The organism is Cobetia sp. 3AK (genome assembly GCF_029846335.1).
Taxonomy (GTDB): Bacteria; Pseudomonadota; Gammaproteobacteria; order Pseudomonadales; family Halomonadaceae; genus Cobetia; species Cobetia marina.
This window is the reverse complement of record NZ_JARWKR010000012.1, coordinates 57,672-110,683: the sequence shown is the minus strand read 5'-3', so window position 1 is coordinate 110,683 and position 53,012 is coordinate 57,672. Positions and strand designations below refer to the sequence as shown.

The window sequence follows — 53,012 nt, the reverse complement described above, 5'->3', positions numbered from 1 at the left end:
CACTTATACTGAACCGCCCCTGCAGCCCAGCTGCAGGGGCGGTTCTCTTTGTGCGTAGGAAAAAGTGGTGCGCAGGAAAGTGATATGCAGATCGGGGTGGCGTGCACCCCGCTGAGTCATCCATACGAGAGTTCTGTCCCTGTCGCCTCGACGTGAAGCCCGATTCCTCCTGGAGTCGGGCTTTTTCGTGGGTTGACCTTGATTGTGCAAAGACGGTGCTTTGCCCCTCGTGGCATGAGCCGACGATCAAAATGCCGTAGTCTCTAGGCATATCTCTTTGATGACAGGGAAGGCAATGGACGAGTTGATCGTGGTCGGTGCCGTGTTTGCGGTTCTGGTCATCGGTGGGGCGCTGACGGGTTGGCTCAGTCTGCTCAAGATCAAGGGGCTGGAGCAGCGTGTTCTCAAGCTGGAAGCACAGCTGCGAGAGGTCGGGCCACAGCTTATGCACAGCACCTCCAGGCGTCAGGGTGTGGATAAGTCGAATGATGGCTCTACCACGACTGACGATGCCGAGGGGGGCTTGTCACCTGATGGGAAGAAGGCCGCAGCGAGCCGAAGTCCTATTGACGAGGCATCCTCTCATCAGACGGATGCGGATGCAGGCGCCGCTCCCGTGAAGCTGCTCGAGTCGCTATGGACACGCTTGCTGCATGGCGCGTCTGGCAGGCCCAGGGGGGAGGGGCGTGAGAGCGGCAGCACGGAGCGCGCCGGTGGCACCCCCATGGCGCGGAGCTTCGCGGTAATGCGCGAGCACTGGATGATACTTGTCGGTGCCCTGTCTCTGGTCATGGCGGGCGTGATGCTGGTGGGTTACTCCCTTGAGCAGGGGCTGCTGGGGCCGGGCATGCGACTGGCGCTGGGGCTGGGCTTCGGCATCGGCATGATCGTGCTGGCTGAATGGCTACGATGGCGCACGACGCAATCTCCCAGCTTGACCGGAGCCGTGAGCGGTGCGGGAAGTCTGGTCACCGCAGCAAGTCTATTGGCCGGTCACTACCTGCTGTCGTTGGCTTCTCCACTCGTCACCTTCGTGCTGTTGGCTCTGCTGAGTCTGTGGACGCTGGAGCGTGCCCGCCATCATGGCCCATGGCTGGCCGCGCTGGGCATGCTGGGTGGTTACGCCCTCCCGCTTGCCTTGCCCCTTCAGGCACAGTTGGGAGGAGCCGCCAGCCTGATGCTGCTGGGGCATCTAGGGGTCATCGCCCTGGCATGCCGCCTTCTGCACCGGAAGATCGGACTGAACTGGCTGTATTGGGGGGGATTGTGCGGTGCCTTGCTATGGTGGATGGCGCTGCTCCCCCTGGAGGCGGGAACTGTTGATCTGCGACCTGTCTCGGGCGAGCTGGAGCGCGGACTTGCGGGTCTCTGGTTGTGCCTGTTGGCTATTGCGTACCTCCATACCTGGCGAGACGAGTCTGGACGATCCGAAGGCCGGGTGGTGGCAGATGGCGCGCAGGGTGGCGTGAGTGCCACGGGGGAGGCCATGACCTGGTGGCCATGGCGTGCCACCCCGCGGGTGCAGCGTCATTGGATCGCGGGTCTGCTGCTGGGGGCCGTCAGTGCCATGAGCCTGTTGCTGCCCCATGTTGGGGGGCTGGAGGCTGCCAATGACATCGCGCCCGGTGACTGGTTGCCGAGTGTCCTGCTGCTGTGGGTCACGGGATGGACCGCACGACACATGGCGGCTAGCTGGTCGATGATGGTGGGGGCGGTAGCGTTCTGGTTGTTGGCATGGGGATGGAGCCCACTGACGGCGAGCGGGATCTGGGTGATGACAGGGCCGATGGCGCTGTGTGTCGGGTTGGTTGGCCTTGCCTGCTGGAAACCGCAGGCCTCGCAGGCACCTGCCAAGCAGGCGCACATGCTGTCTGCCTGCTGGTGGGCCATGGCGACTCTGGTACCGCTGGTCGCGTGGGGGCTGGCCGTCTGGAACGGCACCACCCCTGTCGAGGCGGAGGGTGGAGCGACCCCATGGCTGAACACCGCCATGCCACCCTTGATCTGGGGGCTGGTATGTTGGATTGGCGCCAACCGTTTCCATTCGCGAGAAGGAGTGCGTCTGGCTGCCGGCCTGTGGCTGCCCGCTCAATTCGGGATTGCGCTGGCGCTGGTGATCGCGCTTGACGGTCCATCGCTGACACTGGCGTTGGCATTGCAACTGCTTGGGTTGACGGGGTGTGAGTGGCGTTGGTGGCGACTCCAGGCTGATGAGGATGGCGCCGGACGCTCCCTGTTTGCCGAGTTGGCGCGCCTGCTTGCCTGGGGGTTGGCCCTGCGTCTGGCCTGGGGTGTCGTCACTGGCACGCATGACGACATCAGTCACTGGCCGTTGCAGGTCTTTCTGCCGGTGCTTGTCTGTGTCGCCCTCAGCAGTCATGGCATGCGTCACCGCAAGTCTATCCAGCGCTGGCTGGAAGGGGTCGTGGTTCAGCTTGCGCTCGCCACGACAGTGCTGGAGATTCGTTATCTGCTGACAGACGGTCAGCCTTTCTCCGGCCCTCTTTCACTGGCGGAACTCTCCCTGCAGGTGTTGGCGCTCGCTGGTGTGGCGGCGGGCTATGCCTGGCGCGGGCGTGGTTCGGCGACGAATGTCGCGCTATACCGCCTGCTGGCCTCCGTCGTGGGCGGCCTGGCAGGAATCATCTGGCTTGCCGGCATCGTTCTGGCATTCAATCCGCTGTGGCAGGACGGTGATGTCGGTCGCTGGCCATTGTTGAACTGGCTATTGCCCGCTTATGCGCTGCCGGCGCTGGGAGCCGCCCTGGTATGGCGTCTTTCGCAGCATGCTGCCTTGCTGCGTCGTCTCTGCGAGGTGGTGGGTCTGCTGGCTGTCGGGCTATGGATTGGGCTCAGCTTGCGCCATGTCTGGCATGGTGGGGCGCTCGGGCTCTGGCTCGGGGTCGAGCAGGCGGAGCTTTATGCCTATAGTCTCGCCTTGCTGGCCGTTGCGGCGAGTCTCGTGATCGGCGGTGCCAGAATGGGGCAACCGCACTGGCAGCGCGTCGGACAGGGGCTGTTGGTCGTGACGATTCTCAAGGTCGGACTCTGGGACACGGCGACTCTGGATGGCCTGTGGCGAGTGGGGTCATGGCTCGGGCTTGGAACCGTGCTGATGCTGCTGTCAGCGTTGTTCAAGCGCCTGGCAGGGGCCGGTACGCGAAGGGAGGAGCAGGAATGAGTGAAAAGCCCCCGAACTTTGGTCGTTGTTCTTGGCTCGCAAGCCCATGAATCCGATAGAATGTGCCCTTTTGCACAGGGACGCTCCCCGCATGACCATCCGTGATCTCATTCGCCTGCTCGGAGATGGTGACTACCACTCCGGAGAGGCCCTGGGCGAAGAGCTCGGGGTGTCGCGTACGGCGGTCTGGAAGCAGCTCAAGAAACTTGAGGCGCTTGATATCCCGCTTGAGGCTGTGAAGGGGTTGGGCTATCGACTGGCCAACCCTATCGAGTTGCTTGATGGACAGCGGATCATCGAAGCGCTGCCACGCGAGACTCGCAAGCATCTGAAGCGCCTGTTCATCGAGGAATCGTTGGATTCCACCAATACCTTCATCCGTGAGCGCTTTCGCCAGGGAGCGGGTCATGCAGAGGTCTGCCTGGCTGAGGTGCAGTCTGCCGGGCGGGGTCGTCGTGGTCGCGAGTGGCAGACGCCATGGGGCCGCAGCCTGGTCTTCTCACTTGGTTGGCGCTTCGAGTCAGGTGCCGCGTCACTGGAAGGCTTGAGCCTGGCGATCGGCGTGGCAGTCGCCGAGGTGCTGGAGGCGGATGGGTTGCCTGCGCGCCTGAAGTGGCCGAATGATGTCCTGCTTCAGATACAGAAGGACCAGCCGAAGATTGCCGGCATTCTGGTCGAGGTGACAGGTGATGTCTCCGGGCCTTGTGATGTCGTGATCGGTATCGGGTTGAACATCGAGTTGCCGGCGAGTCATCGCGAGGATATCGGGCAATCGGTCGCGGCGGTACGTGACATCATCCCGGGCGCTTCACGCAACGCTTATGCGGCTCGCCTGATGGAGTCGCTGCTGGCCCTGTTGCCTGAGTTCGAAGCTGAAGGATTCTCTGCCTGGCAGCAGCGCTGGAATGAGCGCAATGCGTTCAAGGGGCGCGATGTGGTGATTCTGCGAGGCGACAAGCGGGAGGAAGCCATCGCTGAAGGTGTGGATATCAACGGAAATCTCGAGGTGCGCATGAATGGCGAAACCATCACACTCGCCGGTGGCGAGATCAGTCTGCGCGCTGTCTCATGATTCTGGATCTTGATATCGGCAACACCTTGTCCAAGTGGCGTCTCAAGGACACTGTCTCCAGCGAGATCCGCTCACGCGGCGCAGTATGGACACGTGAAGAGTGGCGTCCAGGGGAGGATATTCCCGATCTGGACGTCGTCACGGCAGTGCGCATTTCCAGCGTGGCGCGCAAGCAGGTATTGGATGAGACCGTCGAGCTGCTGCGCAAGCAGGTCGGGGCAGTGCATGTGGCACGCTCGACACGTGAGGTGCTGGGGGTCACCTGCGGGTATGAAGAGCCGCAGCGATTGGGGGTGGATCGCTGGCTTGGTGCGCTTGCCGGGCATCATCTGACCGGCGGATGTTGCAGTGTGGACTGTGGAAGCGCCATTACCGTGGACTTCGTGTTGCCGGGCGGGAAGCATCTCGGGGGCTATATCATTCCCGGGCTACGCCTGATGAAGGAGAGCCTCAAGCTGGGGACGCGCAACGTGGCCATCGACCCGGACAGTGAGGTGGACAGCCTGCTGGCGCCGGGACGCAATACGGTGGAGGCGGTCAATCACGGGATCTACATGGCGGCGGTCAGTGCCGTCAATCGGTTGTATGCCGAGGTGTGTGATCGTGAGGGGGTCGCGCTGCCGCTGTTGCTGACCGGAGGGGATGCACGCGTGGTAGCGAGAGGCCTGCGGGTTCCTCATGCATTATGGCCGGACATGGTCTATGCCGGTCTCGAGGCGCTTTTCCCGCTGACAGCGGCGGAGCGTGCCGGACGCCTGTCAGGCGCGCCGGAGCAGCCGCGCGTTGCTGATCTGGAAAAACTTCGCTCAGGGCTTGCACTTACCCAGATGCTTTGACATACTACGCCCCGTTCTGAGGAGATACATTCCCTCAAGCGCTTGAAGTCAAAAGAAATCAAGCACTTGACAGCGTATCCCAAGCGACGTAAGATTTGTCGCCATAGAAGAGGTGGGGTTCCCGAGTGGCCAAAGGGAGCAGACTGTAAATCTGCCGCGAAAGCTTCGAAGGTTCGAATCCTTCCCCCACCACCAGATTCGCTCATGATGGCATGTTCATCTGGGCAGCAAGAGTTGGAAAGCGGGCATAGTTTAATGGTAGAACCTCAGCCTTCCAAGCTGATGACGCGGGTTCGATTCCCGCTGCCCGCTCCAGTTCATCTCGTCTGACGAGATTGCGCAAAGGTTTTGCTCGTGTAGCTCAGGGGTAGAGCACACCCTTGGTAAGGGTGAGGTCGGCGGTTCAAATCCGCCCACGAGCTCCATACAACGGAAAGGCGAGTCGCAGTTTGGCTCGTCTTTTTCGTTTCCGACGACCTCCCAGGTCGCGGTCAAAGATAAGGCTTGTCAGTATGGGTTGTCTCAGCTATGATGGCGCCCGCTGTTAATTCAGCCTTGTTTTTAGTCTCTGGAACACGCAAGTGTTACAGGCCAGTAGCTCAATTGGCAGAGCAGCGGTCTCCAAAACCGCAGGTTGGGGGTTCGATTCCCTCCTGGCCTGCCATCCTTCCCCAGGATGGTATTCGACTTCTTACCGATTCTCGATTCTAGCGATCGCTGCACCCTTGAGGAGTCTCTTTGATGAAACAGAACGCCGAGGTGCAGGAAGCGCGCCACGACGGATTCAAGTGGTCGGTCGTCGTCATTCTTCTTGTGCTGGCTGTTGCCGGCAACGCCTATTTTGCTGACCAAGCGCTGCTTTATCGCGTGCTTGGCGTCGTCGTGCTTGGCGTTGCAGCGGCTGCTCTGGCCATCACGACCAACAAGGGTCGTGATGTCGTCGAGCTGGCAAGCAGTGCGCGCCGCGAGATCCAGCGCGTCGTTTGGCCGACCCGACAGGAAACTGTCCAGACAACTGCCATCGTGCTGGGTGCCGTGCTTATCGTGGGCCTGTTGCTATGGCTCATCGATACCACCCTCGGCTGGCTGATGTCCGGCATCGTCAGTTAACGGAGTTTCCATGTCCAAGCGTTGGTATGTCATACACGCCTATTCCGGTTTCGAAAAGCAGGTCATGCGCTCCCTGAATGAGCGTGTGAAGCTGTATGCCATGGAAGAACACTTCGGTGAGATCCTGGTGCCTGTGGAAGAAATCGTCGAGATGCGTGACGGCAAGCGCCGCAAGAGTGAGCGCAAGTTCTATCCAGGCTACGTGCTGGTCGAGATGGACATGAATGATCAGTCCTGGCACCTGGTGAATGAAACCCCGCGCGTCATGGGGTTCATCGGTGGCACGCCGGAGAAGCCGGCTGCGATCACCCAGAAAGAAGCCGACGCCATGTTGCGTCGCGTTCAGGACGGTACTGACAAGCCGCGTCCGAAGACTCTCTTCGAGCCGGGCGAGACAGTGCGCGTCACCGACGGTCCTTTCGCCGATTTCAATGGCGTCGTTGAAGAAGTGAATTACGAAAAGAGCCGTCTGCAGGTCAGCGTGCTGATCTTTGGGCGTGCCACGCCAGTGGAGCTCGAGTTCTCGCAGGTCGAGAAGGACTGATCTCTGGATCACCTTTCCTGTCTGGATACGAGCATCACGGCAACACGACGGGTCGCCTGAGGCGGCCCGGTTTCACGGGGAGCCGCAAGGCGCTACCACCCAAAATGGAGTCCTATCATGGCCAAGAAAGTACAGGCTTACATCAAGCTGCAGGTCGCAGCCGGTAAAGCTAACCCGAGCCCGCCCGTGGGTCCTGCCCTCGGTCAGCACGGTGTCAACATCATGGAGTTCTGTAAAGCGTTCAACGCCGCTACCCAGAACGTCGAGCCGGGCCTCCCGACTCCTGTGGTCATCACCGTGTATTCCGACCGCAGCTTCACCTTCGTCACCAAGACGCCGCCTGCCGCCGTCCTGCTGCTGAAGGCTGCTGGTCTGAAGTCCGGTTCTGGCGAGCCGAACAAGAAGAAGGTCGGTACCGTGACTCGCGCTCAGCTCGAAGAGATCGCGACCACCAAGGAACCGGATCTGACAGCTTCCAATCTGGACGCTGCTGTTCGCACCATCGCCGGTACTGCCCGTAGCATGGGCCTGAACGTGGAGGGTCTTTGATCATGGCCAAGATTTCAAAGCGCGCCCAGGCGATCAACGCAAAAGTCGAATCCGGCAAGGTCTACAGCGTCGAAGAAGCTGTCGCTCTGCTGTCCGAGCTGTCCACCGTCAAGTTCAAGGAGACTGTTGAAGTCTCTCTGAACCTGGGTGTCGATCCGCGTAAATCCGACCAGGTCGTTCGCGGCGCTACCGTCATGCCGAACGGCACCGGTAACGACGTGCGTGTCGCTGTCTTCACCCAGGGCGCCAACGCTGAAGCAGCGAAGGAAGCCGGTGCAGACGTCGTCGGCATGGACGATCTGGCTGAGCAGGTCAAGAAAGGCGTGATGGACTTCGACGTCGTCATCGCTTCTCCGGACGCCATGCGCGTCGTTGGTCAGCTGGGTCAGATCCTCGGCCCGCGCGGCCTGATGCCGAACCCGAAAGTCGGTACCGTGACGCCGGACGTCGCGACTGCCGTGAAGAATGCCAAGGCAGGTCAGGTGCGTTTCCGTACTGACAAGAACGGCATCATTCACGCCGGTATCGGCAAGATCGACTTCAGTGCAGACGCGATTCAGGGTAACATCGACGCCCTGGTCGCCGAAGTCAAGAAGCTGAAGCCGAGCACTTCCAAAGGTATCTACCTGAAGAAGATCACCCTGTCCAGCACCATGGGCCCGGGTCTGACCGTCGATCACGCCAAGTACGCGTAAGGCAGTCACAGAATGTTTCACTTTGCGGTCCCCGTGCTCAGCCGCGGGGCGCCGTCAAAGACCGCAGGTGCCAGCCTTGTCGCTTCGGTGGCAGGGCTGGCTTAATCGCGACGTGATGCCTGCATCGCGCGCAGCCTGCGCAGATGGTGTCCCAGCCTCGCTGGTGGCAGCCATCCTCCAAGACTCTCCCGCGCAGTTCAGGTGAGAGAGATGGTAAACCACTGGGGAATTCGTTCCCCGGCACGAAATGGAGTCAACACCGTGGCTTTAGGTCTCGAAGACAAGAAGGCAATTGTTGCTGAGGTCAGCGAAACCGCCAAGGGTGCTCTCTCCGTAGTCGCTGCCGACTCTCGTGGTGTAACTGTTGGCGCAATGACCGAATTGCGCAAGCAGTGCCGCGAAGCGGGCGTCCAGCTGCGTGTTGTTCGCAACACCCTGGCTCGCCGTGCGCTGTCCGGTACCTCTTATGAGGTGCTGAACGAGTCCTTCGTCGGCCCGACCCTGCTTGCATTCTCCATGGAACACCCGGGCGCTGGCGCTCGTCTGTTCAAGGAATTTGCCAAGAAGGTCGAGGCATTCGAAGTCAAGGCACTGGCCTACGAAGGCGAGTTCATCCCGGCGGCCAACATCGACCGTCTGGCATCTCTGCCGACCCGCGACGAAGCACTGTCCAAGCTGCTGTCTGTCATGAAGGAAGCTTCTGCAGGCAAGCTGGTCCGTACTATCGCAGCACTGCGCGATCAGAAGCAGGAAGCCGAAGCCGCCGCGTAAGCGTCGCTTCTTCCTCCTGGCTGTCTCGTGCAGCCTGAATCGATTTCCGTTTGACCGAGCATCTTTGCTCCGCAAAGTTTAGGATTGCTAAAATGGCACTGACCAAAGAAGACATCATCAACGCCGTCGCTGACATGACCGTCATGGAAGTGGCTGAGCTGATCGAAGCAATGGAAGAGAAGTTCGGCGTTTCTGCCGCTGCCGCCGTCGTTGCTGGCCCGGCCGCTGCAGGTGAAGCCGCTGAAGAACAGACCGAGTTCGACATCGTTCTGACTGCTGCTGGTGACAAGAAAGTCAACGTCATCAAGGCTGTTCGCGAACTGACTGGCCTGGGCCTGAAAGAAGCCAAGGCAGCTGTTGACGGCGCTCCGGCCACCCTGAAAGAAGGCGTGAGCAAGGAAGACGCTGAAGAAGCTAAGAAGAAGCTGGAAGAAGCTGGCGCGTCCGTGGAACTCAAGTAACTCGTGTTCCAGGCTACGCACGCTGCGTAAGCTTCCTGGCTGGTGGCGGACTCCGCCACCAGCCTTTTTCTGTTGCAAGACGAATTATGACGGCGAGCCAGCCCGCAAGGGAGGCTTGCCGTCCGCGCCTGATGGACATCGCCGCGCCATCAGGTATGAGCCGACCACGCATCGGTCACCCAAGGTGAACAAGCTGGGGAATACAGATGGCTTACTCATACACTGAGAAAAAACGCATCCGCAAGGATTTTGGCAAACTGCCCCAAGTGATGGATGTGCCTTACCTGCTGGCCATCCAGCTTGATTCCTACCACGACTTTCTCCAGCAGGACAGGGCGCCAGAACAGCGCCTGGAAGTCGGCCTTCACGCTGCCTTCAAGTCCGTGTTCCCGATTGCCAGTTTCTCTGGCAACGCAGCGCTCGAGTATGTCAGCTACCGTTTCGGTACGCCGGCGTTCGACGTAAAGGAATGTCAGCTGCGCGGAGTGACCTACTCTGCACCGCTGCGCGTGAAAGTGCGCCTGATGATCTACGACAAGGAATCGTCCAACAAGGCGATCAAGGACATCAAGGAGCAGGAAGTCTACATGGGGGAAATCCCCCTGATGACAGAGAACGGTACCTTCGTCATCAATGGTACTGAACGTGTCATCGTGTCTCAGCTGCATCGCTCGCCGGGTGTGTTCTTCGATCACGACAAGGGCAAGAGCCACTCGTCCGGCAAGTTGCTGTACTCCGCACGTGTGATTCCTTACCGCGGTTCCTGGCTGGACTTCGAGTTTGACCCGAAGGACAACGTCTACGTCCGTATCGACCGTCGTCGCAAGCTGCCGGCCTCCGTGCTGCTGCGTGCCATGGGCATGACCAGCGAAGAGATCCTCGGTACCTTCTTCGATACCACCATGTACCACATCGAGCGCAGCGGCTTCTCCGTTGAGCTGGTGCCGTCACGCCTGCGTGGCGAGACTGCCGCCTTCGACATCAAGGATGCCGATGGCAGCGTGATCGTGGAAGAAGGTCGTCGCATCACCCAGAAGCACGTCCGTCAGATGGAAAACTCCGGCCTCGAGCGTCTCGAAGTGCCGATGGAGTACCTCTACGGCAAGGTGCTGGCCAAGGATCAGATCGATCCGGCCACCGGTGAGCTGGTGTGCGAATGCAACAGCGAGATCACCCCGGAACTGCTGGAGAAGATGGCTCAGGCCAAGATCACCCAGTTCGAGGTCATCTACACCAACGATCTGGATTGCGGTCCGTTCGTGTCTGACACATTGAAGCTGGATACCACGCGTAACCAGCTCGAGGCACTGGTCGAGATCTACCGCATGATGCGTCCGGGCGAGCCGCCCACCAAGGACGCGGCAGAATCACTGTTCCAGAACCTGTTCTTCAGCGAAGACCGCTACGACCTGTCGGGCGTGGGTCGCATGAAGTTCAACCGTCGCCTGCGTCGCGAAAGCGATACCGGCAGCGGCGTGCTCGATCAGGACGATATCCTGACCGTCATGCAGGAACTGATCAGCATCCGTAACGGCAATGGCGATGTCGATGACATCGACCACCTGGGCAACCGTCGTATTCGCTCTGTGGGCGAAATGGCGGAAAACCAGTTCCGTGTCGGTCTGGTCCGTGTCGAGCGTGCGGTCAAGGAGCGTCTCTCCATGGCCGAGAGCGAAGGCCTGATGCCGCAGGATCTCATCAACGCCAAGCCGGTTGCGGCGGCGGTGAAGGAATTCTTCGGTTCCAGCCAGCTCTCCCAGTTCATGGATCAGAACAACCCGCTGTCCGAAGTGACGCACAAGCGCCGTGTCTCCGCGCTTGGTCCGGGTGGTCTGACCCGTGAGCGCGCCGGCTTCGAAGTTCGTGACGTTCACGCCACGCACTACGGCCGTCTGTGCCCGATCGAGACGCCGGAAGGCCCGAACATCGGTCTGATCAACTCCTTGGCGACCTACTCCAAGACCAACAGCTATGGCTTCCTCGAGACGCCGTACCGCAAGGTCGTGGATTGTCAGGTCACCGACGACGTCGTCGATCTGTCCGCGATCGAGGAAGGCGATTTCATCATCGCCCAGGCCTCCGCGACCGTCGACGAGAACAACCGTCTGGTCGACGACCTGGTTCAGGTGCGTCACCGTGGCGAGACTACCTTCATGGCACCGGAAAAGGTCACCATGATGGACGTGTCTCCGCGTCAGGTCGTCTCCGTCGCTGCGGCATTGATCCCGTTCCTCGAGCACGATGATGCCAACCGCGCCCTGATGGGTGCGAACATGCAGCGTCAGGCCGTTCCGACCCTGAAGGCTGACAAGCCGCTGGTCGGTACCGGCATGGAGCGCTTCGTGGCGCGTGACTCCGGCGTCTGCGCCGTGGCACGTCGTGGCGGCGTCATCGACTCCGTCGATGCCAAGCGTATCGTCGTGCGTGTGCGGGAAGAAGAGATCATCGGCGGTGAAGCCGGCGTTGATATCTACAATCTGACCAAGTACGTCCGCTCGAACCAGAACACCTGTCAGAACCAGCGTCCGATCGTGCGCCCGGGCGACGAAGTCGCCATCGGCGATATCCTGGCCGACGGCCCGTCCGTCGACATGGGGGATCTGGCACTGGGTCAGAACATGCGTCTGGCGTTCATGCCTTGGAACGGCTTCAACTTCGAGGACTCCATCCTGTTCTCGGAGCGTGTGGTGCAGGAAGATCGCTTCACCACCATCCACATCCAGGAACTGACCTGTGTCGCGCGTGACACCAAGCTCGGGCCGGAAGAAATCACGTCCGATATCCCGAACGTCGGCGAGTCCGCACTCTCCAAGCTGGATGAGTCCGGTGTCGTCTACATCGGTGCCGAGCTGAATCCGGGCGACATCCTGGTCGGCAAGGTCACGCCAAAGGGCGAGACCCAGCTGACGCCGGAAGAGAAGCTGCTGCGTGCCATCTTCGGCGAGAAGGCGTCCGACGTGAAGGACACCTCTCTGCGTGCCCCGACCGGCATGAAGGCCACCGTCATCGACGTTCAGGTCTTCACCCGTGACGGCGTCGAGAAGGATCAGCGTGCGCTCTCCATCGAGCAGATGCAGCTGGCCGAGGTCCGCAAGGACCTGCAGGAAACCTACCGCATCGCGGAAGAGGCGACCTTCGAGCGTCTGCAGCGCAACCTGGTCGGTCAGGCGGTCAACGGTGGTCCGAAGCTCAAGAAGGGCGACGTGCTGACCGATGACTACCTCGAGGCCCTGCCGCGTCAGGAGTGGTTCAAGCTGCGTCTGCAGGACGAATCTCTCAATGAGCTGCTGGCCCAGGCCGATGAGCAGCTCGAGATCCGTCGTCGCGAGATGGACGAGCGCTTCGAAGACAAGAAGCGCAAGCTCACCCAGGGCGATGATCTGGCGCCGGGCGTGCTCAAGATCGTCAAGGTATACGTCGCCGTGAAGCGCCGTATCCAGCCGGGTGACAAGATGGCCGGTCGTCACGGTAACAAGGGTGTCATCTCCGCGATCATGCCGGTGGAAGACATGCCGTTCGATGGTTACGGCGAGCCGGTAGATGTCGTGCTGAACCCGCTGGGTGTTCCGTCGCGCATGAACGTCGGTCAGATCCTCGAGACCCACCTCGGCATGGCCGCGCGTGGTCTGGGCGTGAAGATCGAGCATATGCTGCGCGAAGAGCGTGCCGAGCAGGTCAAGCAGATCCGCGAGTTCCTCGACAAGGTGTACAACACCGTCGGTGGCCGCCAGGAAGACCTCTCCGTGCTCAGCGATGACGAGATCATCACCATGGCGCACAACCTGAAGAAGGGCGTGCCGATGGCGACGCCGGTCTTCGATGGCGCCAAGGAACACGAGATCAAGCAGTTGCTCACGCTGGCCGGTATCCCTGATTCCGGACAGATGGACCTCTACGATGGCCGCACCGGCGAGAAGTTCGATCGCAAGGTGACCGTCGGTTACATGTACATGCTCAAGCTCAACCACCTGGTGGATGACAAGATGCATGCGCGTTCGACCGGCTCCTACTCCCTCGTCACGCAGCAGCCGCTGGGTGGTAAGGCGCAGTTTGGTGGTCAGCGCTTCGGTGAGATGGAGGTCTGGGCCCTCGAGGCGTACGGCGCTGCCTACACCCTCCAGGAGATGCTCACGGTCAAGTCCGATGACGTGGAAGGCCGTACCAAGATGTACAAGAGCATCGTAGATGGCGATCACACCATGCAGGCGGGCATGCCCGAATCCTTCAACGTGCTGGTGAAGGAAATCCGCTCGCTGGGTATCGACATGGAGCTGGAAGGCTGACGCCGAAAAGCCACAAGTATTGACGGTCCGCAAAGCCTGGTGTCAGCAGCCAGGCTTTGCCCATGACAACTCCGCAACGGAGCGACCCATGAAAGATTTGGTGAAAGTTCTCAAATCGCAGGCGCAGTCCGAAGAATTCGACGCCATCAAGATTACCCTGGCGTCTCCGGACATGATTCGCTCGTGGTCTTTTGGTGAAGTGAAGAAGCCTGAAACCATCAATTACCGGACATTCAAGCCGGAACGTGATGGTCTTTTCTGTGCCAAGATCTTTGGCCCGGTGAAGGACTACGAGTGCCTGTGTGGCAAGTACAAGCGGATGAAGCATCGCGGCATCATCTGTGAGAAGTGTGGCGTTGAAGTGACCAAGGCGGCAGTGCGTCGTGAGCGTATGGCTCACATCGAACTGGCCAGCCCGGTCGCGCACATCTGGTTCCTGAAGTCGCTGCCGTCCCGTATCGGCATGCTGCTCGACATGACTCTGCGTGATATCGAGCGTGTGCTGTACTTCGAAAGCTTCGTGGTCATCGATCCGGGCATGACGACCCTCGAGAAGGGTCATCTGCTCAATGATGAGCAGTACTTCGAGGCGCTGGAAGAATTCGGCGATGACTTCGATGCCCGCATGGGTGCCGAGGCCATCAAGGCGCTGCTCGAGGACATCGAGCTGGAAGAAGAGGTCGAGCGCCTGCGCGAAGAGATTCCGCAGACCAACTCCGAGACCAAGATCAAGAAGCTGTCCAAGCGCCTCAAGCTGCTGGAAGCCTTCTACTATTCCGGCAACAAGCCGGGCTGGATGATCATGGAAGTGCTGCCAGTGCTGCCGCCGGACCTGCGTCCGCTGGTACCGCTGGACGGCGGCCGCTTCGCGACCTCGGATCTGAACGATCTGTATCGCCGCGTGATCAACCGCAACAACCGCCTCAAGCGTCTGCTCGACCTCAATGCGCCGGACATCATCGTGCGCAACGAGAAGCGCATGCTGCAGGAATCCGTGGATGCACTGCTCGACAACGGTCGTCGCGGTCGCGCCATCACCGGTTCCAACAAGCGTCCGCTGAAGTCACTGGCCGACATGATCAAGGGCAAGCAGGGTCGTTTCCGTCAGAACCTGCTGGGCAAGCGTGTCGACTACTCCGGTCGTTCCGTCATCACCGTCGGCCCGACCCTGCGTCTGCACCAGTGTGGTCTGCCGAAGAAGATGGCGCTTGAGCTGTTCAAGCCGTTCATCTACGCCAAGCTGCAGGCCTCCGGTCATGCCAGCACCATCAAGGCCGCCAAGAAGATGGTCGAGCGTGAAGCCCCGGAAGTCTGGGATTTCCTCGCCGACGTCATCCGCGAGCACCCGGTGCTGCTGAACCGTGCCCCGACTCTGCACCGTCTGGGTATCCAGGCGTTCGAGCCGCTGCTGATCGAAGGCAAGGCCATCCAGCTGCACCCGCTGGTCTGCGCGGCGTACAACGCCGACTTCGATGGTGACCAGATGGCCGTTCACGTACCGCTGACGCTGGAAGCCCAGCTGGAAGCGCGTGCGTTGATGATGTCGACCAACAACGTGCTGTCGCCGGCCAACGGCGAGCCGATCATCGTGCCGTCCCAGGACGTCGTGCTGGGTCTGTACTACATGACCCGCGAGAAGATCGGTGCCAAGGGTGAGGGCATGGCCTTCGCGAACCTGGGTGAAGTCGAGCGTGCCTTCGGCACGCACAGCGCTCACCTGCACGCGATGGTCAAGGTCCGTCTGACCGAGACGCTCAAGGATGAAGAATCCGGCGAGCTGTACGAGAAGACGTCCCTGCACGACACCACCATCGGTCGCGCACTGCTGTTCCGCATTCTGCCGAAGGGCATGCCGTTCGAGCTGATCAACCAGGTGATGAAGAAGAAAGCCATCTCCGGTCTGATCAACGAGGCGTACCGTCGTGTCGGTCTGAAGGACACCGTCATCTTCGCTGACCAGCTGATGTACACCGGCTTCCGTCTCGCGACCTGGTCCGGCGCCTCCATCGGCGTCAACGACTTCGTCATTCCGGACGCGAAGAAGGTCATCATCGACGCGGCCGAAGACGAAGTGAAAGAGATCGAAGACCAGTTCTCCTCCGGTCTCGTGACCGCAGGCGAGAAGTACAACAAGGTCATCGATATCTGGGCGCGTGCCAACGACCGTGTCGCCAAGGAGATGATGGCGGGTATCTCGAAAGAGACCGTCGTCAACTGGAAGGGCGAAGTGGTCAACGGCGAAGACGGCAAGCCGATGGAGCAGGAGTCGTTCAACAGCGTCTTCATCATGGCTGACTCCGGTGCTCGTGGTTCCGCGGCCCAGATTCGTCAGCTGGCCGGCATGCGTGGTCTGATGGCCAAGCCGGATGGCTCGATCATCGAGACGCCGATCACCGCCAACTTCCGTGAAGGTCTGAACGTACTCCAGTACTTCATCTCCACCCACGGTGCCCGTAAGGGTCTGGCGGATACGGCACTGAAGACCGCCAACTCCGGTTACCTGACGCGTCGTCTGGTCGATGTTGCCCAGGATCTGGTCATCACCGAAGCGGATTGTGGCACTCAGGAAGGTCTGATCCTGCACCCGGTCATCGAAGGCGGTGACATCATCGTCCCGCTGTCTCAGCGTGTGCTGGGTCGTGTCGTGGCACAGGATGTCGTCGATCCGGTCTCTGATGAGGTCCTGATCGCACGCGGCACCCTGCTGGATGAAGCCTGGTGTGCACAGCTCGATACCATGGGCGTCGATGAGATCATCGTGCGTACCACCATCGGCTGTGAAACCGTGCACGGTGTCTGCTCGGCCTGTTATGGCCGTGATCTGGCGCGTGGCCATCAGGTCAACGTCGGTGAAGCCATCGGTGTCATCGCGGCACAGTCCATCGGTGAGCCGGGTACCCAGCTGACCATGCGTACCTTCCACATCGGTGGTGCCGCCTCGCGTGCTTCTGCCGTGGATAGCGTCCAGGTCAAGCACGGCGGCCACGTGCGTCTGCACAACATCAAGTCGGTCGAGCGCGCGGATGGCAAGCTGATCGTCGTCTCGCGTTCCAGTGCGCTGGCTGTCGCTGACGATCACGGTCGTGAGCGTGAGTTCTACAAGCTGCCGTATGGTGCCGAGCTGTCCGTACGTGACGGTGACAAGGTCGAATCCGGTCAGTCCGTCGCCAAGTGGGATCCGCACACTCACCCGATCGTCGCCGAAGTGGCGGGTCAGGTGCAGTTCACGGACATGGAAGATGGTCAGACCATCAACCGTACCACCGACGAGATGACAGGCCTGTCCTCCATCGAAGTCATCGAGAGCGCCTCACGTCCGTCCGCGGCACGTGACAAGCGCCCGATGATCATGCTGGTGGATTCCAGTGGCAAGCACGTGACACTGCCGGGCTCCAACACGCCGGTCCAGTACCTGCTGCCGGGCAATGCCGTCGTGTCCGCCGAGAATGGCGCAGCCGTCGGTGTGGGTGACGTCATCGCACGTATCCCGATGGAAGCGTCCGGTAACAAGGACATCACCGGTGGTCTGCCGCGCGTTGCCGACCTGTTCGAAGCACGTCGTCCGAAGGAACCGGCCATCCTGGCCGAGATCTCCGGTACCGTGACCTTCGGCAAGGAAACCAAGGGCAAGCGTCGCCTGACCATCACGCCGGCCGAAGGTGACCCGTTCGAGCTGTTGATCCCGAAATGGCGCCAGATCAGCGTCTTCGAAGGGGAAACGGTCGAGAAGGGTGAGGTCATCTCCGATGGCCCGAGCAATCCGCACGATATCCTGCGTCTGCTCGGCGTCGCGGAAATGACCAAGTACATCACCACCGAAGTCCAGGAGGTCTATCGCCTCCAGGGTGTCGGCATCAACGACAAGCACATCGAAGTCATCGTGCGTCAGATGCTGCGCAAGGTGGAGATCACCGATTCCGGCGATTCCAGCTTCATCACCGGCGACCAGGTGGAATACGCCCGTGTCGTCGAAGAGAACATGCGTCTCGAGGCCGAAGGCAAGTTCCCGGCCAAGTTCGACCGCATCCTGCTCGGTATCACCAAGGCGAGCCTGGCGACAGAATCGTTCATCTCGGCGGCCTCCTTCCAGGAGACCACACGAGTTCTGACCGAAGCCTCTGTCACCGGCAAGCGCGATTATCTCCGTGGTCTGAAGGAGAACGTCGTGGTGGGTCGCCTGATCCCGGCGGGTACTGGCCTGGCTTATCACGATGAGCGTCGCCGCCGTCGTGATGGCCTGCCGCTCGCACCGGCCCCGTCGGCACAGGACGTCGAGCAGGAGCTGGGTGCCCAGCTGACCGCTCTCGACGCGGACGACGACGACCTCTGAGGTCTTGAGCCCCGCCGTCGCTGACGGCGGGGTTGACGCCCTTGTGGCCCAAGCCCTAGAATATGCAGCCTTTAACAGTAGGGCAGGTGCATCCTGTCCGATTGTTGGAAGGCAGTACAACCCATTGGAGCAAGCAAATGGCAACCGTAAACCAGCTCGTGCGCAAGCCGCGCAAGCGTCAGGCGTCCAAGAGTGACGTCCCTGCGCTGCAGGCATGCCCGCAGAAGCGTGGCGTGTGTACTCGCGTATACACCACTACCCCGAAGAAGCCGAACTCCGCACTCCGTAAGGTCTGCCGTGTTCGCCTGACCAACGGCTTCGAAGTCTCTTCCTACATCGGCGGTGAAGGTCACAACCTTCAGGAACACTCTGTTGTTCTGATCCGTGGTGGTCGTGTGAAGGATTTGCCGGGTGTCCGTTACCACACCGTTCGTGGTGCACTGGATACCTCTGGCGTGCAGAACCGTAAGCAGGGCCGTTCCAAGTACGGCGCCAAGCGTCCGAAGGCGTAATTCAAAGTTTAATATCGGTCTGATAAGAGTAAGGTCGGGTGTCGCGTCCATCGCGAGGCATCCCGGGTTTACCTGAAGGACCCTTCTACTGAGGGCTTATCATGCCTAGAAGACGTGTAGCAGCTAAGCGCGAAATCCTGCCGGATCCGAAGTTCGGAAGCGAGCGCCTGGCCAAGTTCATGAACCACCTGATGATCAGCGGCAAGAAGTCTGCAGCCGAGCGCATCGTTTACGGTGCCCTCGACCGTGTTGCCGAACGCTCCAATGATGAGCCGCTGGATCTCTTCGACAAGGCGTTGGAAGCCATCCAGCCGATGGTTGAGGTTAAGTCCCGTCGTGTCGGTGGTGCTACCTACCAGGTGCCGGTCGAAGTTCGTCCGTCCCGTCGCCAGGCACTGGCCATGCGTTGGCTGGTGGACGCTGCGCGCAAGCGCGGCGAAAAGACCATGGTGCAGCGCCTCTCTGGCGAGATCCTGGATGCCGCTGAAGGCAAGGGTTCTGCTGTGAAGAAGCGTGAAGACGTGCACCGCATGGCAGAAGCCAACAAGGCCTTCTCCCACTACCGCTTCTAAACAACGGGGATACTCACCGTGGCACGCAAGACTCCACTTAAGCGTTACCGCAACATCGGTATCTGTGCCCACGTCGACGCCGGTAAGACTACCACTACCGAGCGCGTCCTGTTCTACACCGGCCTGTCCCACAAGGTCGGCGAAGTCCACGATGGTGCTGCCACCATGGACTGGATGGAGCAGGAACAGGAACGTGGCATCACGATCACCTCTGCGGCGACCACCTGCTTCTGGCAGGGCATGAACAAGCAGTTCGACGAGCACCGTATCAACATCATCGATACTCCGGGGCACGTTGACTTCACTGTTGAAGTCGAGCGTTCACTGCGTGTTCTCGATGGCGCGGTCGTGGTGCTGTGTGGTTCTTCCGGTGTCCAGCCGCAGACAGAGACTGTCTGGCGTCAGGCCAACCGTTACGAAGTTCCGCGCATGATCTTCGTCAACAAGATGGACCGCGCTGGCGCGGACTTCTTCATGGTCGTCGAACAGGTGCGCAAGCGCCTGGGCGCGAACGCCGTGCCGATCCAGATCAACTGGGGCGCGGAAGACGAGTTCAAGGGCGTCATCGACCTGATCAAGATGAAGGCGATCGTCTGGGACGAAGACAATCACGGCATGAACTATGAGCTGATCGACATTCCGGCTGAGCTGCAAGACACAGCTGCCGAATGGCGTGAGCACATGCTCGAGTCTGCTGCTGAAGCGTCCGAAGAACTGATGGACAAGTACCTTGAAGAAGGCGACCTGACCGAGGAAGAAGTCAAGGCTGCGCTGCGTCAGCGCACCCTGGCCAACGAAATCTGCCTCGTGACCTGTGGTTCTGCCTTCAAGAACAAGGGTGTCCAGGCGGTTCTGGATGCGGTCATCGAATACATGCCGTCTCCGCTTGAAGTCAAGGCCATCGAAGGTGAGCTTGACGACAAGGACGGTACCATCGAGACCCGCGAAGCTGACGACAAGGCTCCGTTCGCGGCGCTGGCGTTCAAGATCGCGACCGACCCGTTCGTGGGTACCCTGACCTTCATCCGCGTCTACTCGGGCGTGCTGAAGTCTGGCGATGGCGTCTTCAACTCCGTCAAGAGCAAGAAGGAGCGTGTCGGTCGTATCGTCCAGATGCACTCCAACTCTCGTGAGGAGATCAAGGAAGTCTATGCTGGCGATATCGCCGCATGTATCGGTCTGAAAGACGTGACCACCGGGGATACCCTGTGTGATCCGGACAACAAGATCGTGCTTGAGCGCATGGAATTCCCTGAGCCGGTCATCTCCGTCGCCGTCGAGCCGAAGTCCAAGGCCGACCAGGAAAAGATGGGTGTCGCACTGGGCAAGCTGGCCCAGGAAGATCCGTCCTTCCGCGTCGAGACCGACGAAGAGTCTGGCCAGACCATCATCTCCGGTATGGGTGAGCTTCACCTGGACATCCTCGTTGACCGCATGCGTCGCGAGTTCAATGTCGAGGCGAACATCGGCAAGCCGCAGGTGGCTTACCGTGAGACCATCCGCACCAAGGTCGAGCAGGAAGGCAAGTTCGTTCGTCAGTCCGGTGGTCGTGGTCAGTTCGGTCACGTCTGGCTTCGCATTGAGCCTCTGACTGCAGAGGACAAGGGCGACGACGAAGAAATGACCTTCAAGTTCGAGTCCGAGATCGTCGGTGGTGCGGTTCCGAAGGAATACGTGCCGGCCGTCGAGAAGGGTGCCGCTGAGCAGCTCAAGAATGGTGTCATCGCCGGTTATCCGATGATCGACGTCAAGGTCACGCTGTTCGATGGTTCCTACCACGACGTCGACTCCAACGAGACCGCGTTCAAGGTTGCCTCTTCCATGGCGATCAAGGCCGGTGCCCCGAAAGCGGGTGCAGTGCTGCTTGAGCCGCTCATGAAAGTCGAAGTCGTCACGCCTGAAGATTTCATGGGTGACGTCATGGGCGACCTGAACCGTCGTCGTGGCCTCGTTCAGGGCATGGATGATTCTTCCACTGGCAAGATCATCAATGCACTGGTGCCGCTGGGTGAGATGTTCGGTTATGCGACCGACCTGCGCTCACAGACCCAGGGCCGCGCAAGCTACTCCATGGAGTTTGCGAAATACGACGAAGCGCCGAACAGCATCGTCGAAGCCGTCATCAACCAGAAGTAACCGATTAGCTAACGAAAGAGGTTATAGCAGTGGCTAAGGAAAAATTTGAGCGTTCGAAGCCGCACGTCAACGTCGGCACCATTGGTCACGTCGATCACGGCAAGACCACTCTGACTGCGGCACTGACTCGTGTCTCTGCAGAAGTTTTCGGTGGTGACGCGCGTGCGTTTGACTCCATCGATAACGCCCCGGAAGAGCGTGAGCGTGGTATCACCATCTCCACCGCTCACGTGGAATACCAGTCCGAAGTGCGTCACTACGCGCACGTCGACTGCCCGGGTCACGCTGACTACGTCAAGAACATGATCACCGGTGCTGCCCAGATGGACGGCGCTATCCTGGTCTGTTCCGCAGCTGACGGCCCCATGCCGCAGACTCGCGAGCACATCCTGCTGTCCCGTCAGGTCGGCGTTCCGTTCATCGTTGTCTTCCTGAACAAGGCTGACATGGTCGATGACGAAGAGCTGCTCGAGCTGGTCGAGATGGAAGTGCGCGAACTCCTGAGCGAGTACGACTTCCCGGGTGACGACACTCCGATCGTCATCGGTTCTGCTCTGATGGCTCTGGAAGGCAAGGACGACAACGGCATGGGTACTACCGCCGTTGCCAACCTGATCAAGGCCCTGGATGCGTACATCCCGGAGCCGGAGCGTGCTATCGACCAGCCGTTCCTGATGCCGATCGAAGACGTCTTCTCCATCTCTGGCCGTGGTACCGTCGTGACTGGCCGCATCGAGCGTGGTCTGGTCAAGACTGGCGAAGAGATCGAGATCATCGGCGTGCGTGACACCACCAAGACTACCGTTACCGGTGTCGAGATGTTCCGCAAGCTGCTGGACGAAGGTCGTGCTGGTGAGAACGTCGGCGCTCTGCTGCGTGGCACCAAGCGTGATGACGTCGAGCGTGGCCAGGTTCTGGCCAAGCCGGGCTCCATCAAGCCGCACACCAAGTTCGAAGCAGAAGTCTACGTTCTGTCCAAGGAAGAAGGCGGTCGTCACACTCCGTTCTTCAAGGGCTATCGTCCGCAGTTCTACTTCCGTACCACTGACATCACTGGTACCTGTGAGCTGCCGGAAGGCGTCGAGATGGTCATGCCGGGCGACAACGTCCAGATGGTCGTGTCTCTGATCGCTCCGATCGCCATGGAAGATGGTCTGCGCTTCGCTATCCGTGAAGGCGGTCGTACCGTCGGCGCTGGCGTCGTGGCCAAGATTGTCGAGTAAGGTTCTCCTTACCTGACACAGAAGGGGGCCCTGTTGGGCCCCCTTTTCTCGCATGTTTGACACCTGATGTCAGTCTGCCTATAATGCGCATCCTTTGAATGCGTGGGTGACGGCCTACGCCGTCGACATCCATTGGAGTTTTGGGCAATGCAAAACCAGAAGATTCGCATCCGGTTGAAAGCATTCGACCACCGTCTGATCGACCAGTCCTCTGCAGAGATCGTTGAAACTGCAAAGCGTACCGGTGCTCAGGTTCGTGGCCCGATCCCGCTGCCGACCCGTCGCGAGCGTTACACCATCCTGGTCTCTCCGCACGTCAACAAGGACGCGCGTGACCAGTATGAGATTCGTACCCACAAGCGCGTTCTCGACATCGTCGAGCCGACAGAGAAGACTGTCGACGCGCTGATGAAGCTTGACCTGGCCGCCGGTGTGGACGTCCAGATCAAGGTTGACTGATACCTCACTAGTCACTGCGGCCCAGCGCTCTCAATGATGGAGCAGCAGCCGCCACGCCGGGATGGCGTCATACAATGTGCTAGTGGAATGCTCTGGAAAGGGCAGCCATAGCGGGTGACAGCCCCGTACACTAAAGGAGACTGAACATGTCTATCGGTTTAGTCGGTAAGAAGGCCGGGATGACCCGCGTCTTCACCGAAGCTGGCGCATCCGTGCCGGTTACCGTGATTGAAGTTGAGCCGAACCGTATCGTGACCATCAAGTCCGTCGAGACTGATGGCTACAATGCGATTCAGGTGACAACTGGTTCCCGCAAGGCCAAGCACCTCACCAAGGCAACTGCTGGTCAGTATGCCAAGGCGGGTGTTGAGGCTGGTCGTTCCCTGATGGAGTTCCGCCTGGAAGAAGGCGATGAAGCTCCTGCAGTGGGCGGCGAACTCACCGTATCCCTCTTTGAAGCTGGTCAGAAGATTGACGTGACTGGCACCTCCAAGGGTAAAGGTTTCCAGGGCGCAGTTAAGCGCTGGAACTTCCGCACCCAAGACGCTACCCACGGTAACTCACTGTCGCACCGCGCGCCGGGTTCCATCGGTAACTGTCAGACCCCGGGCCGCGTCTTCAAAGGTAAGAAGATGGCTGGCCAGATGGGCAACGTCCGTTCCACCGTCCAGAGCCTGGAAGTGGTCCGCGTCGACGCTGAGCGCAATCTTCTGTTGGTCAAGGGTGCCGTTCCAGGTGCTCCGGGCGGCGAAGTGATCGTGCGTTCCGCTGTGAAAGCTCGCTGAGGGGAATTAACCGATGAATCTTAATCTTGCAGGTGCAGGCGGCGCAGTAGACGTCTCCGATGCTACCTTTGGTAAGGACTTCAACGAGGCTCTGGTTCACCAGGTCGTCACCGCCTATCTGGCTGGTGCGCGTCAGGGTACCGTGGCTCAGAAGACCCGTTCTGACGTGTCCGGCGGTGGCAAGAAGCCGTGGCGTCAGAAAGGTACTGGCCGCGCTCGTGCCGGTACCATCCGTTCCCCGCTGTGGCGTTCTGGCGGTGTGACCTTTGCAGCGCGTCCGCAGGACCACTCGCACAAGGTCAACCGCAAGATGTATCGCGCTGCCATGCGTTCCATCCTGTCCGAGCTGGTCCGTCAGGATCGCCTGGTCGCGGTCGACGCAATCACTGTCGATGCTCCGAAGACCAAGCTGCTGATCGCCAAGCTCCAGGAACTGGGCCTTGAGAAAGCGCTGATCGTCACAGAAGAGCAGGACGTCAATCTGTACCTGGCTGCGCGCAACATCCCGTATGTTGACGTCGTCAATGTCGCTGGCGCTGACCCGGTCAGCCTCGTCGGTTACGACAAGGTGCTGATGACTGTCGCTGCCCTGCGCAAGTTCGAGGAGAACCTGGGATGAATCAGGAACGCGTATTCAAGGTCCTGCTTGGTCCTCACATGACCGAGAAGGCCGCGGTCGCTGCCGAGAACAACCAGTACGTGTTCAAGGTTGCCAGCGACGCGACAAAGCCCGAAATCAAGAAAGCCGTCGAAGAGCTGTTTGGCAAGAAAGTCGATCGTGTTCAGGTTCTGAACATGAAAGGCAAGACCAAGCGCACCGCTCGCGGTGTTGGTCGTCGCGCTGGTTATCGCAAGGCCTATGTAACTCTGGCCGCCGGCGAGACCATCGAAGACTTCTCTGGCGCCGAGTAAGGCAGGAGTACGGAACATGGCAATTGTTAAGACAAAACCTACCTCCGCCGGTCGCCGCCACCTGGTAAAAGTCGTCAATGACGAACTTTTCAAAGGTCGCGCGTACGCTCCGCTGCTTGAAAAGCAGTCAAAGTCCGGTGGTCGTAACAATAATGGTCGCATCACTACTCGCCACATCGGCGGTGGTCATCGTCACCATTACCGTCTGGTCGACTTCAAGCGCAACAAGGATGGCATTCCGGCCATCGTCGAGCGCCTGGAATACGATCCGAACCGTAGCGCGAACATCGCGCTGGTGAAGTACCTCGACGGCGAACGTCGCTACATCATTGCACCGAAAGGTGTCTCTGCTGGCGACCGTCTCGAGTCCGGTGTCAACGCACCGATCAAGAAAGGCAACGCTCTGCCGCTGCGCAATGTCCCGGTGGGCTCCACCGTTCACTGTGTAGAGCTGAAGCCGGGCAAGGGCGCTCAGATCGCTCGTAGTGCAGGTACCAGTGCCCAGGTCGTGGCACGTGACGGTAACTACACCACGCTGCGTCTGCGCTCTGGCGAGATGCGTAAGGTGCTGTCCGAATGCCGTGCAACACTCGGCGAAGTGGGCAACTCCGAGCACAGCCTCCGTCAACTGGGCAAGGCCGGTGCTAAGCGTTGGAGAGGCGTGCGCCCGACCGTTCGCGGTGTCGCGATGAACCCTGTCGATCACCCGCATGGTGGTGGTGAAGGTCGTACCTCTGGTGGCCGTCACCCGGTCAGCCCGTGGGGCGTCCCGACCAAGGGTCACAAGACTCGCAAGAACAAGCGCACCGATAAGCTTATCGTCCGTCGCCGCAAGGCCAAGTAACAGATATTGAGAGGTAACGGCTGTGCCACGTTCACTGAAGAAAGGTCCATTTATTGACCTTCATCTGCTGAAGAAGGTTGAGACAGCAGTGGAAAAGAACGACCGCAAACCGATCAAGACCTGGTCGCGTCGTTCCATGATCCTGCCGAACATGGTCGGGCTCACCATTGCCGTCCATAACGGTCGCCAGCATGTCCCGGTTCTCGTTTCTGAGGAAATGGTCGGTCACAAGCTCGGCGAGTTTGCTGCCACCCGCACATACCGCGGGCACGCTGCAGATAAAAAAGCCAAACGGTAAGCCAGAGAGGATTTAAGAGATGGAAGTAGCTGCTAAGCTGCGCGGCGCTCGTTTATCCGCCCAGAAGGCCCGTTTGGTGGCTGACCAGGTGCGCGGTAAGCCGGTCGCCGAGGCGCTGAATCTGCTCGCTTTCTCACCGAAGAAGGCCGCGAAGATTGTTCGCAAGGTTCTGCAGTCCGCGATCGCGAATGCGGAAGAAAACAACGGCATGGACATTGACGAGCTTCGCGTCTCGACTATCTGTGTCGACGAGGGCATGACGCTCAAGCGCATCCAGCCACGTGCCAAAGGCCGTGCGGATCGCATCTTGAAGCGCACTTGTCATATCACCGTCAAGGTAGCCGAGAAGTAGGAGACGACCAATGGGTCAGAAAGTTAATCCGACAGGTTTCCGACTGGGTATTGTCAAGGATCATACCTCTGTCTGGTACGCCGAAGGCGCTACCTATGCCGACAAACTGAACAACGATCTGCAGGTGCGTGGATTCCTGGAAGAGCGTCTGAAAAGCGCTTCCGTGAGCCGCATCAGCATCGAGCGTCCGGCAAACAACGCCCGTATTACCATTCACACTGCCCGTCCGGGTATCGTGATCGGTAAGAAAGGTGAAGATGTCGATCGCCTTCGTCGTGAAGTTTCCGAGATGATGGGCGTTCCCGTCCACATCAACATCGAGGAGATTCGCAAGCCGGAACTCGATGCCAAGCTGGTCGCTGCCAATGTGGCAGGTCAGCTCGAGCGTCGTGTCATGTTCCGTCGTGCGATGAAGCGTGCTGTGCAGAACGCAATGCGTCTGGGCGCCAAGGGCATCAAGATTCAGCTCTCCGGTCGTCTCGGCGGTGCCGAAATCGCCCGTACCGAATGGTACCGCGAAGGCCGCGTTCCGCTTCACACCCTGCGTGCTGACATTGATTACTCCACCTTCGAAGCTCACACCACCTACGGCATCATTGGTGTCAAGGTCTGGATCTTCAAAGGCGAGATCCTCGGTGGCATCGAAGAGGTGCGAGCCAAGGCGAAGCAGCCCGCGTCCGCACCCAAGAAGAAAGGCAAGTAAGGGGGTAATCGATGTTACAGCCCAAGCGTATGAAATTCCGCAAGATGCAGAAAGGTCGCAATCGTGGCCTGGCGCATCGCGGAAGCAAGGTAAGCTTTGGTGAGTTTGGCCTGAAAGCCACCGGCCGTGGTCGTATCACCGCTCGTCAGATCGAAGCTGGCCGTCGTGCCATCACTCGTCACGTCAAGCGTGGCGGTAAGATCTGGATCCGCGTCTTCCCAGACAAGCCGATTTCCAACAAGCCGTTGGAAGTTCGTATGGGTAAAGGTAAGGGTTCTGTCGAGTACTGGGTCGCACAGATCCAGCCCGGCAAGGTCCTTTACGAGATCGAAGGTGTATCCGAAGAGCTGGCCCGTGAAGCATTCAGTCTGGCCGCTATGAAGATGCCGATCTCCACCACCTTTGTTAAGCGGACGGTGATGTGATGAAAGCCCAAGAACTCCGTGAAAAGTCAGTCGAGGCGCTCCAGGAGCAGTTGTTCGAACTGCTGCGTGAGCAATTCAATCTGCGCATGCAGAAGGCTACCGGTCAGCTGAGCCAGGTTCACCTGCTCAAGCAGACTCGTCGCCAAATTGCTCAGGTTAAGACTGTGCTCAACCAGAAGTCAGGTGAGTAAAATGGCCGAAGAAACTAAAGCACGCACACTCACCGGCAAGGTGGTGAGTGACAAGATGGAAAAATCCATCGTTGTCATGGTCGAGCGCCGTGAGCGTCACCCGATCTATGGCAAGTACCTGAGACGCTCCACCAAGCTGCACGCCCATGATGAGGCGAATCAGGCTCGGATCGGTGACACCGTCTCTATCGCCGAGACTCGTCCGCTGTCCAAGAAGAAAGCCTGGACCCTGGTCGAGGTGGTTGAACAGGCCAAGGGTTGATCCCTAGGCCAGTTCCCACCAGGCAGTCAGATTAGGTTTGGAGAAAACCGATGATTCAGACTCAGACAATGCTGGATGTCGCCGACAACAGTGGCGCGCGCCGGGTGCAATGCATCAAGGTGCTGGGTGGTTCACACCGCCGTTACGCTCGTGTTGGAGACATCATCAAGGTCACCGTCAAAGAAGCTATCCCGCGTGGCAAGGTCAAGAAAGGCCAAGTCATGAAGGCAGTGGTCGTTCGTACCAAAGCCGGTGTCCGTCGTAATGACGGTTCCGTGATCCGCTTCGACGGTAATGCGGCCGTTCTGTTGAATAACACCAACGAACAGCCGATCGGTACCCGTATCTTCGGCCCGGTTACCCGTGAACTTCGCAGTGAGAAGTTCATGAAGATCATTTCCCTGGCGCCCGAAGTGCTGTAAGGAGCGGAAGCGGATATGCAAAAGATCAAACGTGACGATGAAGTCATCGTCATCGCCGGGAAGGACAAGGGCAAGCGCGGTACCATCAGCAAGGTGCTGAAAGGTGAGCGTCTGCTAGTGTCCGGTGTGAACATGATCAAGCGTCACACCAAGCCCAACCCGATGCTGGGCACCCAGGGGGGTATCGTCGAGCGCGAGGCTCCGATTCACGCGTCCAACGTGGCCATCTTCAACCAGGAGACCGGCAAGGCGGATCGTGTCGGTATCCAGGTTCAGGAAGACGGTACTAAGGTACGCATCTTTAAGTCGACTCAGAAGCTGATCGACGCCTAACGCGAGTCGGGTACAACATGGCGAACTTGAAAGAACGTTATCAGAACGAAGTGGCCGCCCAGCTTAAAGAGCAGTTCGGCTACGCCAACGTGATGCAGGTGCCGCGTATCACCAAGGTGACCCTGAACATGGGCATCGGTGAAGCCACCGCTGACAAGAAGCTGATCGACAACGCGTTTGCCGATCTCCAGATGCTGTCTGGTCAGAAGCCGATCATCACCAAGGCACGCAAGTCCATCGCTGGCTTCAAGGTCCGCGAAGGATGGCCGATCGGTGTCAAGGTGACCCTGCGCAGCGATCGTATGTGGGACTTCCTGGACCGTCTCGTGAACGTGGCTATCCCGCGCGTTCGTGACTTCCGCGGTCTGAACCCGAAGTCCTTCGATGGCCGTGGAAACTACTCCATGGGTGTGCGTGAGCAGATCATCTTCCCGGAGATCGAGTATGATAAGATCGACCGGATTCGTGGCCTGGACATCACCATCACCACTAGCGCCAACACCGATGATGAAGGTCGTGCGTTGCTGGGCGCGCTGAACTTCCCGTTCAAGAAATAAGGGTGGATCATGGCAAAGAAAAGCATGGTTGAGCGTGAGCTCAAGCGCACCAAGCTGGTCGCAAAGTACGCCGCCAAGCGCGACGCACTGAAGACCATCATCAATGACGTCAACGCTTCTGAAGAAGAGCGCTTCGACGCACAGCTGAAACTGCAGCAGCTGCCGCGTGATGCCAGCCCGGTCCGTCAGCGTAACCGCTGCCGTATCACTGGCCGTCCGCACGGCTACTACAACAAGTTCGGCCTGAGCCGCAACAAGCTGCGTGAAGCCGCTATGCGTGGTGACGTGCCTGGTCTGACCAAGTCCAGCTGGTAACACCACTGCAAGAATTCAGGAGCGCAACGTAAATGAGCATGCAAGACACTCTGGCGGATATGTTCACTCGTATCCGCAATGCGCAGATGGCCACCAAGGAGACGGTTACCATGCCGTCTTCCAAGCTCAAGGTTGAAGTGGCCCGCGTATTGAAGGAAGAGGGTTACATTTCCGAGTTTGCTGTCGCAGAAGGCGCGAAGCCGGAACTGACCGTGACCCTCAAGTACTTTGAAGGCAAGGCGGTTATCGAGAACATCAAGCGTGTTTCCAAGCCGTCCCTGCGCCAGTACAAAGGCAAGGGCGAGCTGCCGAAAGTCGCAGATGGCCTGGGTATTGCGATCGTTTCCACCTCCCGGGGCGTGATGACCGATCGTGCGGCCCGTCAAGCTGGTGTCGGCGGCGAAGTCCTCTGCACCGTATTCTAGGAGTTTGGAATGTCCCGCGTAGCCAAGTATCCGGTTAAATTGCCGAACGGCGTCGAGGCAAAACTCGATGGCGACAAGCTGACCGTGAAGGGCAGCAATGGCCAGCTGGAACTGACCGTCCACCAGGACGTGGTCATCAACCTGGAAGAAGGTCAGATGACCTTCGCCCCGGCTGAGACTGCCAAGAACTGGGCAATGGTTGGTACCACACGTGCTCTGGTCAACAACATGGTGTCTGGTGTTTCCGAAGGCTTCACCAAGTCTCTGGAAATCAATGGTGTGGGTTATCGTGCCCAGGCCAAAGGCCAGACAATCAACCTGACACTGGGCTTCTCACACCCGGTCGACTATGAACTGCCGGCAAGTGTTACGGCTGAAACGCCGAAGAACACTCAGATCGTCCTGAAATCTGCTGACAAGCAGGCTTTGGGTCAGGTCGCCGCAGAGATTCGCGCGTTCCGTCCGCCGGAGCCCTACAAGGGCAAAGGTATTCGGTACAGCGACGAAGTCGTCCGTCGTAAAGAAGCCAAGAAGAAGTAAGGCAGGGTTATGAACGCGAAGAAAGAATCTCGTCTCCGTCGTGCCCGCCGCGCTCGTGCGAAAATCCGCGAGCTGGGCGTGTTTCGCCTGTGCGTGAACCGCACCCCGCGTCACATCTACGCGCAGATCATCTCGCCGGATGGCGGCCAGGTCCTGGCCACCGCATCCACGCTCGACAAGAGCCTGCGCGAAGGTTCTACCGGTAACTCGGACTCCGCCGCCAAGGTGGGTGCTCTGATTGCCGAGCGCGCGAAGGAAGCGGGTATCAAGCAAGTGGCTTTCGATCGCTCCGGGTACAAGTACCACGGTCGCGTGAAGGCCCTGGCCGATGCCGCACGTGAAGGCGGCCTGGAATTCTAAAGGGTTTTACGATGGCGAATATCGAACAGAAGGGCGGTGACCTGCAAGAGAAGCTCGTGCAGATCAACCGCGTCGCCAAGGTAGTCAAGGGCGGCCGTATCTTCGGTTTCACCGCTCTGACTGTCGTTGGTGACGGCAATGGTCGTGTTGGCTTCGGTCGTGGCAAGGCGCGTGAAGTGCCGGTCGCGATCCAGAAGGCAATGGACCAAGCTCGTCGCAACATGATCAAGGTTGACCTGAAGGGCCACACCCTGCAGTACCCGGTGAAGGCTCGTCACGGCGCATCCAAGATCTACATGCAGCCAGCATCCGAAGGTACCGGCATCATTGCCGGCGGTGCGATGCGTTCCGTGCTCGAACTGGCAGGCGTCCATGACGTCCTGGCCAAGTGCTACGGTTCCACCAATCCGGTCAACGTGGTGCGCGCGACCATCAACGGTCTCGCTGCCATGAAATCTCCGGAAGACATCGCCGCCAAGCGTGGCCTGTCTGTCGACAAGATTGCGGGGTAAGGCACCATGGCAGCTAAGATCACGGTAACCCAGATCCGCAGCACCATCGGCGTCCTCGAAAAGCACAAGGCCACCATGAAAGGCCTTGGGCTGCGTCGCATCGGTCACACTGTCGAGCTGGAAGACACCCCCGCGGTACGCGGCATGATCAACAAGGTTCATTACCTTGTCCGTGTTGAGGGAGAGTAATCCATGAAATTGAATACCCTGAGTCCGGCCCCGGGCTCCAAGCACGCTGCAAAGCGTGTCGGTCGTGGTATCGGCTCCGGTCTTGGTAAGACCGGCGGTCGTGGCCACAAGGGCCAGAAGTCCCGTTCCGGTGGCAGCGTCAAGCCGGGCTTCGAAGGCGGTCAGATGCCTATGCAGCGTCGCCTGCCGAAGTTTGGTTTCACTTCCGCGAAATCTCTGGTTTCCGAAGAAGTGCGCCTGAGCGAGCTGGCACTGGTAGACGGTGATATCGTCGACCTCGAAACGCTGAAGAAGGCCAACGTGCTTCGTGATTCCACGAAGTTCGCGAAGGTCATGCTCTCCGGCGAACTGGACAAGGCAGTCACGGTCCGCGGCATCAAGGTCACCAAGGGTGCCCGTGCTGCGATCGAAGCTGCCGGTGGCAAGGTAGAGGACTAAATGGCTAAGTCAGGAAACGTACCGGCGATGCAGGGAAGTGGGTTGAGCGAACTCTGGGCGCGTTTGCGCTTCGTGTTCATCGCCATCGTGGTGTACCGAATCGGTGCACACATCCCCGTTCCCGGTATCAATCCTGACCAGCTTGCTGCCTTGTTCAGGGAAAACCAGGGCACCATCCTGAGCATGTTCAACATGTTCTCCGGTGGTGCACTGGAGCGAATGAGTATCTTCGCGTTGGGCATCATGCCCTACATATCCGCGTCGATCATCATGCAGCTCCTGACGGTGGTCTCGCCTCAGCTAGAGCAGTTGAAGAAGGAAGGTGAGGCCGGTCGTCGCAAGATCAGCCAGTACACGCGCTACGGCACGGTCGTACTGGCCCTGGTCCAATCGATCGGCATGGCAGTCGGACTGGTCGGAAACGGTGTCGCCTATTCCGCTGACTTCAGCTTCTACTTCACCGCCGTGAGTACGTTCGTGGCTGGTGCAGTGTTCCTGATGTGGCTGGGAGAGCAGATCACCGAGAAGGGTATCGGCAACGGGATCTCACTGATCATCTTTGCTGGTATTGTCGCCGGGCTGCCGAGTGCCATCGGCCAGTCTTTCGAACTGGCGCGCAATGATGGTGCCTGGAATGTGCTTCCGCTGCTGGCGCTGACGCTGCTCGCAGTCGTTACCGTTGCCTTTGTGGTGTTCATCGAACGCGGTCAACGCCGCATCACGGTGAACTATCCGCGCCGTCAGGTGGGCAACAAGATGTATGCCGGTCAGAGCAGCTACTTGCCGATGAAGGTCAACATGGCCGGGGTCATCCCGCCGATCTTCGCGTCAAGCATCCTGCTGTTCCCTGCATCGATGGGCCAATGGTTTGGCCAGAGTGAAAGCATGCAATGGTTGCAGACGGCTTCTCAGGCTCTCGGGCCGGGCCAGCCACTGTACATCTTGCTTTTCGCTGCCGCTGTAGTATTCTTCTGCTTCTTCTACACGGCGCTGGTCTTCAATCCCAAGGATGTTGCTGACAACCTCAAGAAGTCAGGAGCTTTCCTGCCGGGGATTCGCCCAGGCGAACAGACGGCCCGTTACATCGATAAGGTGATGACTCGCCTGACGCTGTTCGGCGCCCTCTACATCACCCTCGTCTCCCTGATGCCGCAATTCCTCGTTGTCGCCTGGCAGGTTCCGTTCTATTTCGGCGGTACCTCTCTGCTCATCGTGGTTGTGGTGGTCATGGACTTCATGGCCCAGGTGCAGTCGCATCTGATGTCAAATCAGTATGCGTCGGTGATGAAGAAGGCCAACCTCAAAGGCTATGGCAGCGGTGGCATGATGCGCTGATTGCGCAGCCCCTGTTAGCAAACTGGAGAGAACGATGAAAGTTCGAGCTTCCGTCAAGAAAATTTGCCGTAACTGCAAGATCATTCGGCGTCGTGGCGCAGTGCGGGTCATCTGCACTGAGCCGCGCCACAAGCAGCGTCAGGGTTAATCCCTCGACCCCGCTTAGCTGAATACAAGCTCGGGTGCTGGCATACCCCCTTGTTCCCAATGGGATCAAGGGGTATGCTATTGCGCCCTTTGTGGATGTAAAATCCGCCGCTAACCTTTCGGAGAAAACTGATGGCCCGTATTGCTGGCGTCAATATCCCGGACAACAAGCACGCGGCGATCTCGCTGACTTATATCTTCGGGATTGGCCGTACGCGTGCACAGCAGATCTGCGCCGCTCTCGGTTTAGAACCGAGCGTCAAGATCGCTGATCTGTCTGTTGAACAACTGGACCTGGTTCGTGCCGAGGTGGGTAAGTACACCGTCGAAGGCGACCTGCGTCGTGAGATCACGCTGAACATCAAGCGTCTCATGGACCTCGGTTGCTATCGTGGCCTGCGCCATCGTCGTGGTCTTCCGTTGCGCGGTCAGCGCACCAAGACCAACGCACGTACACGCAAAGGTCCGCGTAAACCGATTCGCAAGTAAACGAACTGGCGTTTAGACAGGAAACATCTAATGGCTAACCCGAGTAAGCGCAAGAAGGTTAAAAAGCAGGTAGTGGATGCCATCGCGCATATCCATGCCTCTTTTAACAACACTATCGTGACGATCACAGACCGCCAGGGCAATGCTCTCTCCTGGGCAACTGCCGGTGGTTCGGGTTTTCGTGGTTCTCGCAAGAGCACCCCGTTCGCTGCGCAAGTCGCAAGTGAACGTGCAGCGACCGCTGCAGCCGAATATGGTGTGAAGAACGTCGACGTGCTGGTCAAGGGCCCGGGTCCGGGTCGTGAGTCCGCCGTGCGTGCTCTCAATGCCGCAGGCTTCCGCGTGCAAAGCATCACCGACGTGACCCCCATCCCGCATAATGGGTGCCGTCCGCCGAAGAAACGCCGCGTTTAAGGAGACAGACTCATGGCTCGTTATATTGGACCGAAGTGCAAACTGTCTCGTCGTGAAGGCACCGACCTCTTCCTGAAGAGTGGCGTGACTCCGTTCGAGAAGAAGTGCAAATCCGAACAACCCCCGGGTGTTCATGGCCAGCGCCGTCAACGTCTTTCAGACTACGGCCTGCAGTTGCGTGAAAAGCAGAAGGTTCGTCGCATGTACGGCGTTCTGGAAAAGCAATTCCGCAATTACTACAAAGAAGCCGCTCGCGTGAAAGGCGCGACTGGTGAGGTTCTGCTCCAGCTCCTCGAGGCTCGCCTCGACAACGTCGTCTACCGCATGGGCTTCGGCTCCACGCGTTCCGAGGCACGTCAGCTGGTCAGCCACAAGGCGATCGCCGTGAACGGCCGTACCGTCAACGTCGCTTCCTTCAATGTGAAGGCCGGTGATGTGGTTACCGTTCGTGAGAAGGCCAAGAACCAGGCTCGCATCCAGCAGTCTCTGGCACTCGCTGCCAACCGCGGTGATGTCTCCTGGGTCGACGTCGACTCCAAGAAGATGGAAGGCACTTTCAAGGCTGTCCCCGAGCGTGGCGACCTGTCTGCCGATATCAACGAAAACCTGATCGTCGAGCTGTACTCCAAGTAATGTGATGCCGGGCTGATTCGTCGGCCCGGCTGGAGTACCCAGATTATCCGTTTGGCAGCCTTAAAGGTGTTCTTATGCAGCGCTCAGTGACAGAGTTTCTCCGTCCTCGCGATATCAAGGTCGAGGAAGTCAGCGCCCATCATGCGCGGATCGTCCTCGAGCCCTTCGAGCGTGGTTTCGGCCACACCCTGGGGAATGCTCTGCGTCGCATCCTGCTGTCTTCCATGCCCGGCTGTGCCGTCGTGGAAGCTGAGATCGAAGGCGTTCTGCACGAGTACAGCGCCATTGAAGGGGTACAGGAGGATGTCATCGAAATCCTGCTGAACCTCAAGGACGTGGCCATCAAGATGCATGGTCGCGACGAAGCTGTGCTGGCGCTGAACAAGAAGGGCCCGGGCATCGTGACTGCTGGCGACATCGCCGGTGACCATGATCTCGAAATCGTGAATCCGGATCACGTCATCGCTCACCTGAATGATGGTGGCGAGCTGAAGATGCAACTCAAGATCGCTCGTGGCCGCGGCTACGAACCGGCTGACGCGCGTCTCTCTGCAGATGACGAATCACGTGCCATTGGCCGTCTCCAGCTGGATGCGACCTTCACGCCGGTTCGCCGGGTCTCCTATGCTGTCGAGGCGGCGCGTGTTGAACAGCGCACCAACCTTGACAAGCTGGTGATTGACCTGGAAACCGACGGCACGCTGGATCCGGAAGAAGCGATCCGCCGCTCCGCAACCATCTTGCAGGAGCAGCTGGCCGCCTTCGTTGATCTGGAAGCAGACAAGGAACAGGAAGTCGAAGAAGAGGAAGATCAAATCGATCCGATCCTTCTCCGTCCCGTAGACGATCTTGAGCTGACTGTTCGCAGTGCGAACTGTCTCAAGGCCGAGAATATCTATTACATCGGTGATCTCATTCAGCGCACCGAAGTTGAGCTGCTGAAGACCCCGAATCTCGGCAAGAAGTCCTTGAATGAAATCAAGGACGTGCTGTCCGCGCGTGGTCTGTCCCTCGGCATGCGGTTGGAAAACTGGCCGCCCGCAAGCCTGAAGGACGACAAGGCTTCCGCTTAAGGAAGCCCGGTCGGCTCAAGCCCCAGACTGGTAAGGAATCACAACCATGCGTCATCGTAAGAGTGGTCGTCACCTGAACCGTACCAGCTCTCACCGTGAAGCCATGTTCAAGAACATGTGCATCTCTCTGGTAGAGCACGAAGTCATCAAGACTACCCTGCCGAAAGCCAAGGAACTGCGTCGTCATATCGAGCCGCTGATCACCCTGGCCAAGCAGGATTCCGTTGCGAACCGTCGTTTGGCGTTCTCTCGTACCGGTTCCAAGGAAGCGGTCGGCAAGCTCTTCAATGAGCTCGGCCCGCGCTACACCACCCGTCCGGGCGGTTACCTGCGCATCCTGAAGTGTGGCTATCGTGCCGGTGACAATGCCCCGATGGCATTCGTCGAGCTGGTCGATCGTCCGGCTGCCTCCGAGGCAGCGGGCGAAGAGTAAGCTTCGGCTTGCTTCGTCCACAAGAAAAGGCCAACCCTTCGGGGTTGGCCTTTTTTTATGCCTGATAGACAGGCCTGTCGGTTGGGCAGCCCATGCGGCCAGGCGCCATGGGCAAGCCCTGACTCGTCACGTCCCGCAAGGAAACGGTACGAGAGGAGTCAGGGGTGTCGCTGGGCATCTGACGAAGGTCAGTTGCTGGTTTCTGCCTTCTTCTTGCTGCCGGGTTTTCCGCCATTGGACGGCTTGCTGTCCGCTGACGTGTCTTGAGCGCCTGTCTTGGCGGTGGAGGCTCGCTGGCGTTTCAGCAGTGGTGCCAGGAAGCGACCGGTATGCGAGACCTCCTGCGTTGCCAGTTGCTCCGGTGTCCCCTCGGCGATGATCTGCCCCCCGCCTGAGCCGCCTTCCGGACCCAGATCGATCAGCCAGTCAGCGGTCTTGATCACATCCAGGTTGTGCTCGATGACGACGACGGTGTTGCCGTGATCGCGCAGGCGGTGCAGGACCACCAGCAGTTGTCGGATATCCTCGAAGTGCAGGCCGGTGGTCGGTTCATCGAGGATGTAGAGCGTCTTGCCGGTATCGCGCTTGGCCAGCTCGCGCGCCAGCTTGACGCGTTGGGCTTCCCCGCCGGAGAGCGTGGTCGCGCTCTGGCCGAGGCGGACATAGGACAGGCCGACATCCATCAGTGTCTGCAGCCGACGCGCGATGGCGGGCACCGGTGAGAAGAACTCCAGTGCCTCCTCGATGGTCATCTCCAGCACTTCATGGATGTTCTTGCCCTTGTACTGGACCTCGAGCGTCTCACGATTGTAGCGCTTGCCCTTGCAGACATCGCAGGGCACGTACATGTCAGGCAGGAAGTGCATCTCGACCTTGATCAGGCCATCGCCCTGACAGGCTTCGCAGCGCCCACCCTTGACGTTGAAGCTGAAGCGGCCCGGCTTGTAGCCGCGCGCGCGCGCTTCCTGGGTCCCGGAGAACAGCTCGCGGATCGGCGTGAAGATCCCGGTATAGGTGGCGGGGTTGGAGCGAGGTGTACGCCCGATGGGGCTCTGATCGATGTCCACCATCTTGTCGAACAGATCCAGCCCCTCGATCTTGCCGTAGGGCGCCGGGGTCAGCGTGGTCGCACGATTGAGCTCACGTGCGGCCAGCGGCATCAGCGTGGCGTTGATCAGTGTCGACTTGCCTGAGCCGGAGACGCCGGTGATGCAGGTCAGCAGGCCTGTCGGCAGCGTCAGCGTCACGTTCTGCAGGTTGTTGCCGGTGGCACCTGTCAGGCGCAGCACCTTTTCGGGATTGGCGGGCAGGCGATACGGCGGCACGGCGATCTCACGCTCGCCACTCAGGTACTGTCCGGTCAATGAGCCGGGCGTCGCCTCGATCTGCGCCGGGGTGCCCTGGGCGACGATCTCGCCGCCGTGCACGCCAGCCCCGGGGCCGATATCGAGTACGTGGTCCGCGGCGCGGATGGCATCTTCATCATGCTCGACCACGATCACGGTGTTGCCCAGATCACGCAGGTGAATCAGTGTCTTGAGCAGGCGATCATTGTCACGCTGGTGCAGGCCGATGGAGGGCTCATCGAGGATGTACATCACGCCGACCAGGCCGGCGCCGATCTGGCTGGCAAGACGGATGCGCTGTGCCTCACCCCCGGAAAGGGTATCGGCGCTGCGCTCCAGCGTCAGATAGTCGAGGCCGACATTGACGAGGAACTCGAGGCGCGCCTGGATCTCGTTGACGATCTTGGCAGCGATCTCGCCCTTGCGCCCCGGCAGGCTCAGCTTGCCGAACTCTTCCCACGCTTCGCCGATCGGCTGGCGCACGACCTCGGCCAGGGTGCGATTGTCGACGTAGACATTGCGTGCCTCGCGGCGCAGACGCGAGCCATCGCAGCTCGGGCAGGGTTGAACGGCCAGATAGCGGGCGAGATCCTCGCGCACCATGTTGGATTCGGTCTCACGGTAGCGCCGCTCCATGTTGGGCAGTACGCCCTCGAAGGGATGTTCGCGCGTCACCTTGCGGCCGCGGTCATTGACGTAGCTGAACGCGATGTCCTCACGTCCGCTGCCATTGAGCACGGCATCACGCGCTTCATCACTGAGTGATTCCCAGGCGGCTTCCAGAGCGAAACCATAGTGCTCGGCGACGGCCTGCAGCTGGCTGAAGTAATAGACGCTGCGACGGTCCCAGCCCTTGATGACGCCTTCGGCCAGCGACAGCTCCGGATGGCTGATCAGCTTCTCCGGGTCGAAGTATTGCTTCACGCCGAGGCCGTCACAGGTCGGGCAGGCGCCAGCCGGGTTGTTGAAGGAGAACAGGCGTGGCTCCAGCTCGGCCAGGGAATAGCCACACACCGGGCAGGCGAAGCGCGAGGAGAACACCAGGTCTTCCTGTTCGCCGTCCATGAAGTGCAGCCGTGCGCTGCCATCGGCCAGGTTCAGTGCGGTCTCGAAGGACTCGGCCAGACGCTGCTTGAGGTCCTCGCGCACCTTGAAGCGATCGACGACGACGTCGATATCATGCTTCTTGTTCTTCTCCAGCGGCTTGAGGTCATCCAGCTCGACGATGAGGCCATCGATACGCGCGCGGACGAAGCCCTGGGCGCGCAGCTCGGAAAGCAGTTGCAGGTGCTCGCCCTTGCGCCCGCTGACTACCGGTGCCAGCAGCATCAGCTTGCTGCCCTCGGGCAGGGCCAGCGCCTGATCGACCATCTGCGAGATGGTCTGGGCTTCCAGGTCGATGTCGTGGTCCGGGCAGCGCGGCGTCCCGGCGCGAGCGTACAGAAGGCGCAGGTAGTCGTAGATCTCGGTAATGGTACCGACGGTGGAGCGGGGGTTGTGCGATGTCGATTTCTGCTCGATGGAAATCGCCGGTGACAGACCCTCGATGTGGTCGATATCCGGTTTTTCCATCATCGACAGAAACTGGCGAGCATAGGTGGACAGTGATTCGACGTAGCGCCGCTGTCCCTCGGCATAGAGTGTGTCAAAGGCAAGTGACGACTTGCCGGAACCGGAGAGCCCGGTCACCACGATCAGCTTGTCACGCGGCAGTTCGACATCGATGTTCTTGAGGTTGTGGGTGCGCGCACCCCTGACCTGAATCCTGTCCATTGCCACCTCGGGCTGCGTCGATAAAAGCAACGATTATAAGGCGCGGGCGAAACGCCCGGCAAAGGCTGCATGCTTTCAAAGCCGACAGGCGAGCCTTAGAATGTGCAGTCCATCGGTGATCAGCACCCATGGAGTCTACTCTCTGGCGACCCGCGTGGTCGGCCTCCCTTTCTTGACTGTCCTGCTCCGGAGCCCGCCGCCATCCATGAAGACCTCTCGACTGCTAGCGCCGGAACGTCGCGCCATCGTCGGCCTTGCCAGCCTGTATGCCACCCGCATGCTCGGGCTGTTCATGGTGTTGCCGGTGCTGGCGCTCTACACCCGTGATCTGGCTGGCGCGACGCCGACGCTGGTCGGCGTCGCGTTGGGCGGGTATGGCCTGACCCAGGCACTGCTGCAGATCCCCTTCGGCTGGTTGTCCGATCGCCTCGGGCGCAAGGCCGTGATCGGCTTCGGACTCGGGCTGTTCATCCTTGGCTCGTTGGTCGCGGCAAATGCCGACAGCATCGAGATGATCATCCTTGGTCGTTGCCTGCAGGGCAGCGGTGCCGTGGCAGGTGCGATCATGGCGCTGCTGGCCGATCAGACGCGAGAGGAGGTGCGCACGATGGCGATGGCCTCCATCGGCATGTCGATCGGCGTCGCCTTCGCGCTGGCGATGGTCGCGGGACCACTGACCGCGGATGCGTTCGGACTTTCGGGCGTCTTCTGGCTGACGGCCATCATGGCCGTGGCGAGCGTGTTCGTACTCTGGAAACTGGTGCCTGCCGCACCCAGGCGTCAGCATCAAGATGTGGGGCTTGATCGTCGCCAGCTCAAGGGCATTCTTGCGAATTCCGCATTGTTGCGCATGGATGTGTCGATCTTTGCGCTGCACATGATCCTCACGGCCTGTTTCGTGGCCATCCCGCAGCAGCTGGTCAACTTCGGCATCGCGCCCGCCCATCATGGCTGGGTCTATCTGCCCTTGATGGGCCTGGCGTTTGTCGCCATGCTTCCGCTGGTCATCGTGGCCGAGAAGTACCGCCGCATGAAGCCGGTCTTCCTGGGCGCCGTGGCGACCATCGCGACAAGCCTGTTGCTGCTGGGGGTGGATGGCATCGAGCACGCAGGTCTCGTGCCCTTCCTTGGCCTGCTGTGGCTGTTCTTCGTGGCCTTCAATCTGCTGGAAGCCACCTTGCCGTCGATGATCTCCAAGCTGGCGCCGGCCGGTGCCAAGGGCACCGCGATGGGGGTGTATTCGACCAGCCAGTTCCTCGGTGCCTTCGTGGGGGGTGTCGGCGGCGGCTGGCTGACGGGCCTGTTCGGGCTGAGTGGCGTCTTCTTCGGCATGGGGTTGCTGGCGCTGCTGTGGCTGGCTGTGGTCTGGAACATGCAGCCGCCGCGACATCTTGGCAGTGAAGTGGTCGGCCTGTCGCCAGAAGCCGCGAGGCTTCCGGCCGTCGAGTTGCAGACGCGCCTGCTGGCCATTGCCGGCGTGGAAGAAGCTCTGGTCGTGCGTGAGGAACAGGTCGCCTATCTGAAGGTCACACGCGATACACTGGATGACAAGGCGCTGGCGACTTTCACTCGTCAGCGTGATGGCGAAACTCCGGCAGGTGCCGAGGCACCTGCCAGCTGAACCTTGACACTGGCAGATCACTGTCAGTGCACTCGATACCTTCGCCGGTGCCTGATGTGCACCGGTCTATTTTCAGGAGTAATCTTCATGGCTCGCGGCGTAAACAAGGTCATTCTGATCGGTAATCTCGGTCAGGATCCGGAAGTCCGTTTCACTCCGTCCGGTAGTGCGGTGTGCAACCTCAACCTCGCCACCACGGATACCTGGAATGACCGTCAGAGCGGTCAGCGTCAGGAACGTACCGAATGGCACCGTGTGGTGATGTTCAACAAGCTGGCGGAAATCGCTCAGCAATACGTCAAGAAAGGCTCACGCCTCTATATCGAAGGTCGTCTGCAGACGCGCAAGTGGCAGGATCAGAACGGCAACGACCGCTACAGCACCGAAATCGTCGCCAATGACATGCAGATGCTGGATACCCGTGGTGAAGGCGGCGGCGGTGGCGGCTTCAGTGGCGGCGGTCGTCCCCAGCAGGCACCTCAGCAAGGTGGTCAGTATGGTGGTCAGCAGCAGGCCGCGGCAGCTCCGCAGCAGGGTGGCCAGTTCGGCGGCCAGCCGCCGGCACCGCAGCAGGGTGGCAACTTCGGTGGTCAGCCGCCGGCCCCGCACACTCCGCCTCCGGCTCAGCAGCCCGCTCACCAGCCTCCTCAGCAGAACTCGCAGAACAACAATTTCGGCGCGCCGCCGGCTGGCAGCTTTGACGATTTCGATGATGAGATTCCGTTCTGATCATCAGCTCCATGGTCATCCATATTGCCTCGAACCCCCGCTCTGCGGGGGTTTTTCGTTTCTGGAGGCAAAGGAAACCTCTCGAGGTATCGAGGGTACTGCGTGAGAGGGCGGGGAGGTTTTCAGGCATCCCCCTCCATCTGCCAGGATATCGGCCGATACATCCAAAGTCGCTCTGCGAGCGTAAGGGGGTATGCCCCGAGTCCGATGATCGGGCCATTACGCTGTCGTCTCGCTTGAGGACACTGAGCGTGGAGGAAAAAATCAGGCAGTTCCGTACCTTGCAGGTAAACTATCGTTTCAAGTGTATGTCCACTTTCAGCTCGTTCCCCTTGGCAGGCCCCCGATGATTGAGGTCATTCATGCATGGTAGCTATTCCCCCTCACTGGTATTGCTTTCCATTCTGGTCGCGGTACTGGCATCTCATGCTGCCTTGCAGCTGATTCGGCAGGTCGCGCTGTCGGTGTCGCGTGCCAGTCGCCTGGGGTGGCTGCTGGGTGGGGCTCTGGCGATGGGCCTGGGCATCTGGTCAATGCATTTCATCGGCATGCTGGCCTATGACATCGGTACGTCGGTCACCTATGAGTGGGGCTTGACGCTACTCTCGATGATGGTGGCCGTGCTCTCTTCCGGACTGGCGCTGTGGGCCAACACGCTGTCGCGCTTGACGCTGCCATGGCTGTTTGGCAGCGGAGCGGTGATGGGGGGCGGGATCGCTTCGATGCACTATCTCGGCATGGCGGCGATGCAGATGCCGATGGCGTATCGCTACGATGCCCCGTTGTTGGGACTGTCGATTCTGGTGGCCGTCATCGCCTCGACGGCTGCGCTGTGGCTTGGAGGGCTCTTTCTGCATCAACGCCGGCCGCGTCGCAGTTATCAGGCCCTTGCTGCGTTGCTGATGGGGGGAGCGATCGCAGGGATGCACTATCTGGGCATGGCGGCGATGGAAGTGGTGCCTGACTCGGTGATGCCGGCTCCCCCGCTTCGTCCGGGGGAAGGGCAGCATGTCTGGCTGGCAGTGATACTCGGGGTTGCCTCACTGGCCGTGCTGGGACTGACGTTGCTGGCGCTGAAGGCAGAAAGTCGTGTGCGGCGCAGTCGACACTATCGGGCGCGGTTGAGCGGTCTGCTGGAGTACCGCACCCGGGAATTGCGTCACGAACGGGATCAGGTGACCGTGATGCTGGATTCCATCGATGAAGGGGTGATCAGCCTTGATCGGGAGGGAATGATCCGCCACATCAATCCCATCGCGGCAGAATTGTGTGGCTGGGATCCCGCGCTGGCCCGGGGCCGCCCCTGGGCGCGCATTCTGCAATTGCGCCATGAGGGCTCCCTCCACATGATGGATACCCACCTGGATGTCGTGCTCAGCCGCGGGGAGGTCGTGCACATGGCGAACCAGACCCTGCTGGTCGCCAGGGATGGCAGTGAGTGTGCGATAGAGCTCAAGGCGTCTCCGGTACGCGCTCGCAATGATGAGGTGGAAGGTGCCGTGCTGGTCTTCCGTGACATCAGTTATCGCCAGGCGATGATTCGTCGGCTCGATTTCCAGGCCCATCATGACAGTCTGACGGGGCTGCAGAACCGCAGTGCCTTCGATGATGCTCTGGGGGCCTCGCTGGAAGACGGCGATCTGCATCAATTGCTGTATCTGGATCTCGACTTCTTCAAGGTCATCAACGACACCTGCGGTCATGCAGCGGGGGATACCGTGCTGCGCGAGATTGCGCATCTGATGCGCGAGCAGATCCGGGATTCTGATGTGCTCGCCCGTCTGGGAGGCGATGAATTCGCGGTCATCCTCTACCGATGCAATCGTGAACAGGCACTGGAGCGCGCCTCGAGACTCTGCTCGACCATCGCGGATTATCGTTATCTCGAGGATGGGCGTCAGTTCCAGCTGGGTGTCAGCATCGGCCTGGCGTCCATCACGGGGAGTGCACCGGCCACGGAAGTGCTGCGTCAGGCCGACGCGGCCTGTTACATGGCCAAGCAGAATGGTCGCAACCAGGTGCATGCCTATCACGAGGAAGATGCCGGGCTCGAGCGTGCCCAGCGCGAGCTCCAATGGTTGCCTCTGTTGCAGGAAGCGCTGGAGAAACGCTTCTTCACGCTCTATATCCAGCCGATTGAATCGTTGTGCCGCCCGTCCAGTGGGCCTTACTACGAAGTATTGCTGCGCTACGTCAATGCCGAGGGCGAGCATATGACCCCGGCCCACTTCATGGGCACTGCCGAGCGCTTCGGGCTGATGCCTGCCATTGATGTCTGGGTCGTCACTGAAGCGCTGCAGGTACTGAAATCCAATGACGGGCGCATTGAAGAAGACGCCATCCTGGCCATCAATCTCTCGGGGCAAAGCCTGAGTGACATGCCATTGCGCGATCAGCTGATCACCATGATCGAGGAGAGTGGCGTGGCGCCTGAGCGATTGTGCTTCGAGATCACCGAGACGGCCGCCATCAGCAATCTGGCGCAAGCACGCGAATTCATTCGTGGCATTCGTCGCCTTGGCTGCAGCTTCTCGCTGGACGATTTCGGCAGCGGAATGTCCTCTTTCGCCTATCTCAAGGAGTTGCCCGTCAATCAGCTCAAGATCGATGGCGCCTTCGTGCGCAATCTGACCCGTGACAGCCTGGACGCTGCCATCGTCTCGGCCATCTGCCGCATCTGTGCCCAGATGGGCATCGTCACCATCGCCGAATACGTGGAGCGACGTGACTTGCTGCCGGCACTTGAGCAGATCGGTGTCGATCTCGTTCAGGGCTATGGTATCGGTCGCCCCCAGCCGCTGGGAGGGGTGTTGCTCACTTCTGGTCCCCGGCGCGACAACGGGCCTGCAGCCAGCCTGCAAGGTTGATAGAATGTCGCCTTTGCATCGGCACGCTTCGTGCCGATGCGTCTGTTTGCCGGAGTGTGCCTGTGAAACTCTTGCTGCTGGATGCCGGGCATTGCCTGAGCCTCGGCCTGGCCCGAGTGGCCAACACCCGTACGGATCTCGAGCTTCAAGTGCTCGATGCCGTGCGTATCGACGCCAGTGATATTCGCTCGCATCGCGCGGATGTGGTGATCGTGCCTCCCTTCGTCAGTCCTGCGGACTCGGCACCGGCAGACGTCACGGCGCATGCCGAGCACGTGGAAGCCGTGCTGGCGGCCTGTGTCGAGACAGACACGCCGCTGGTGTGGTGCGTGGCGGACCAGATGTTCGAGCAGGGCGGGGAAGGCTTGCTCGATGAGGAAGAGGTGCCATCCCCCATCGATACGGCATTGCGTCGGGTCATCGCCACGGGCGACCGCATCCGCGCCGAATTGCCGAGCCATCTGATCGTGCGTCTCGGGCCGTTGTTCGGCCCTGACGGCCGTGATGCCTGGCTGCCGACGCTGATCGAGTCGTTGCTCGCGGGTCAGGAAGTCCGGGCTGCGGAAGACGTCATTTTGTGCCCGACCAGTGTCGACGCCGTGGCCATGGCGCTGGTCGGCATGCTGCAACAGCAACGTTGCGGTGCGGGTTCCTGGGGCGCCTATCATCTGGCGGGTACCGAGCCTGTCAGCAGTTACGCCTTCATCAGCGTGGTGCGGACTCAGCTGATCACTCGGCTCGAGGGGATCGGGGAGGAGGTATCACCCGGCCCGATCAAGGCGTTGACGCTCAACTCGGGAACTCCGCTGCGCCGAGTGCTCAACTGTCGACGAGTGCTGGAGACCTTCGGGGTGCATCAGAAACCCTGGCGGCTGGAGCTGTCCCGTCTGCTGGACGATTGGGTGGCACAGCGCACCCCGGTGACCTCACCTCAAGAGGATGTCTGACGTGCGGAGATCTTTACTGTGAATGCACTGCGTAGTGTGTTGTTTTACTTCGGTTATTTCATGGCGTTGCTGCTCAGTGCCCTGGTGCTGGTACCCGTGGCAGCCTGCTTGCCGCTCAAGGCACGTTATCGCGTTCTGCATAGTTACAACCACCTTGTGCTCTGGTGGTTCCGTCTCACCTGTGGCGTCAGGGTAGAGGTCAGCGGACGTGAGCAGCTGCCCGAAGGGGCATGCGTTCTGCTCTCCAACCACCAGAGTGAGTGGGAAACCATCTATCTGCAGGTGGTCAAGCGGCCGCTGTGCACCGTGCTCAAGCAGGAGTTGCTCAAGATTCCCGTCTTCGGTTGGGGTCTCAAGCTGCTTGAGCCGATTCCGCTGGACCGCAAGCAGCCCGCCAAGGCGCTCAAGCAGGTGTTGAGCGTAGGAACGCAGCGGCTCAAGGATGGCTTCACGGTGCTGATCTTCCCGGAAGGGACGCGCCTGGCACCGGGGACGCGCAAGAAATTCAACAAGTCAGGTGCCGCGATTGCCTGTCGTGCTGGAGTGCCGGTCGTCCCGGTGGCCCATAATGCAGGCGAGATCTGGCCCAATGACAGCTGGATCAAGCGTTCTGGCACCCTGCATGTCGTCTTCGGGCCTGCGATCGAGACCACCGGCCGCAAGCCGGATGCGGTGATCGCGGATGTCGAGGGGTGGGTGGAAGACACCTTGCAGCGGATATCCCGCACTCCACGTCCGCCACTCGAGGAAAAGGCACCGGCAGACAGCGTGGGCGTCTGAGCGCTCCGATTGGAGGAAGTCGGGCGGTGAAGTGATGTGAAAGCCAGCCGATAGCTCGCCACCAGCAAAAAGGCCGCCCCAGGGGCGGCCTTTTCGTGTCATGCATCACCGGTCAGAGATCCATTATCTCAGTCCTGGAAGCGCTCCAGGATCAGACAGGCGTTGGTGCCACCGAAGCCGAAGCTGTTGGAGAGCACACGCTCGATCTTCACGCCATCACGACGAGTGGTGACGATATCGAGGCCGTCGGCGCGTTCATCCAGTTCGCTGACGTTGGCGGAGGCGGCAATGAAGTCGTTCTCCATCATCAGCAGCGAGTAGATGGCTTCCTGCACGCCAGTGGCGCCCAGAGAGTGGCCGGTCAGCGACTTGGTGGAGCTCATCGCCGGGCTGTCCGCACCGAAGACTTCCTGGATGGCCTTGAGTTCGGCGACATCACCCACTGGCGTCGAGGTGCCGTGAGTGTTGATGTAGTCGATCTTGCCATTTACGGTTGCCATCGCCTGACGCATGCAGCGTGCGGCGCCTTCACCGGACGGTGCCACCATGTCGTGGCCGTCTGACGTTGCGCCGTAGCCTGTCACTTCGGCGTAGATCTTGGCGCCACGTGCCTTGGCGTGCTCCAGCTCTTCCAGGACCAGCATGCCGCCACCGCCAGCGATGACGAAGCCGTCACGGGTGGTGTCGTACGGACGAGACGCGGTTTCCGGCGAGTCGTTGTAACTGGTGGAGAGCGCGCCCATGGCATCGAACAGGCAGGACAGTGTCCAGTGTTCTTCTTCACCGCCGCCAGCGAAGACCACGTCCTGCTTGTTCAGCTGGATCTGCTCGACAGCGCTGCCGATGCAGTGAGCCGATGTCGCACAGGCCGAGGAGATCGAGTAGTTGATGCCCTTGATCTTGAACGGCGTGGCCAGACACGCGGAGACGGTGGAGCCCATGGTGCGGGTGACGCGGTACGGTCCGACGCGGCGCAGGCCCTTGGCGCGCATGATGTCAGCGGCCTCGACCTGGTTGGCGGAAGATGCGCCACCGGAACCGGCGATCAGGCCGGTACGCTCGTTGGAGACCTGCTCCGGGCTCAGGCCGGAATCAGCGATCGCCTGCTCCATGGAGATGTAGGCATACGCCGCGGCATCTCCCATGAAACGCAGTTGCTTGCGATCGATATGGTCTTCGAGGTTGATGTCGACTACGCCCGCGACCTGGCTGCGGAAGCCAAGCTCGGCGTATTCCTCTTTGCGGCGGATACCGGAACGTCCCTCTTGGAGGGATTCCAGGACCTGCTGGCGATCATTGCCCAGGCAGGAAACAATGCCCAGCCCGGTGACTACCACTCTACGCATGGGAGCCTCCCGTTCAGAAGTTCGCAGTGGAGGTGAACAGACCGACGCGCAGGTCGTTGGCCTGATAGATGTCGCGGCCATCAACGGTGACTGTGCCATCGGCGATGCCGAGGATCAGCTTGCGAGTGATGACCCGCTTGATGTTGATGGTGTAGGTCACCTTCTTGGCGGTCGGCAGGACCTGACCGGAGAATTTCACTTCTCCGCAGCCCAGCGCACGACCGCGGCCCGGGTTGCCAAGCCAGCCGAGGTGGAACCCGACCAGTTGCCACATGGCATCGAGGCCCAGGCAGCCCGGCATGACCGGATCGCCCGGGAAGTGGCAGTCGAAGAACCACAGGTCCGGAGTGATATCGAGCTCAGCGATCAACTGCCCCTTGCCGTGGCTACCGCCTTCCTCACTGATGTGAGTGATGCGATCCAGCATCAGCATGTTGGGAGCAGGCAGTTGCGCATTGCCCGGGCCGAAGAGTTCGCCCTGGCCGCAGGCCAGCAGCTCGTCGCGAGTAAAGGAGTGTTGCTTGGTCACTGAGTCATTCCGAGTAGCGGGATGGTTATGCCGTACGGGGCGTAACAACGCCCGAATGGGGCTAGTCTAATGGCTGGCCCCACTGAATGCACGTGGGGGGCAGACTAAAGGGCACCATGGGGCGGTGCAAATATCTGCTTCAGCTTTTGACGTGCCAGTCGATAAGACGATGGGTGTCAGCGGGCTGGCATGACATTTCCGTGGAGAATGGGCAGCATTGGTGCGCGGGCCAGCCTGGCTGTGAAGTGGCCATTTGCATGATGAAACCGTGTAGTGGATATCGTCATCTCGACCGAGGGTCCGGTATGTGGCCGAATGCTTCCTTCAATCGCCCCCTCATCTGGGGGGGAGTCATTGCCCTGTGCCTGATGCCGTGGCTGCCAGGCCTCGAACTGCGACTGTGCGCGCTGATACCGGTCATCCTGGCAGGCGCGGACATCCTGCGGTTGATGCGCCGACTGCATCTGCGGCGCGAGTTGCTGGAGGCGGCCGTGCACCTCAGCAGCGATGGACTCCTGATCAGTGATAGTCAGAACAAGGTATTGGCGGTGAATGCCGCCTTCAGTCGGATCACCGGCTACGCGCCGGAGGAGATCATCGGGCGCAACCCCTCCCTGCTGTCCTCGGGTCGCCATGACGAGGACTTCTATCGCCGCTATTGGCAGGCCCTGGCGGTGCATGGCTATTGGGAGGGCGAGGTCTGGAACCGGCGCAAGCAGGGCGATGAGTACCCTGAGTGGCTGAGGGCGCGACGCATGGAGCGCGCGGGAGAGGTGTTCCACATCGCGCTGTTCTCGGATATCTCGCGCCACAAGGCGCGGGAGGAAGACCTGCAGCGCATCGGGCTGGAGGACACTCTGACCGGCCTGCCCAATCGACGTCGTCTGAGTGACCTGATGGTGAGTCGTCTGGGCAGCTTGCGGGCCGGGGAAGCCCTGGACCTGGCGCTGATCGACATCGACGCCCTCAAGAGCATCAACGACTCGCTGGGCACCGAGGGGGGAGACCGTCTGCTCAAGCTGTTCGCGCGGCGCCTCACGGAGCTGGCACGCGGCGGTGTCGCAGGACGCATCGGCGGTGACGAGTTCGTGATTCTGCGAACCACGGCGGGGGGAGACCACGGTGAGTGGATCGAAGAGCTGCGCTCGACGCTGACCCAGCCACTGGAAGTGGACGATCAGATTCTCCACCTGGCGCTCTCGATCGGCAGCTGTCGTGCACCGGAGGACGGGCGTGATCCCGAAGTGGTGATGCAGCGCCTGGAAAGCGCGCTCTACGCCGCCAAGCGCCACGGTCGCAATATCGACATGCGCTTCCAGCCGGCGCTGGACTCCGGTGCCGATCTCCAGCTGGGATTGGCCAACGATCTACGGGCAGCGCTCGAGAGCCATGGCCAGTTGCAGTTGCACTACCAGTGTCAGCATCAGGCCAGTACCGGCAAGGTGAGCAGTGTCGAGGCGCTGCTGCGCTGGCAGCATCCATTGCGTGGGCCGGTGTCACCTGCTGATTTCGTTCCGCTGGCCGAGCGCCATGGCCTGATGCTGCGACTGGGCAACTGGGTGCTGCGCGAGGCCGTGCAGCAGCAGGCGAACTGGCGACGTGCGGGACACCGCCTGTGCATCTGGGTGAATGTCTCGGCACTGCAGCTGATACAGGGCAATTTCGAGGCCTCGCTGGCCGCGCTGCTGCTGGAGTATGACGTGCCGGCGGACAGCATCGGCCTGGAATTGACCGAATCGGTGTTGCTGGATGAGCGCGCCGGTGACATCTCGCGCCGGCTGGCGACCCTGCGCAGCAGAGGCCACCAGATCGCGGTGGATGATTTCGGGACCGGCTATTCGTCGCTGTCCTATCTGAAGGATCTGCCAGTGGACAAGCTCAAGCTGGATCGGGCCTTCATTCGCAGCTTGCCGGGGGAGCGCTCCGATGCGGCCATCACCATGGCGGTATTGGCGATGGCCAAGGGGCTGGGCATGGAGATGATCGCGGAGGGTGTCGAGACGGCAGAGCAGCGTGAATACCTGGTATTGCACGGTTGTGGCTGGATTCAGGGCTTCTACTTCTCCCGTCCCGCGCCGGCGGCGGATGTCATCGAGCGTCTCAATGGCTATGAATCCGGCCAGTTGTCCATGGCCATGGCCTGAAGCCGCCTCGATGCACGGACATCATGTGCCTGTCTGGGCCAGCTTCCAGCGCGAGATGGCCAGGCATAGCCCGCCCCAGATGAGGGCCTGTGCCGGCAACAGCCAATCGGCGAGCGTGACGTCAGCGAGCTGAGCGCCGCCGTAATAGGACAGGGGCGCGCTTGTCGCCCCGCCGATGGCGGCGAGCCATGGGCGCTGCCATAGCCAGTGCAATGCATGATGTATGGTACTGGCGAACAGCGGCCACAGGCACCACATCCACACGGGCAGCGGCAGCCAGTGTGTCCAGTCCGGCGCGGTGGCTGGCAGCGAGTAGCCACCGGCCAGGGTCAGGCCGCCGTCCACCACCATGCCCAGTGCCAGAAAGCCCCCCAGCCATCGCAGCTCTCGTGCGCGCCGGGCCTGTGGGACGACCCAGCCCAGATGCGCGGCCAGAATGAGCGGGGTGACCAGCAGTGCGACCCAGGCGCCCCCCAGCACGCAGCTGAACCAGCCAAGCTGAAACAGCCCGGCATTCAGCAGTGGGGTGATGCGTGGAGAGAGCACGTTCAGGCGTTCCAGTCCTTGAGTCCCATCTGCACCGGGCGCGCGCCCGGGCCTCCCAGCAGCAGCTGACAGGTGCCGATGGTGCGCTCCCGGAAGCCCCCTTCACAGTAGGCCAGGTAGTAGCGCCACATTCGCACGAAGCGTTCGTCATACCCCTGTGCATAGACATCGTCGAGGCGTGCCTCGAAACGCTGCCCCCACGCCTTGAGCGTGGCCGCGTAATGCAGGCCGATATCCTCGAGTGTCAGCAGATTCAGCTGGGTATCACGTTGCATGGCACCCAGTATGGCGCCATGTGAGGGCAGGAAGCCGCCCGGGAAGATGTAGCGCTTGATGAAATCCATCTCGCGGCTGGCGGCCGCGAAACGTTGATCACGGATCGTGATGGCCTGCAGGGCGATCAGGCCTTCGGGCTTGAGGAGTCGCTCGAGAGTCTTCAGGTAGGTCGGCAGATACTGATGCCCGACCGCCTCGATCATCTCCACCGAGACGATACGGTCGAAGCGGCCTTCGAGGGCACGATAATCCTGCTTGAGCAGCGTGATGCGGTCTTCCAGTCCTTCCTCGGCGATGCGTGCCGCCGTATAGGCATGCTGCTCATCGGAGATGGTGGTGGTGGTCACGTGACAGCCGCGCGTTCGGGCAGCATGGATGGCAAGGCCGCCCCAGCCGGTACCGATCTCCAGCAGGTGATGCTGTGGCCCCAGCTCCAGCAGGTCGAACAGTCGCTCCAGCTTGTGCGTCGAGGCTTCCTCGAGGTCTGCCTGGGGATGCGGAAAGACCGCCGCGGAGTACATGCGGTGCTCGCGATCGAGGAACAGCGCGAAGAGGTCGTTGCCAAGATCGTAGTGCGCCGAGATATTGCGCTTCGAGCCCGCCAGGGTATTGCGCGCCAGCGCGTAGGCGATACTCAGCGCCCACTTGGAAAGGCGCGAGGTCCCGCTGTCCACCGAGTCATTGACCTGTTCCAGATTGAAGGCGAACAGACGCACCAGCCCCACCAGATCATCCGTCTCCCACTGACCGTCCATGTAGGCTTCCGCCGCCGCGACGGTGCCCCCCAGTGCCATGCGCCGCCAGGCGCGCGAATCGTGGATGCGCAGCGTGATGTCACGTGGCCCCCCTTGCCCCAGCACATGGCGCTCACGACCTTCCAGCACGGTCAGGCTGCCGCCCTCGAGTCTGTCGAGCATGCGCAGCAGCCGAGGGCGCAGCAGGCGGGTCAGGCGGTCATCGTGACGGGGGATTGCCACCGGACTGGGGGGAACGGGTTCAAACTGGCTCATGGTGATGTCCTCATGACGGATGCCGAGTCTCTGGCTGAGGGCGCGGATGATCGAAGATCGGCACGCGCTTGAGCGCCAGACGCAGCGCCTCGTAATGGATGCCTGCCACGGTCTTGAGCGTCATCCACGGGAAGCGCAGCAGCAGGCGGGTCATGGCGCGTGGAGTCGCGGGTTCCAGATGCAGGCTCAGGCTGGCATCGAAGAGTGATTCCCCGGGCTTGCGTGTCACTTCCTCGCCCAGTGGATGATTTTCCATGTGCAACAGGAGCTCATCGTTGCTGGGGTCATTGAAGCGCCAGTGATAGCGCATGCCCATCGGCATGAAGGGAGAGACATGCAGGCGCTTGTCGAAATGCGCCGAATGCATGCGCCGTCGCGAATCGGTGCGCGAGGCATACAGCACACGCTCGCCCCAGGGAATGTTGGTCACCTCACCGAGCACGGCGCCCAGCTGGCCCGTCGCGTGGTAGAGGTAATAGAGTCGGATCGGGTTGAAGCCCACCCCGAAATGCCGCAGCTGGGTCAGCAGGAAGATGCGGCCTTGCGGCAGGGGCGCATGATCGCCCGCCATGGCGAGCTCGCGTCGACAAGCCTCATGGACACGCTCGATCAATGGGCCATCCGTCAGACCGTGCAGGGCTGCCGGGAGATGGTCGCGCTCGCGAAAGGCCAGCGGTGCCGCCCGACTGGCGCTTGCCAGACGCCGGCCTGCCATCAGGTCCGGCAGCTCATCCAGCGCCAGCCACGCCATCGCGACGCGATAGCGAAAGGCATGCTGGCGCGGCGCATGGCGGCGATGGCGCAGCGTGCCGTAGCCGATACGGCTGGCGGGCGCCTTCAATCGTCTGCCTCGCGGGCACCCAGTGCCTCGGCGACGCGCAATGCACTCCACACGCCATCTTCATGGAAGCCGTTGCGCCACCAGGCACCACAGAAATGGGTGCGTCCCACCGGGCCACCAGGCCGTGGCGAGACAC

56 protein-coding genes and 4 tRNA genes (1 of these 60 only partly in view) are annotated in these 53,012 nt (G+C 60.4%); 53 read left to right on the top strand and 7 right to left on the bottom strand.

Annotation, left to right across the window (positions count from 1 at the left end):
- The first annotated feature begins 295 nt into the window (after window positions 1-295).
- The 47 genes from QD228_RS15510 (at window position 296) to rplQ (ending at window position 36,121) form a co-directional block, all read left to right on the top strand.
- The gene (locus QD228_RS15510) at window positions 296-3,181 is read left to right on the top strand and encodes a DUF2339 domain-containing protein (protein WP_279876008.1); all 2,886 of its coding nucleotides are present in this window, start codon (window positions 296-298) and stop codon (window positions 3,179-3,181) included.
- 91 nt (window positions 3,182-3,272) lie between these two features.
- Complete coding sequence (locus QD228_RS15505; RefSeq protein ID WP_077373336.1) at window positions 3,273-4,253, top strand: biotin--[acetyl-CoA-carboxylase] ligase; 981 nt, start codon at window positions 3,273-3,275, stop codon at window positions 4,251-4,253.
- The gene (locus QD228_RS15500; protein ID WP_279876007.1) at window positions 4,250-5,089 is read left to right on the top strand and encodes a type III pantothenate kinase; all 840 of its coding nucleotides are present in this window, start codon (window positions 4,250-4,252) and stop codon (window positions 5,087-5,089) included. Before QD228_RS15505 ends, QD228_RS15500 begins: the two co-directional genes overlap by 4 nt.
- 111 nt (window positions 5,090-5,200) lie before the next feature.
- A tRNA-Tyr gene (locus tag QD228_RS15495) sits at window positions 5,201-5,284 on the top strand.
- Window positions 5,285-5,330: 46 nt separating this feature from the next.
- A tRNA-Gly gene (locus tag QD228_RS15490) sits at window positions 5,331-5,404 on the top strand.
- Window positions 5,405-5,439: 35 nt separating this feature from the next.
- Window positions 5,440-5,514: transfer RNA gene (locus QD228_RS15485), tRNA-Thr, on the top strand.
- A gap of 163 nt (window positions 5,515-5,677) precedes the next feature.
- A tRNA-Trp gene (locus QD228_RS15480) sits at window positions 5,678-5,753 on the top strand.
- A gap of 77 nt (window positions 5,754-5,830) precedes the next feature.
- The gene (secE, locus tag QD228_RS15475; protein WP_043334897.1) at window positions 5,831-6,199 is read left to right on the top strand and encodes a preprotein translocase subunit SecE; all 369 of its coding nucleotides are present in this window, start codon (window positions 5,831-5,833) and stop codon (window positions 6,197-6,199) included.
- 10 nt (window positions 6,200-6,209) lie between these two features.
- A complete protein-coding gene (gene nusG, locus QD228_RS15470) occupies window positions 6,210-6,743 on the top strand; it encodes a transcription termination/antitermination protein NusG (RefSeq protein WP_065392619.1) in 534 nt (177 codons plus the stop codon).
- A gap of 117 nt (window positions 6,744-6,860) precedes the next feature.
- The gene (gene rplK / locus QD228_RS15465) at window positions 6,861-7,292 is read left to right on the top strand and encodes a 50S ribosomal protein L11 (protein WP_043334893.1); all 432 of its coding nucleotides are present in this window, start codon (window positions 6,861-6,863) and stop codon (window positions 7,290-7,292) included.
- Between the two features lie 2 nt (window positions 7,293-7,294).
- A complete protein-coding gene (gene rplA, locus QD228_RS15460) occupies window positions 7,295-7,987 on the top strand; it encodes a 50S ribosomal protein L1 (RefSeq protein WP_065392620.1) in 693 nt (230 codons plus the stop codon).
- Between the two features lie 261 nt (window positions 7,988-8,248).
- On the top strand, window positions 8,249-8,758 hold the full coding sequence (gene rplJ, locus QD228_RS15455; RefSeq protein ID WP_065392618.1) for a 50S ribosomal protein L10: 510 nt from the start codon (window positions 8,249-8,251) through the stop codon (window positions 8,756-8,758).
- Window positions 8,759-8,850: 92 nt separating this feature from the next.
- Window positions 8,851-9,219, top strand: coding sequence for a 50S ribosomal protein L7/L12 (gene rplL / locus QD228_RS15450; protein ID WP_043334886.1), 369 nt, complete (start codon window positions 8,851-8,853; stop codon window positions 9,217-9,219).
- Window positions 9,220-9,425: 206 nt separating this feature from the next.
- Window positions 9,426-13,502 carry a DNA-directed RNA polymerase subunit beta gene (rpoB, locus tag QD228_RS15445; protein ID WP_077373342.1) on the top strand — a complete coding sequence of 1,359 codons (4,077 nt, stop codon included), beginning with the start codon at window positions 9,426-9,428 and terminating at the stop codon, window positions 13,500-13,502.
- Window positions 13,503-13,590: 88 nt separating this feature from the next.
- Entirely contained in the window at window positions 13,591-17,832 is a 4,242-nt protein-coding gene (rpoC, locus tag QD228_RS15440; protein WP_077373345.1) for a DNA-directed RNA polymerase subunit beta', read from the top strand.
- A 137-nt stretch (window positions 17,833-17,969) separates the two neighbouring features.
- Entirely contained in the window at window positions 17,970-18,344 is a 375-nt protein-coding gene (rpsL, locus tag QD228_RS15435) for a 30S ribosomal protein S12 (protein WP_077373348.1), read from the top strand.
- A gap of 101 nt (window positions 18,345-18,445) precedes the next feature.
- Window positions 18,446-18,916, top strand: a complete 471-nt coding sequence (rpsG, locus tag QD228_RS15430; RefSeq protein ID WP_043334878.1) for a 30S ribosomal protein S7 — start codon at window positions 18,446-18,448, stop codon at window positions 18,914-18,916.
- Between the two features lie 18 nt (window positions 18,917-18,934).
- Window positions 18,935-21,052, top strand: coding sequence for an elongation factor G (gene fusA, locus QD228_RS15425; protein ID WP_065392571.1), 2,118 nt, complete (start codon window positions 18,935-18,937; stop codon window positions 21,050-21,052).
- 29 nt (window positions 21,053-21,081) lie between these two features.
- Complete coding sequence (tuf, locus tag QD228_RS15420) at window positions 21,082-22,275, top strand: elongation factor Tu (RefSeq protein ID WP_065392570.1); 1,194 nt, start codon at window positions 21,082-21,084, stop codon at window positions 22,273-22,275.
- A gap of 147 nt (window positions 22,276-22,422) precedes the next feature.
- Complete coding sequence (rpsJ, locus tag QD228_RS15415; protein ID WP_024950650.1) at window positions 22,423-22,734, top strand: 30S ribosomal protein S10; 312 nt, start codon at window positions 22,423-22,425, stop codon at window positions 22,732-22,734.
- A 146-nt stretch (window positions 22,735-22,880) separates the two neighbouring features.
- On the top strand, window positions 22,881-23,519 hold the full coding sequence (rplC, locus tag QD228_RS15410; protein ID WP_065392569.1) for a 50S ribosomal protein L3: 639 nt from the start codon (window positions 22,881-22,883) through the stop codon (window positions 23,517-23,519).
- 13 nt (window positions 23,520-23,532) lie between these two features.
- Window positions 23,533-24,138, top strand: coding sequence for a 50S ribosomal protein L4 (rplD, locus tag QD228_RS15405; protein WP_065392568.1), 606 nt, complete (start codon window positions 23,533-23,535; stop codon window positions 24,136-24,138).
- Window positions 24,135-24,431 carry a 50S ribosomal protein L23 gene (rplW, locus tag QD228_RS15400; RefSeq protein ID WP_065392567.1) on the top strand — a complete coding sequence of 99 codons (297 nt, stop codon included), beginning with the start codon at window positions 24,135-24,137 and terminating at the stop codon, window positions 24,429-24,431. Before rplD ends, rplW begins: the two co-directional genes overlap by 4 nt.
- Window positions 24,432-24,447: 16 nt before the next feature.
- Window positions 24,448-25,275 (top strand): 50S ribosomal protein L2, encoded by an 828-nt coding sequence (rplB, locus tag QD228_RS15395; RefSeq protein ID WP_043334862.1) that lies wholly within the window; start codon window positions 24,448-24,450, stop codon window positions 25,273-25,275.
- Between the two features lie 22 nt (window positions 25,276-25,297).
- Window positions 25,298-25,573, top strand: coding sequence for a 30S ribosomal protein S19 (gene rpsS, locus QD228_RS15390; protein WP_024950655.1), 276 nt, complete (start codon window positions 25,298-25,300; stop codon window positions 25,571-25,573).
- Window positions 25,574-25,592: 19 nt separating this feature from the next.
- Window positions 25,593-25,925: a 50S ribosomal protein L22 gene (gene rplV / locus QD228_RS15385; protein WP_043334859.1), complete on the top strand. Its 333-nt coding sequence runs from the start codon at window positions 25,593-25,595 to the stop codon at window positions 25,923-25,925.
- Window positions 25,926-25,935: 10 nt separating this feature from the next.
- Window positions 25,936-26,628 (top strand): 30S ribosomal protein S3, encoded by a 693-nt coding sequence (gene rpsC / locus QD228_RS15380; RefSeq protein WP_043334856.1) that lies wholly within the window; start codon window positions 25,936-25,938, stop codon window positions 26,626-26,628.
- 11 nt (window positions 26,629-26,639) lie between these two features.
- On the top strand, window positions 26,640-27,053 hold the full coding sequence (gene rplP / locus QD228_RS15375; RefSeq protein WP_043334854.1) for a 50S ribosomal protein L16: 414 nt from the start codon (window positions 26,640-26,642) through the stop codon (window positions 27,051-27,053).
- Window positions 27,053-27,244: a 50S ribosomal protein L29 gene (gene rpmC / locus QD228_RS15370; RefSeq protein ID WP_024950659.1), complete on the top strand. Its 192-nt coding sequence runs from the start codon at window positions 27,053-27,055 to the stop codon at window positions 27,242-27,244. The genes rplP and rpmC overlap by 1 nt, the downstream gene beginning before the upstream one ends.
- Before the next feature lies 1 nt (window position 27,245).
- The gene (rpsQ, locus tag QD228_RS15365; protein ID WP_043334852.1) at window positions 27,246-27,506 is read left to right on the top strand and encodes a 30S ribosomal protein S17; all 261 of its coding nucleotides are present in this window, start codon (window positions 27,246-27,248) and stop codon (window positions 27,504-27,506) included.
- A 50-nt stretch (window positions 27,507-27,556) separates the two neighbouring features.
- Window positions 27,557-27,928, top strand: coding sequence for a 50S ribosomal protein L14 (rplN, locus tag QD228_RS15360; RefSeq protein WP_043334850.1), 372 nt, complete (start codon window positions 27,557-27,559; stop codon window positions 27,926-27,928).
- 15 nt (window positions 27,929-27,943) lie between these two features.
- Window positions 27,944-28,261 carry a 50S ribosomal protein L24 gene (gene rplX, locus QD228_RS15355; protein WP_043334846.1) on the top strand — a complete coding sequence of 106 codons (318 nt, stop codon included), beginning with the start codon at window positions 27,944-27,946 and terminating at the stop codon, window positions 28,259-28,261.
- A 17-nt stretch (window positions 28,262-28,278) separates the two neighbouring features.
- On the top strand, window positions 28,279-28,818 hold the full coding sequence (gene rplE / locus QD228_RS15350; RefSeq protein WP_065392566.1) for a 50S ribosomal protein L5: 540 nt from the start codon (window positions 28,279-28,281) through the stop codon (window positions 28,816-28,818).
- Between the two features lie 9 nt (window positions 28,819-28,827).
- Window positions 28,828-29,133 (top strand): 30S ribosomal protein S14, encoded by a 306-nt coding sequence (gene rpsN / locus QD228_RS15345; RefSeq protein ID WP_043334842.1) that lies wholly within the window; start codon window positions 28,828-28,830, stop codon window positions 29,131-29,133.
- Between the two features lie 32 nt (window positions 29,134-29,165).
- Window positions 29,166-29,558: a 30S ribosomal protein S8 gene (gene rpsH / locus QD228_RS15340; RefSeq protein WP_065392565.1), complete on the top strand. Its 393-nt coding sequence runs from the start codon at window positions 29,166-29,168 to the stop codon at window positions 29,556-29,558.
- 9 nt (window positions 29,559-29,567) lie between these two features.
- Complete coding sequence (gene rplF, locus QD228_RS15335; protein WP_065392564.1) at window positions 29,568-30,098, top strand: 50S ribosomal protein L6; 531 nt, start codon at window positions 29,568-29,570, stop codon at window positions 30,096-30,098.
- 9 nt (window positions 30,099-30,107) lie between these two features.
- Window positions 30,108-30,458, top strand: coding sequence for a 50S ribosomal protein L18 (gene rplR, locus QD228_RS15330; RefSeq protein WP_024950667.1), 351 nt, complete (start codon window positions 30,108-30,110; stop codon window positions 30,456-30,458).
- Window positions 30,459-30,469: 11 nt separating this feature from the next.
- Window positions 30,470-30,970 carry a 30S ribosomal protein S5 gene (gene rpsE, locus QD228_RS15325; RefSeq protein ID WP_054556902.1) on the top strand — a complete coding sequence of 167 codons (501 nt, stop codon included), beginning with the start codon at window positions 30,470-30,472 and terminating at the stop codon, window positions 30,968-30,970.
- Window positions 30,971-30,976: 6 nt separating this feature from the next.
- On the top strand, window positions 30,977-31,159 hold the full coding sequence (gene rpmD / locus QD228_RS15320; RefSeq protein WP_024950669.1) for a 50S ribosomal protein L30: 183 nt from the start codon (window positions 30,977-30,979) through the stop codon (window positions 31,157-31,159).
- A 3-nt stretch (window positions 31,160-31,162) separates the two neighbouring features.
- Window positions 31,163-31,597: a 50S ribosomal protein L15 gene (gene rplO, locus QD228_RS15315; protein WP_065392563.1), complete on the top strand. Its 435-nt coding sequence runs from the start codon at window positions 31,163-31,165 to the stop codon at window positions 31,595-31,597.
- Entirely contained in the window at window positions 31,598-32,932 is a 1,335-nt protein-coding gene (gene secY / locus QD228_RS15310; RefSeq protein ID WP_065392562.1) for a preprotein translocase subunit SecY, read from the top strand.
- A gap of 34 nt (window positions 32,933-32,966) precedes the next feature.
- On the top strand, window positions 32,967-33,080 hold the full coding sequence (gene rpmJ, locus QD228_RS15305; protein WP_077373351.1) for a 50S ribosomal protein L36: 114 nt from the start codon (window positions 32,967-32,969) through the stop codon (window positions 33,078-33,080).
- A gap of 131 nt (window positions 33,081-33,211) precedes the next feature.
- Window positions 33,212-33,568: a 30S ribosomal protein S13 gene (gene rpsM, locus QD228_RS15300; RefSeq protein WP_024950672.1), complete on the top strand. Its 357-nt coding sequence runs from the start codon at window positions 33,212-33,214 to the stop codon at window positions 33,566-33,568.
- Between the two features lie 30 nt (window positions 33,569-33,598).
- The gene (rpsK, locus tag QD228_RS15295; RefSeq protein ID WP_043334827.1) at window positions 33,599-33,982 is read left to right on the top strand and encodes a 30S ribosomal protein S11; all 384 of its coding nucleotides are present in this window, start codon (window positions 33,599-33,601) and stop codon (window positions 33,980-33,982) included.
- Between the two features lie 12 nt (window positions 33,983-33,994).
- Window positions 33,995-34,615 (top strand): 30S ribosomal protein S4, encoded by a 621-nt coding sequence (gene rpsD, locus QD228_RS15290; protein ID WP_065392561.1) that lies wholly within the window; start codon window positions 33,995-33,997, stop codon window positions 34,613-34,615.
- A 74-nt stretch (window positions 34,616-34,689) separates the two neighbouring features.
- On the top strand, window positions 34,690-35,688 hold the full coding sequence (gene rpoA, locus QD228_RS15285) for a DNA-directed RNA polymerase subunit alpha (RefSeq protein ID WP_065392560.1): 999 nt from the start codon (window positions 34,690-34,692) through the stop codon (window positions 35,686-35,688).
- Window positions 35,689-35,734: 46 nt separating this feature from the next.
- On the top strand, window positions 35,735-36,121 hold the full coding sequence (rplQ, locus tag QD228_RS15280; protein WP_065392559.1) for a 50S ribosomal protein L17: 387 nt from the start codon (window positions 35,735-35,737) through the stop codon (window positions 36,119-36,121).
- 188 nt (window positions 36,122-36,309) lie between these two features.
- Here the strand turns inward: rplQ and uvrA are convergent, their stop codons facing one another.
- Window positions 36,310-39,240 (bottom strand): excinuclease ABC subunit UvrA, encoded by a 2,931-nt coding sequence (gene uvrA / locus QD228_RS15275; protein WP_279876006.1) that lies wholly within the window; start codon window positions 39,238-39,240, stop codon window positions 36,310-36,312.
- A gap of 205 nt (window positions 39,241-39,445) precedes the next feature.
- Here uvrA and QD228_RS15270 point away from each other — a divergent pair, with 205 nt between their 5' ends.
- The 5 genes from QD228_RS15270 to QD228_RS15250 all read left to right on the top strand — a co-directional run bounded on the left by QD228_RS15270 (window position 39,446) and on the right by QD228_RS15250 (window position 46,184).
- A complete protein-coding gene (locus QD228_RS15270; protein WP_279876005.1) occupies window positions 39,446-40,861 on the top strand; it encodes an MFS transporter in 1,416 nt (471 codons plus the stop codon).
- An 87-nt stretch (window positions 40,862-40,948) separates the two neighbouring features.
- The gene (ssb, locus tag QD228_RS15265; RefSeq protein ID WP_077373360.1) at window positions 40,949-41,590 is read left to right on the top strand and encodes a single-stranded DNA-binding protein; all 642 of its coding nucleotides are present in this window, start codon (window positions 40,949-40,951) and stop codon (window positions 41,588-41,590) included.
- A gap of 362 nt (window positions 41,591-41,952) precedes the next feature.
- Window positions 41,953-44,457, top strand: coding sequence for a bifunctional diguanylate cyclase/phosphodiesterase (locus QD228_RS15260; protein ID WP_279876004.1), 2,505 nt, complete (start codon window positions 41,953-41,955; stop codon window positions 44,455-44,457).
- A gap of 62 nt (window positions 44,458-44,519) precedes the next feature.
- Window positions 44,520-45,404 (top strand): sugar nucleotide-binding protein, encoded by an 885-nt coding sequence (locus QD228_RS15255; protein WP_077373366.1) that lies wholly within the window; start codon window positions 44,520-44,522, stop codon window positions 45,402-45,404.
- Between the two features lie 18 nt (window positions 45,405-45,422).
- Window positions 45,423-46,184, top strand: coding sequence for a lysophospholipid acyltransferase family protein (locus QD228_RS15250; RefSeq protein ID WP_240499633.1), 762 nt, complete (start codon window positions 45,423-45,425; stop codon window positions 46,182-46,184).
- 128 nt (window positions 46,185-46,312) lie between these two features.
- Here QD228_RS15250 and fabB read toward each other — a convergent pair whose 3' ends face one another.
- Entirely contained in the window at window positions 46,313-47,530 is a 1,218-nt protein-coding gene (fabB, locus tag QD228_RS15245) for a beta-ketoacyl-ACP synthase I (RefSeq protein WP_077373369.1), read from the bottom strand.
- 13 nt (window positions 47,531-47,543) lie between these two features.
- Entirely contained in the window at window positions 47,544-48,059 is a 516-nt protein-coding gene (gene fabA / locus QD228_RS15240; protein WP_077373372.1) for a 3-hydroxyacyl-[acyl-carrier-protein] dehydratase FabA, read from the bottom strand.
- A gap of 305 nt (window positions 48,060-48,364) precedes the next feature.
- Between fabA and QD228_RS15235 the strand changes: the two genes are divergently transcribed.
- Window positions 48,365-50,203, top strand: coding sequence for a GGDEF domain-containing phosphodiesterase (locus QD228_RS15235; protein WP_279876003.1), 1,839 nt, complete (start codon window positions 48,365-48,367; stop codon window positions 50,201-50,203).
- Between the two features lie 21 nt (window positions 50,204-50,224).
- On the opposite strand, the gene QD228_RS15230 is transcribed toward QD228_RS15235, so the two are convergent.
- The 4 genes in view from QD228_RS15230 to QD228_RS15215 are tightly spaced (at most 10 nt apart) and all read right to left on the bottom strand, a layout consistent with a single transcriptional unit that may run on beyond the window.
- A complete protein-coding gene (locus tag QD228_RS15230; RefSeq protein ID WP_279876002.1) occupies window positions 50,225-50,749 on the bottom strand; it encodes a DUF2878 domain-containing protein in 525 nt (174 codons plus the stop codon).
- A gap of 2 nt (window positions 50,750-50,751) precedes the next feature.
- Window positions 50,752-52,035, bottom strand: coding sequence for a cyclopropane-fatty-acyl-phospholipid synthase (locus QD228_RS15225; RefSeq protein ID WP_279876001.1), 1,284 nt, complete (start codon window positions 52,033-52,035; stop codon window positions 50,752-50,754).
- Between the two features lie 10 nt (window positions 52,036-52,045).
- Entirely contained in the window at window positions 52,046-52,876 is an 831-nt protein-coding gene (locus tag QD228_RS15220) for a DUF1365 domain-containing protein (RefSeq protein ID WP_077373383.1), read from the bottom strand.
- Window positions 52,873-53,012: the 3' end of an FAD-dependent oxidoreductase gene (locus QD228_RS15215; RefSeq protein ID WP_279876000.1), read on the bottom strand. 1,207 nt of this gene lie beyond the right edge of the window; the window shows 140 of its 1,347 coding nt (coding positions 1,208-1,347); its start codon lies off the right edge, out of view; it ends in the stop codon at window positions 52,873-52,875. The genes QD228_RS15220 and QD228_RS15215 overlap by 4 nt, the downstream gene beginning before the upstream one ends.

What these genes read in the sequence shown, in the direction of transcription:
- QD228_RS15510 (WP_279876008.1), top strand. Translation starts at nt 296, where the DNA reads ATGGACGAGTTGATCGTGGTCGGTGCCGTGTTTGCGGTTCTGGTCATC.
- QD228_RS15505 (WP_077373336.1), top strand. Translation starts at nt 3,273, where the DNA reads ATGACCATCCGTGATCTCATTCGCCTGCTCGGAGATGGTGACTACCAC.
- QD228_RS15500 (WP_279876007.1), top strand. Translation starts at nt 4,250, where the DNA reads ATGATTCTGGATCTTGATATCGGCAACACCTTGTCCAAGTGGCGTCTC.
- secE (WP_043334897.1), top strand. Translation starts at nt 5,831, where the DNA reads ATGAAACAGAACGCCGAGGTGCAGGAAGCGCGCCACGACGGATTCAAG.
- nusG (WP_065392619.1), top strand. Translation starts at nt 6,210, where the DNA reads ATGTCCAAGCGTTGGTATGTCATACACGCCTATTCCGGTTTCGAAAAG.
- rplK (WP_043334893.1), top strand. Translation starts at nt 6,861, where the DNA reads ATGGCCAAGAAAGTACAGGCTTACATCAAGCTGCAGGTCGCAGCCGGT.
- rplA (WP_065392620.1), top strand. Translation starts at nt 7,295, where the DNA reads ATGGCCAAGATTTCAAAGCGCGCCCAGGCGATCAACGCAAAAGTCGAA.
- rplL (WP_043334886.1), top strand. Translation starts at nt 8,851, where the DNA reads ATGGCACTGACCAAAGAAGACATCATCAACGCCGTCGCTGACATGACC.
- rpoB (WP_077373342.1), top strand. Translation starts at nt 9,426, where the DNA reads ATGGCTTACTCATACACTGAGAAAAAACGCATCCGCAAGGATTTTGGC.
- rpoC (WP_077373345.1), top strand. Translation starts at nt 13,591, where the DNA reads ATGAAAGATTTGGTGAAAGTTCTCAAATCGCAGGCGCAGTCCGAAGAA.
- rpsL (WP_077373348.1), top strand. Translation starts at nt 17,970, where the DNA reads ATGGCAACCGTAAACCAGCTCGTGCGCAAGCCGCGCAAGCGTCAGGCG.
- rpsG (WP_043334878.1), top strand. Translation starts at nt 18,446, where the DNA reads ATGCCTAGAAGACGTGTAGCAGCTAAGCGCGAAATCCTGCCGGATCCG.
- rpsJ (WP_024950650.1), top strand. Translation starts at nt 22,423, where the DNA reads ATGCAAAACCAGAAGATTCGCATCCGGTTGAAAGCATTCGACCACCGT.
- rplC (WP_065392569.1), top strand. Translation starts at nt 22,881, where the DNA reads ATGTCTATCGGTTTAGTCGGTAAGAAGGCCGGGATGACCCGCGTCTTC.
- rplD (WP_065392568.1), top strand. Translation starts at nt 23,533, where the DNA reads ATGAATCTTAATCTTGCAGGTGCAGGCGGCGCAGTAGACGTCTCCGAT.
- rplW (WP_065392567.1), top strand. Translation starts at nt 24,135, where the DNA reads ATGAATCAGGAACGCGTATTCAAGGTCCTGCTTGGTCCTCACATGACC.
- rplB (WP_043334862.1), top strand. Translation starts at nt 24,448, where the DNA reads ATGGCAATTGTTAAGACAAAACCTACCTCCGCCGGTCGCCGCCACCTG.
- rplV (WP_043334859.1), top strand. Translation starts at nt 25,593, where the DNA reads ATGGAAGTAGCTGCTAAGCTGCGCGGCGCTCGTTTATCCGCCCAGAAG.
- rpsC (WP_043334856.1), top strand. Translation starts at nt 25,936, where the DNA reads ATGGGTCAGAAAGTTAATCCGACAGGTTTCCGACTGGGTATTGTCAAG.
- rplP (WP_043334854.1), top strand. Translation starts at nt 26,640, where the DNA reads ATGTTACAGCCCAAGCGTATGAAATTCCGCAAGATGCAGAAAGGTCGC.
- rpmC (WP_024950659.1), top strand. Translation starts at nt 27,053, where the DNA reads ATGAAAGCCCAAGAACTCCGTGAAAAGTCAGTCGAGGCGCTCCAGGAG.
- rpsQ (WP_043334852.1), top strand. Translation starts at nt 27,246, where the DNA reads ATGGCCGAAGAAACTAAAGCACGCACACTCACCGGCAAGGTGGTGAGT.
- rplN (WP_043334850.1), top strand. Translation starts at nt 27,557, where the DNA reads ATGATTCAGACTCAGACAATGCTGGATGTCGCCGACAACAGTGGCGCG.
- rplX (WP_043334846.1), top strand. Translation starts at nt 27,944, where the DNA reads ATGCAAAAGATCAAACGTGACGATGAAGTCATCGTCATCGCCGGGAAG.
- rplE (WP_065392566.1), top strand. Translation starts at nt 28,279, where the DNA reads ATGGCGAACTTGAAAGAACGTTATCAGAACGAAGTGGCCGCCCAGCTT.
- rpsN (WP_043334842.1), top strand. Translation starts at nt 28,828, where the DNA reads ATGGCAAAGAAAAGCATGGTTGAGCGTGAGCTCAAGCGCACCAAGCTG.
- rpsH (WP_065392565.1), top strand. Translation starts at nt 29,166, where the DNA reads ATGAGCATGCAAGACACTCTGGCGGATATGTTCACTCGTATCCGCAAT.
- rplF (WP_065392564.1), top strand. Translation starts at nt 29,568, where the DNA reads ATGTCCCGCGTAGCCAAGTATCCGGTTAAATTGCCGAACGGCGTCGAG.
- rplR (WP_024950667.1), top strand. Translation starts at nt 30,108, where the DNA reads ATGAACGCGAAGAAAGAATCTCGTCTCCGTCGTGCCCGCCGCGCTCGT.
- rpsE (WP_054556902.1), top strand. Translation starts at nt 30,470, where the DNA reads ATGGCGAATATCGAACAGAAGGGCGGTGACCTGCAAGAGAAGCTCGTG.
- rpmD (WP_024950669.1), top strand. Translation starts at nt 30,977, where the DNA reads ATGGCAGCTAAGATCACGGTAACCCAGATCCGCAGCACCATCGGCGTC.
- rplO (WP_065392563.1), top strand. Translation starts at nt 31,163, where the DNA reads ATGAAATTGAATACCCTGAGTCCGGCCCCGGGCTCCAAGCACGCTGCA.
- secY (WP_065392562.1), top strand. Translation starts at nt 31,598, where the DNA reads ATGGCTAAGTCAGGAAACGTACCGGCGATGCAGGGAAGTGGGTTGAGC.
- rpmJ (WP_077373351.1), top strand. Translation starts at nt 32,967, where the DNA reads ATGAAAGTTCGAGCTTCCGTCAAGAAAATTTGCCGTAACTGCAAGATC.
- rpsM (WP_024950672.1), top strand. Translation starts at nt 33,212, where the DNA reads ATGGCCCGTATTGCTGGCGTCAATATCCCGGACAACAAGCACGCGGCG.
- rpsK (WP_043334827.1), top strand. Translation starts at nt 33,599, where the DNA reads ATGGCTAACCCGAGTAAGCGCAAGAAGGTTAAAAAGCAGGTAGTGGAT.
- rpsD (WP_065392561.1), top strand. Translation starts at nt 33,995, where the DNA reads ATGGCTCGTTATATTGGACCGAAGTGCAAACTGTCTCGTCGTGAAGGC.
- rpoA (WP_065392560.1), top strand. Translation starts at nt 34,690, where the DNA reads ATGCAGCGCTCAGTGACAGAGTTTCTCCGTCCTCGCGATATCAAGGTC.
- rplQ (WP_065392559.1), top strand. Translation starts at nt 35,735, where the DNA reads ATGCGTCATCGTAAGAGTGGTCGTCACCTGAACCGTACCAGCTCTCAC.
- uvrA (WP_279876006.1), bottom strand. Translation starts at nt 39,240, where the DNA reads ATGGACAGGATTCAGGTCAGGGGTGCGCGCACCCACAACCTCAAGAAC.
- QD228_RS15270 (WP_279876005.1), top strand. Translation starts at nt 39,446, where the DNA reads ATGAAGACCTCTCGACTGCTAGCGCCGGAACGTCGCGCCATCGTCGGC.
- ssb (WP_077373360.1), top strand. Translation starts at nt 40,949, where the DNA reads ATGGCTCGCGGCGTAAACAAGGTCATTCTGATCGGTAATCTCGGTCAG.
- QD228_RS15260 (WP_279876004.1), top strand. Translation starts at nt 41,953, where the DNA reads ATGCATGGTAGCTATTCCCCCTCACTGGTATTGCTTTCCATTCTGGTC.
- fabB (WP_077373369.1), bottom strand. Translation starts at nt 47,530, where the DNA reads ATGCGTAGAGTGGTAGTCACCGGGCTGGGCATTGTTTCCTGCCTGGGC.
- QD228_RS15235 (WP_279876003.1), top strand. Translation starts at nt 48,365, where the DNA reads ATGTGGCCGAATGCTTCCTTCAATCGCCCCCTCATCTGGGGGGGAGTC.
- QD228_RS15225 (WP_279876001.1), bottom strand. Translation starts at nt 52,035, where the DNA reads ATGAGCCAGTTTGAACCCGTTCCCCCCAGTCCGGTGGCAATCCCCCGT.